The 57,671-nt window shown below is 61.4% G+C and carries 48 protein-coding genes (2 of these 48 running past the window's edge); 20 read left to right on the forward strand and 28 right to left on the reverse strand.

Translation table 11 applies throughout. The annotated features are described in order from the left end of the window. Positions 1-533 carry the 5' portion of a transporter substrate-binding domain-containing protein gene (locus KI235_RS09320; RefSeq protein ID WP_013692613.1) on the reverse strand. It extends 238 nt beyond the left edge of the window, so 533 of the gene's 771 nt are visible here — the first part of the coding sequence; the start codon lies at positions 531-533; the stop codon falls past the left edge of the window. A gap of 143 nt (positions 534-676) precedes the next feature. Here KI235_RS09320 and dnaX point away from each other — a divergent pair, with 143 nt between their 5' ends. The 4 genes from dnaX (at position 677) to recR (ending at position 5,142) form a co-directional block, all read left to right on the forward strand. Continuing rightward, positions 677-2,752: a DNA polymerase III subunit gamma/tau gene (gene dnaX, locus KI235_RS09325; RefSeq protein WP_028237690.1), complete on the forward strand. Its 2,076-nt coding sequence runs from the start codon at positions 677-679 to the stop codon at positions 2,750-2,752. Positions 2,753-2,816: 64 nt separating this feature from the next. Continuing rightward, complete coding sequence (locus KI235_RS09330) at positions 2,817-3,155, forward strand: YbaB/EbfC family nucleoid-associated protein (protein WP_003183512.1); 339 nt, start codon at positions 2,817-2,819, stop codon at positions 3,153-3,155. 283 nt (positions 3,156-3,438) lie between these two features. Continuing rightward, positions 3,439-4,473, forward strand: coding sequence for an NADP-dependent oxidoreductase (locus KI235_RS09335; protein WP_212795650.1), 1,035 nt, complete (start codon positions 3,439-3,441; stop codon positions 4,471-4,473). Between the two features lie 66 nt (positions 4,474-4,539). Continuing rightward, complete coding sequence (gene recR, locus KI235_RS09340) at positions 4,540-5,142, forward strand: recombination mediator RecR (RefSeq protein WP_003199585.1); 603 nt, start codon at positions 4,540-4,542, stop codon at positions 5,140-5,142. Positions 5,143-5,271: 129 nt separating this feature from the next. On the opposite strand, the gene KI235_RS09345 is transcribed toward recR, so the two are convergent. The 16 genes from KI235_RS09345 to ccoN (KI235_RS09420) form a co-directional block, all read right to left on the reverse strand. After that, positions 5,272-5,820 (reverse strand): adenine phosphoribosyltransferase, encoded by a 549-nt coding sequence (locus tag KI235_RS09345; RefSeq protein ID WP_003199587.1) that lies wholly within the window; start codon positions 5,818-5,820, stop codon positions 5,272-5,274. 76 nt (positions 5,821-5,896) lie between these two features. Next, entirely contained in the window at positions 5,897-6,631 is a 735-nt protein-coding gene (fnr, locus tag KI235_RS09350) for a fumarate/nitrate reduction transcriptional regulator Fnr (protein ID WP_003199588.1), read from the reverse strand. Positions 6,632-6,725: 94 nt separating this feature from the next. Further along, the gene (gene hemN, locus KI235_RS09355) at positions 6,726-8,108 is read right to left on the reverse strand and encodes an oxygen-independent coproporphyrinogen III oxidase (protein ID WP_027912674.1); all 1,383 of its coding nucleotides are present in this window, start codon (positions 8,106-8,108) and stop codon (positions 6,726-6,728) included. Between the two features lie 178 nt (positions 8,109-8,286). Next, positions 8,287-8,970, reverse strand: a complete 684-nt coding sequence (locus tag KI235_RS09360; RefSeq protein ID WP_013692616.1) for a sulfite exporter TauE/SafE family protein — start codon at positions 8,968-8,970, stop codon at positions 8,287-8,289. Next, a complete protein-coding gene (ccoS, locus tag KI235_RS09365) occupies positions 8,963-9,181 on the reverse strand; it encodes a cbb3-type cytochrome oxidase assembly protein CcoS (RefSeq protein WP_003183505.1) in 219 nt (72 codons plus the stop codon). The genes KI235_RS09360 and ccoS overlap by 8 nt, the downstream gene beginning before the upstream one ends. A gap of 24 nt (positions 9,182-9,205) precedes the next feature. Continuing rightward, the gene (locus KI235_RS09370) at positions 9,206-11,656 is read right to left on the reverse strand and encodes a heavy metal translocating P-type ATPase (protein ID WP_003199596.1); all 2,451 of its coding nucleotides are present in this window, start codon (positions 11,654-11,656) and stop codon (positions 9,206-9,208) included. Between the two features lie 150 nt (positions 11,657-11,806). Beyond that, entirely contained in the window at positions 11,807-12,346 is a 540-nt protein-coding gene (locus KI235_RS09375; protein WP_003199599.1) for a FixH family protein, read from the reverse strand. Positions 12,347-12,357: 11 nt separating this feature from the next. Next, complete coding sequence (gene ccoG / locus KI235_RS09380) at positions 12,358-13,773, reverse strand: cytochrome c oxidase accessory protein CcoG (RefSeq protein ID WP_003199601.1); 1,416 nt, start codon at positions 13,771-13,773, stop codon at positions 12,358-12,360. Positions 13,774-14,180: 407 nt separating this feature from the next. After that, entirely contained in the window at positions 14,181-15,164 is a 984-nt protein-coding gene (ccoP, locus tag KI235_RS09385; RefSeq protein ID WP_003199603.1) for a cytochrome-c oxidase, cbb3-type subunit III, read from the reverse strand. Beyond that, on the reverse strand, positions 15,161-15,346 hold the full coding sequence (locus KI235_RS09390; RefSeq protein WP_003183474.1) for a CcoQ/FixQ family Cbb3-type cytochrome c oxidase assembly chaperone: 186 nt from the start codon (positions 15,344-15,346) through the stop codon (positions 15,161-15,163). The genes ccoP (KI235_RS09385) and KI235_RS09390 overlap by 4 nt, the downstream gene beginning before the upstream one ends. 6 nt (positions 15,347-15,352) lie before the next feature. Next, positions 15,353-15,961, reverse strand: coding sequence for a cytochrome-c oxidase, cbb3-type subunit II (gene ccoO, locus KI235_RS09395; protein WP_003199605.1), 609 nt, complete (start codon positions 15,959-15,961; stop codon positions 15,353-15,355). Then, positions 15,961-17,403: a cytochrome-c oxidase, cbb3-type subunit I gene (gene ccoN / locus KI235_RS09400; protein ID WP_003199607.1), complete on the reverse strand. Its 1,443-nt coding sequence runs from the start codon at positions 17,401-17,403 to the stop codon at positions 15,961-15,963. Before ccoN (KI235_RS09400) ends, ccoO (KI235_RS09395) begins: the two co-directional genes overlap by 1 nt. A 481-nt stretch (positions 17,404-17,884) precedes the next feature. After that, the gene (gene ccoP / locus KI235_RS09405; protein ID WP_003199609.1) at positions 17,885-18,838 is read right to left on the reverse strand and encodes a cytochrome-c oxidase, cbb3-type subunit III; all 954 of its coding nucleotides are present in this window, start codon (positions 18,836-18,838) and stop codon (positions 17,885-17,887) included. Beyond that, entirely contained in the window at positions 18,835-19,038 is a 204-nt protein-coding gene (locus KI235_RS09410) for a cbb3-type cytochrome c oxidase subunit 3 (RefSeq protein WP_003199610.1), read from the reverse strand. Before KI235_RS09410 ends, ccoP (KI235_RS09405) begins: the two co-directional genes overlap by 4 nt. A 3-nt stretch (positions 19,039-19,041) precedes the next feature. Next, positions 19,042-19,650 carry a cytochrome-c oxidase, cbb3-type subunit II gene (gene ccoO, locus KI235_RS09415; RefSeq protein ID WP_003199612.1) on the reverse strand — a complete coding sequence of 203 codons (609 nt, stop codon included), beginning with the start codon at positions 19,648-19,650 and terminating at the stop codon, positions 19,042-19,044. Between the two features lie 10 nt (positions 19,651-19,660). Continuing rightward, a complete protein-coding gene (gene ccoN / locus KI235_RS09420; protein WP_003199614.1) occupies positions 19,661-21,085 on the reverse strand; it encodes a cytochrome-c oxidase, cbb3-type subunit I in 1,425 nt (474 codons plus the stop codon). A gap of 96 nt (positions 21,086-21,181) precedes the next feature. Between ccoN (KI235_RS09420) and KI235_RS09425 the strand changes: the two genes are divergently transcribed. Further along, complete coding sequence (locus KI235_RS09425) at positions 21,182-21,874, forward strand: alpha/beta family hydrolase (protein WP_003199616.1); 693 nt, start codon at positions 21,182-21,184, stop codon at positions 21,872-21,874. A 109-nt stretch (positions 21,875-21,983) separates the two neighbouring features. Here the strand turns inward: KI235_RS09425 and KI235_RS09430 are convergent, their stop codons facing one another. The 3 genes from KI235_RS09430 to acnA form a co-directional block, all read right to left on the reverse strand. After that, a complete protein-coding gene (locus KI235_RS09430; RefSeq protein ID WP_003199618.1) occupies positions 21,984-23,549 on the reverse strand; it encodes a PAS domain-containing methyl-accepting chemotaxis protein in 1,566 nt (521 codons plus the stop codon). Positions 23,550-23,635: 86 nt separating this feature from the next. Further along, a complete protein-coding gene (locus tag KI235_RS09435) occupies positions 23,636-24,424 on the reverse strand; it encodes a CPBP family intramembrane glutamic endopeptidase (RefSeq protein ID WP_013692618.1) in 789 nt (262 codons plus the stop codon). Between the two features lie 328 nt (positions 24,425-24,752). Then, positions 24,753-27,494: an aconitate hydratase AcnA gene (gene acnA / locus KI235_RS09440; RefSeq protein ID WP_003199621.1), complete on the reverse strand. Its 2,742-nt coding sequence runs from the start codon at positions 27,492-27,494 to the stop codon at positions 24,753-24,755. Positions 27,495-27,666: 172 nt separating this feature from the next. Here acnA and rlmM point away from each other — a divergent pair, with 172 nt between their 5' ends. Both rlmM and tusA read left to right on the forward strand, forming a co-directional pair. Further along, positions 27,667-28,755 (forward strand): 23S rRNA (cytidine(2498)-2'-O)-methyltransferase RlmM, encoded by a 1,089-nt coding sequence (rlmM, locus tag KI235_RS09445; RefSeq protein WP_003199623.1) that lies wholly within the window; start codon positions 27,667-27,669, stop codon positions 28,753-28,755. Positions 28,756-28,899: 144 nt separating this feature from the next. Then, positions 28,900-29,151, forward strand: a complete 252-nt coding sequence (gene tusA / locus KI235_RS09450; RefSeq protein WP_003183455.1) for a sulfurtransferase TusA — start codon at positions 28,900-28,902, stop codon at positions 29,149-29,151. Here tusA and KI235_RS09455 read toward each other — a convergent pair. Then, complete coding sequence (locus tag KI235_RS09455; protein WP_280527343.1) at positions 29,148-30,590, reverse strand: MATE family efflux transporter; 1,443 nt, start codon at positions 30,588-30,590, stop codon at positions 29,148-29,150. The two genes, tusA and KI235_RS09455, sit on opposite strands and share 4 nt — an antisense overlap. 254 nt (positions 30,591-30,844) lie before the next feature. Here KI235_RS09455 and pdxB point away from each other — a divergent pair, with 254 nt between their 5' ends. Further along, positions 30,845-31,999 (forward strand): 4-phosphoerythronate dehydrogenase PdxB, encoded by a 1,155-nt coding sequence (gene pdxB / locus KI235_RS09460; RefSeq protein WP_003199627.1) that lies wholly within the window; start codon positions 30,845-30,847, stop codon positions 31,997-31,999. A gap of 120 nt (positions 32,000-32,119) precedes the next feature. On the opposite strand, the gene KI235_RS09465 is transcribed toward pdxB, so the two are convergent. Then, the gene (locus KI235_RS09465; RefSeq protein WP_003199629.1) at positions 32,120-32,299 is read right to left on the reverse strand and encodes a PA1571 family protein; all 180 of its coding nucleotides are present in this window, start codon (positions 32,297-32,299) and stop codon (positions 32,120-32,122) included. Between the two features lie 249 nt (positions 32,300-32,548). Between KI235_RS09465 and KI235_RS09470 the strand changes: the two genes are divergently transcribed. Next, entirely contained in the window at positions 32,549-34,330 is a 1,782-nt protein-coding gene (locus KI235_RS09470; protein WP_013692620.1) for an ABC transporter transmembrane domain-containing protein, read from the forward strand. An 89-nt stretch (positions 34,331-34,419) separates the two neighbouring features. Here the strand turns inward: KI235_RS09470 and KI235_RS09475 are convergent, their stop codons facing one another. Then, positions 34,420-36,348 (reverse strand): transglycosylase SLT domain-containing protein, encoded by a 1,929-nt coding sequence (locus tag KI235_RS09475; protein WP_003199632.1) that lies wholly within the window; start codon positions 36,346-36,348, stop codon positions 34,420-34,422. Positions 36,349-36,562: 214 nt separating this feature from the next. On the opposite strand from KI235_RS09475, the gene KI235_RS09480 reads away from it, so the two are divergent. Next, entirely contained in the window at positions 36,563-38,482 is a 1,920-nt protein-coding gene (locus KI235_RS09480; RefSeq protein WP_003199634.1) for an ATP-binding cassette domain-containing protein, read from the forward strand. A 125-nt stretch (positions 38,483-38,607) separates the two neighbouring features. Here KI235_RS09480 and KI235_RS09485 read toward each other — a convergent pair whose 3' ends face one another. Further along, on the reverse strand, positions 38,608-39,048 hold the full coding sequence (locus KI235_RS09485) for a universal stress protein (protein WP_003199636.1): 441 nt from the start codon (positions 39,046-39,048) through the stop codon (positions 38,608-38,610). Between the two features lie 102 nt (positions 39,049-39,150). On the opposite strand from KI235_RS09485, the gene KI235_RS09490 reads away from it, so the two are divergent. The 7 genes from KI235_RS09490 to KI235_RS09520 all read left to right on the forward strand — a co-directional run bounded on the left by KI235_RS09490 (position 39,151) and on the right by KI235_RS09520 (position 47,602). Then, positions 39,151-39,588, forward strand: coding sequence for a hypothetical protein (locus KI235_RS09490; protein ID WP_003199638.1), 438 nt, complete (start codon positions 39,151-39,153; stop codon positions 39,586-39,588). 487 nt (positions 39,589-40,075) lie between these two features. Next, the gene (gene fadB, locus KI235_RS09495; RefSeq protein ID WP_003199641.1) at positions 40,076-42,223 is read left to right on the forward strand and encodes a fatty acid oxidation complex subunit alpha FadB; all 2,148 of its coding nucleotides are present in this window, start codon (positions 40,076-40,078) and stop codon (positions 42,221-42,223) included. Positions 42,224-42,253: 30 nt separating this feature from the next. Beyond that, a complete protein-coding gene (gene fadA / locus KI235_RS09500) occupies positions 42,254-43,429 on the forward strand; it encodes an acetyl-CoA C-acyltransferase FadA (RefSeq protein WP_003199643.1) in 1,176 nt (391 codons plus the stop codon). 109 nt (positions 43,430-43,538) lie between these two features. Further along, positions 43,539-43,775 (forward strand): DUF1653 domain-containing protein, encoded by a 237-nt coding sequence (locus KI235_RS09505; protein ID WP_003199644.1) that lies wholly within the window; start codon positions 43,539-43,541, stop codon positions 43,773-43,775. 115 nt (positions 43,776-43,890) lie between these two features. Beyond that, a complete protein-coding gene (gene topA / locus KI235_RS09510; protein ID WP_003199646.1) occupies positions 43,891-46,503 on the forward strand; it encodes a type I DNA topoisomerase in 2,613 nt (870 codons plus the stop codon). Between the two features lie 234 nt (positions 46,504-46,737). Further along, the gene (locus KI235_RS09515) at positions 46,738-47,262 is read left to right on the forward strand and encodes a DUF6586 family protein (protein ID WP_003199647.1); all 525 of its coding nucleotides are present in this window, start codon (positions 46,738-46,740) and stop codon (positions 47,260-47,262) included. Positions 47,263-47,368: 106 nt separating this feature from the next. Next, positions 47,369-47,602: a hypothetical protein gene (locus KI235_RS09520; RefSeq protein WP_003183419.1), complete on the forward strand. Its 234-nt coding sequence runs from the start codon at positions 47,369-47,371 to the stop codon at positions 47,600-47,602. Between the two features lie 71 nt (positions 47,603-47,673). Here KI235_RS09520 and sulA read toward each other — a convergent pair whose 3' ends face one another. Together sulA and lexA are read right to left on the reverse strand one after the other, a co-directional pair. Next, complete coding sequence (gene sulA, locus KI235_RS09525; protein WP_003199648.1) at positions 47,674-48,147, reverse strand: SOS-induced cell division inhibitor SulA; 474 nt, start codon at positions 48,145-48,147, stop codon at positions 47,674-47,676. 10 nt (positions 48,148-48,157) lie between these two features. Further along, positions 48,158-48,766 carry a transcriptional repressor LexA gene (gene lexA / locus KI235_RS09530; RefSeq protein WP_038858114.1) on the reverse strand — a complete coding sequence of 203 codons (609 nt, stop codon included), beginning with the start codon at positions 48,764-48,766 and terminating at the stop codon, positions 48,158-48,160. Positions 48,767-49,007: 241 nt separating this feature from the next. Between lexA and KI235_RS09535 the strand changes: the two genes are divergently transcribed. The 3 genes from KI235_RS09535 (at position 49,008) to KI235_RS09545 (ending at position 54,229) form a co-directional block, all read left to right on the forward strand. After that, positions 49,008-49,715: a TetR/AcrR family transcriptional regulator gene (locus KI235_RS09535; RefSeq protein ID WP_003199653.1), complete on the forward strand. Its 708-nt coding sequence runs from the start codon at positions 49,008-49,010 to the stop codon at positions 49,713-49,715. A gap of 183 nt (positions 49,716-49,898) precedes the next feature. Beyond that, entirely contained in the window at positions 49,899-50,897 is a 999-nt protein-coding gene (nagZ, locus tag KI235_RS09540) for a beta-N-acetylhexosaminidase (RefSeq protein WP_172831549.1), read from the forward strand. Positions 50,898-50,938: 41 nt separating this feature from the next. After that, positions 50,939-54,229 carry a DEAD/DEAH box helicase gene (locus KI235_RS09545; RefSeq protein ID WP_013692623.1) on the forward strand — a complete coding sequence of 1,097 codons (3,291 nt, stop codon included), beginning with the start codon at positions 50,939-50,941 and terminating at the stop codon, positions 54,227-54,229. Between the two features lie 216 nt (positions 54,230-54,445). On the opposite strand, the gene KI235_RS09550 is transcribed toward KI235_RS09545, so the two are convergent. Then, complete coding sequence (locus KI235_RS09550; RefSeq protein ID WP_003199659.1) at positions 54,446-57,139, reverse strand: DEAD/DEAH box helicase; 2,694 nt, start codon at positions 57,137-57,139, stop codon at positions 54,446-54,448. Positions 57,140-57,150: 11 nt separating this feature from the next. Beyond that, positions 57,151-57,671: the 3' portion of a CsiV family protein gene (locus tag KI235_RS09555; protein WP_003199661.1), read on the reverse strand. 46 nt of this gene lie beyond the right edge of the window; only the last 521 of its 567 coding nucleotides appear in the window; its start codon lies beyond the right edge, outside the window — the gene reads right to left on this strand; its stop codon occupies positions 57,151-57,153.

The raw sequence follows: 57,671 nt of genomic DNA on the forward strand, positions 1-57,671 counted from the left end.
TGGTTGCTGATCCCGTAGCGATAACGTCCGGCCAGCAGTTTCGCCAGCACTTGTTCCTGGCTGCGGGCGTCGTCGCGGTGCAGTTGGCTGCGGTCGAACAAGGGTTGCAAGGTCGGGTAGGTATAGCCGAGCACCGTGCCGATGGGCTGTTCCGGCAACGTGGCTAGTGTGACCGCCACAGGGGCGCTTGCCGTGGCGACGAGCAGGTCGCGCTGGAAAAACAACGGGACGCTCCAGAGGTAATCGCCACTGTCCTTTACCCAGTCGGGGCTGACGTAGCAACGCATGTCGATCTCGCCGTGTTTCATGGCGCCGTCCAGCCGGGCGCGGGACAGGACATGGAATTGCGCCGGCAGTCCCATCCGGGTCGCCAGGCTTGTCATTATGTCGGGAAGGATGCCCTGGGTCGGGCGACCCCGTTCGATCTGCACCATGGGCATCGCCCAGCCGTCGGTAACGGCAAAACGCAAAGGTACTTCATCAGCAAAACAACCTGTACCCAACAACAGCAAAGCCCCCATGGCTGAGCGCATAAACTCTCCTGACTGTGCAAAACCGCGTCGACAACCGAGTCCCTGATCCAATCTTAGTCAGATTAGACGAGCACACCGGATGCAATTTCGCCCCTGCTCCGCTAGCATTAGCCGCTTATGTTCCTTCGATGCGACGGTTTTCGATGAGTTATCAGGTTCTTGCACGTAAATGGCGTCCGCGCTCGTTCCGCGAAATGGTCGGCCAGACCCATGTGCTCAAGGCCCTGATCAATGCCTTGGACAGCCAGCGGCTGCACCATGCCTACCTGTTCACCGGCACCCGCGGCGTGGGCAAGACCACCATCGCGCGGATCATTGCCAAGTGCCTGAACTGTGAAACCGGCATTACCTCCACGCCCTGCGGCGAGTGTTCGGTCTGCCGGGAAATCGACGAGGGCCGTTTCGTCGACCTGATCGAGATCGACGCCGCCAGCCGTACCAAGGTCGAAGACACCCGCGAGCTGCTCGACAACGTGCAGTACGCGCCGAGCCGTGGGCGCTTCAAGGTCTACCTGATCGACGAAGTGCACATGCTCTCCAGCCACTCCTTCAATGCGCTGCTCAAGACCCTTGAGGAGCCGCCGCCCTACGTCAAGTTCATCCTGGCGACCACCGACCCGCAGAAACTTCCTGCAACGATTTTGTCGCGGTGCCTGCAGTTCTCCCTGAAGAACATGACGCCGGAACGGGTCGTCGAGCACCTGACGCATGTACTGGGCGTCGAGAACGTGCCCTTCGAGGACGATGCGCTGTGGCTGTTGGGCCGCGCCGCCGATGGTTCGATGCGCGACGCCATGAGCCTGACCGACCAGGCCATCGCTTTCGGTGAAGGCAAGGTCATGGCCGCGGATGTCCGGGCCATGCTCGGTACCCTCGATCACGGCCAGGTCTATGACGTTTTGCATGCGCTGATCGAAGGCGACGCGAAGGCGTTGCTCGAAGCGGTGCGTCACCTGGCCGAGCAGGGCCCGGACTGGAATGGCGTGCTCTCGGAAATTCTCAATGTGCTGCACCGGGTCGCCATCGCCCAGGCCTTGCCTGATGGCGTCGACAACGGCCACGGCGACCGTGATCGCGTACTGGCCCTGGCCCAGGCGTTGCCGGCCGAAGACGTGCAGTTCTATTACCAGATGGGCCTGATTGGTCGTCGCGACCTGCCCCTGGCACCGGATCCGCGCGGCGGCTTTGAAATGGTCCTGCTGCGAATGCTGGCGTTCCGGCCAGCCGATACGACGGACGTCCCGAGGCAAGCGCTAAAGCCAGTGGGGATCAGCCAGGCCACAGCTGATTCCGCCAAGCCAGTGGCTGCCGCGCCCGTCGTTGCGCCGGCAGTGGCTTCGGCTCCGGTAGCGCCGGCACCTGTGGCAGCACCGGCTCCGACACCCGTTGTCGCGGCCCCTGAGCCAGAACCTGAACCGATCGTCGAGGCGCTGCCCGAACCGGTCGCTGAAGCCGTTGTCGATCTGCCCTGGAACGATCCGATCGAGCCCGAGGTTGTCCAGCAACCTGCCGTGGAGCCGGTTCTGGAGACCATCGCCGAGCAACCCGAGTTGCCGCCGATGCCTTTGCCGACGCCCGACAGTGTGGTGCCCGATGCACCGGAGTGGGTCGCCGCGCCGGTGCCCGAACCAACAGTGGCCGACGTCGATGTCGCCACGCCAGGCCTCGATCAGGACGACGAACCGCCGCTGGACGAGGATTACATCGAGCCAGACATGGATTCGGCCTACAGCTACCTGGACGACCTGGCCAGTGAGCACGCCGCTGAGCCGGCCCCGGAGCCCGAGCCGGAACCCGCGGCGATGCCGGCCACCGGGCTGGCCCTGCAATGGCTGGAGCTGTTTCCTAAACTGCCGATCAGCGGCATGACCGGCAGCATTGCCGCCAACTGCACGCTGATGGCCGTGGAAGGCGACCACTGGCTGCTGCACCTGGACCCGGCCCACAGCGCACTGTTCAACGCGACCCAGCAACGTCGCCTCAACGATGCGCTGAACCAGTATCACCAGCGCACCCTGACGCTGACCATCGAGCTGATCAAGCCCGAGCAGGAGACCCCGGCCCAGGCCGCGTCCCGGCGCCGTGCCGACCGTCAGCGCGAAGCCGAGGAGTCGATCCACGGTGATCCATTCATCCAGCAGATGATGCAACAGTTCGGCGCCGTGGTCCGTCACGATACTATCGAACCTGTCGAGGCCCCGGTCACCCAGGGCTCATAACTGAAGGCGCCGGGCCGAACGGGCCGGGCGCGTTGTTTATCCAAGTACTTTCGAGGTGATTCCCATGATGAAAGGTGGCATGGCCGGCCTGATGAAGCAGGCGCAGCAGATGCAGGAAAAAATGGCCAAGATGCAGGAAGAACTGGCCAACGCCGAAGTCACCGGCAAGTCCGGCGGCGACATGGTGACCGTGGTCATGACCGGTCGCCACGACATCAAGCGCGTCAGCATCGACCCAAGCGTGGTCGAAGGCCTGAGCGAAGACGACAAGGAAATGCTCGAAGCCCTGTTCGCCGCCGCCGTCAATGACGCGGTGCGCAAGATCGAAGCCAACAGCCAGGACAAGATGTCTGGCATGACGGCCGGCATGCAACTGCCGCCGGGCATGAAACTGCCGTTCTGATTCGCCATCCCGGTCGGGATGGGCTACACACAATGCCAGGCATCGCGCCTGGCATTTTTGTTTCTGTCTAGGGGCGAGCGAAACCTTGCCTGTGAGAGCAAGGCTCTGTGGGAGCAAGGCTTGCCCGCGATGCAGACGCCTCGATTTGTCGGAACTGCGCGCCATCGTTCATCGCAGGCAAGCCTTGCTCCCACAAGTACCCGCTGAACAAACATCGAACGCCGCCCCCTCGGCAATGGTCTGCTCCCTATACGTGCCACTCAACGATCAAGGAGACGCTTCCATGTCACAAGCATCGACCTCCAACCAGCGCATCGTCCTTGCCTCCCGTCCTCACGGCGCCCCAACCGCGGACAATTTCCGCCTGGAGCACGTGACGCTGCCGGACCTGGCGCAGGGGCAGATCCTGCTCAAGACGCAGTTTTTGTCCTTGGACCCTTACATGCGCGGGCGAATGAGTGACGCGCCTTCCTACGCTGCTCCGGTAAAAATCGACGAGGTGATGACCGGCGGCGCCGTGAGCCGCGTGGAGCGCTCGATGCACCCGAAATTCCAGGAGGGTGATCTGGTGGTGGGGGCCACCGGTTGGCAGAGCCACAGCATCAGCGACGGGCGCAACGTGATGCCCGTCCCTTCGGGGCTGCCGAGCCCGTCGATGGCCCTGGGTGTGCTGGGCATGCCGGGCATGACCGCTTACATGGGGCTGATGGACATTGGCCAGCCCAGGGCCGGGGAAACCCTGGTGGTCGCGGCGGCCTCGGGTGCGGTGGGCTCGGTGGTTGGCCAGGTGGCGAAGATCAAGGGCCTGCGTGTCGTCGGCGTCGCGGGTGGCAGCGAGAAATGCAAGTACGTGGTCGACGAGCTGGGGTTTGACGCCTGTGTCGATCACAAGAGCGCACGTTTTGCCGAGGAGCTGGCGCAGGCTTGCGACAAGGGCATCGACATCTATTACGAAAACGTCGGTGGCAAGGTCTTCGATGCCGTCGTGCCGCTGCTCAACGCCAAGGCGCGGATCCCGCTCTGTGGCCTGATCGCTTCCTACAACGATCATCAAGCACCGAGCGGCCCGGATCGCTTGCCGCAGTTGCAGCGCACTTTGCTCAACAAGCGTGTGCGGATCCAGGGGTTTATCGTGTTTGATGACTACGGTGACCGTCAGCCGGAGTTCATCAGCGCCATGGCCCCTTGGGTGCGTGATGGCAAGGTCAAGTTCCGTGAGGATGTGGTCGATGGCCTTGAGAATGCGCCACGGGCGTTTATCGGGCTGTTGGAGGGGCGCAACTTCGGCAAGTTGGTGGTGCGGGTCGCGCAGGATTGAGTATTTGACGCTAATCGGAGGCACGGGTATAAACCGCGTCTCGTTGTTATGTCGGACATTTCCTCCATGAGCTTCAGCCCTTTGATTCGCCAACTGATCGATGCCCTGCGAACGTTGCCGGGTGTAGGTCAGAAAACTGCCCAGCGCATGGCGTTGCAATTGCTCGAGCGTGATCGCAGCGGCGGTTCGCGCCTGGCCCAGGCCCTGAGCCAGGCCATGGAAGGCGTAGGGCATTGCCGTTTGTGCCGCACCCTCACCGAAGACGACCTCTGCCCGCAATGTGCCGACCCGCGTCGGGACGACAGCCTGCTCTGCGTGGTGGAAGGGCCGATGGATGTGTATGCGGTAGAGCAGACCGGTTTTCGTGGCCGTTATTTCGTGCTCAAGGGCCATTTGTCACCGCTCGACGGCTTGGGGCCTGAAGCCATCGGCATTCCGCAGTTGATCGCGCGGATCGAAGAAGCGGGTACGTTCACGGAAGTCATCCTCGCTACGAACCCGACGGTCGAAGGCGAAGCCACCGCCCATTACATCGCCCAACTGCTCAACAACAAAGGCCTGATCGCCTCGCGCATCGCCCACGGCGTGCCGCTGGGTGGGGAGCTTGAGTTGGTGGATGGCGGGACACTGGCGCATTCGTTTGCGGGGCGCAAGCCGATCGCGTTGTAACAGCAACCAATCCCTTGTGGGAGCGAGCTTGCTCGCGATAGCGGTAGATCAGCCAATATCTATGCTGGCTGACACATCGCTATCGCGAGCAGGCTCGCTCCCACAGGGGTTGTGTTTCGTTGCCGAGGATTATTTTTCGCTGAGCGAGAACTGCGTCAGGCAGAACGTGGGAATCCCCATGTCTTCCAGGCGCTGGGAGCCGAGCAGCTCCGGCAGGTCGATGATCGCCGCGGCTTCGTGGACCTTGGCGCCCATGCGGCGGATCAGGTTGGCGGCGGCGATCAGCGTGCCGCCAGTGGCAATCAGGTCATCGAACATCACCACCGAATCACCCTCGCACAAGCTGTCGGCATGCACTTCAAGGAAGGCTTCGCCGTATTCGGTCTGGTAACCCTCGGCCAGCACATCGGCCGGCAGCTTGCCTTGCTTGCGGAACAAGATCAGCGGCTTGTTCAGCTGGTAGGCCAGGATCGAGCCAATCAGGAAACCCCGCGCATCCATCGCGCCGATGTGAGTGAACTCGGCCTCGACATACCGGTGGGCGAAACTGTCCATGACCAGTCGCAGGGCGGTCGGGGATTGGAACAGGGGGGTAATGTCGCGAAAGATCACGCCGGGCTTGGGGAAATCGATCACGGGGCGGATCAGGGATTTGATATCGAAGGAGTCAAAGACCATCGTGGAGGTGTCCTGGCTGAGCTGCAAACGCGGCAGTATAGCGCGGCTGGGAACATCCCTCAGCCGCGCGCGGCCATCAGCCTTCGATCGAGCCGCCGGCCAGGGCGCAGAGCTGGATCGGGTCGAGAATGTGAATTTCCTTGCCTTCGGCGGCAATCAACTCGTTCTGCTGGAAGCGGGTGAAGACCCTGGACACGGTTTCCACCGCCAGGCCCAGGTAATTGCCGATTTCGTTGCGCGACATGCTCAAGCGGAACTGGTTGGCCGAGAACCCACGGGCGCGGAAGCGTGCCGAGAGGTTGACCAGGAACGTGGCGATACGCTCGTCGGCGGTTTTTTTCGAAAGCAGCAGCATCATTTGCTGATCGTCACGGATTTCCCGGCTCATGACCCGCATCAACTGGCGGCGCAGTTGCGGCAGCTGTATGGCCAGCTCGTCCAGGCGATCGAAGGGGATTTCGCACACCGAGGTGGTTTCCAGCGCCTGGGCCGAGACCGGATGGGACTCGGTGTCCATGCCGGACAGGCCCACCAGTTCGCTGGGCAGGTGGAAGCCGGTGAGCTGTTCTTCGCCGCCATCGCTCAGGTTGAAGGTCTTCAAGGCGCCCGAGCGCACCGCATAGACCGAATCGAAGGTATCGCCCTGGCGAAACAGGAATTCACCTTTTTTCAACGGGCGGCCCCGTTTAACGATGTCATCCAGCGCGTCCATGTCCTCCAGGTTCAGCGAAAGCGGCAGGCAGAGGGGGGCCAGGCTGCAATCCTTGCAATGGGCCTGGTTGTGGGCGCGCAGTTTGACTGGCTCGGACATTTCTTAAATCCTTGTGGGAAATCACGCATAAGGCGTAAGGGTACCCCAGAGATGGCACTCCGGCCAGTGCGATGTCGTCGTCAAATTGTCGCGCTCAAATGACTCGGGAGAAGCGTTGGCGATTGTGCTGGTCCAAGTAGGCATCGAATACCATGCACACGGATCGCACCAGCAGGCGCCCGGCGGGCAATACCCGGATATGGGTGTCATCCAGCTCGATCAGCCCATCCGCGGCCATGGCCTGCAATTGCGGCCATTGCGGCGCGAAGTAACCACGAAAGTCGATGTTGAAGGTTTGCTCGATCTCGGCGAAGGGCAGGTGGAAATGACAGATCAACTGCTGGATCACCGCGCGCCGCAACCGGTCGTCGGCATTGCAGATCAGCCCGCGACTGGTCGCCAGTTGCCCGTCGGCGAGGGTGTTCTGGTAATGGTTCAGGTCACTGCTGTTCTGGCAATACAAATCGCCGATCTGGCTGATGGCTGACACGCCAAGGCCGATCAGGTCGCAATGGCCATGGGTGGTGTAGCCCTGGAAGTTGCGCTGCAACGTGGCCTCCTCCTGAGCGATTGCCAGTTCGTCGTCGGGCAGGGCGAAGTGGTCCATGCCGACGTAGCGGTAGCCGGCGGCGGTCAGTTGTTCGATGGTGCCTTGCAGCATCGCCAGTTTCTGCTCCGGGGTCGGCAAGTCCTGGCTGTTGATGCGCCGCTGGGGCATGAAGCGTTCCGGCAGGTGGGCGTAGTTGAACACCGAGAGCCGGTCCGGTTGCAGGTGGATGACTTCCTGGACGGTGCGGGCGAAGTTTTCCGGGGTCTGCTTGGGCAGGCCGTAGATCAGGTCAATGTTGATCGAGCGGAATTGCAAGGTCCGGGCGGCTTCGACCACTGCGCGGGTTTCCTCGAGGCTTTGCAGGCGATTGACGGCCCGCTGCACCGCTGGATCAAGGTCTTGCAGGCCGATACTGACCCGGTTGAAACCCAGTTCGCGCAACAGGCCCATGGTCGACCAGTCGGCTTCCCTGGGGTCGATTTCGATGCCGTAGTCGCCAGAATCGTCGTCCAGCAGGTTCAGGTGCTGGCGCAGCTTGGCCATCAGTTGGCGCAGCTCATCGTGGCTGAGGAACGTCGGGGTACCGCCGCCAAAGTGCAACTGTTCTACGCGCTGGGTGGGGTCCAGGTGGCAGCCGATCAGTTGGATTTCCTGTTCCAGGCGTTGCAGGTAGGCGTGGGCGCGGCCGCGGTCCTTGGTGATGACCTTGTTGCAGGCGCAGTAGTAGCAAATGTTCGCGCAGAACGGTATGTGCACGTACAGCGACAGCGGCCGCAGGGCCTTGCGGCTGTCGCGCAGGGCGTGGAGCAGGTCGAAGGTACCCACCTGGCTGCCGAACTGCGCCGCCGTGGGGTACGAGGTGTAGCGTGGTCCCGCCAGGTCGTAACGGCGGATAAGATTTGAGTCCCAACAAATGGTGTCGAGCATGCGGGCATTCCCCGGATAGACTGGCATGGGGCGAGTCTAGGGGCGCGTGGGCGTGGCCGTTTTGATTTGCGTCAACAGGGCATCGGAGTTGTCGATGCAGGCCTCATCGCGAGCAAGCTCGCTCCCACAGGAGACTTTCCATGTGGGAGCGAGCTTGCTCGCGATTGGGGCAACTCGGTCAGTGCCCCATGAGCCAATGTTGATGCGGCCCCGGCAGTGTCCATACCCCGAAAATAATCACCAACAAACCACCGGCCATGCGCACGCTGCGTTTGCGCAGCAGGGCGGTGACGCGTTCGGCGGCCAGGCCCGTGGCGAGCAGCACCGGCCAGGTGCCCAGGCCGAAGGCGAGCATCAGCAGCGCGCTGTCCAGTGCATTGCCTTGGCTGGCGGACCAGAGCAGGGTGCTGTAGACCAGGCCGCACGGTAGCCAGCCCCACAGCGCGCCGAGCAGCAAGGCCCGAGGCAGGCTCGACACCGGCAGCAAACGGTTGGCGACGGGCTGGATGTGTCGCCACAAGCCACGCCCCACACCTTCGATGCGAGTCAGGCCGCTCCACCAGCCCGCCAGGTACAGGCCCATGGCAATCAACAGCAAGCCGGCCAGCACCCGCATGATCATCGCTGCCGGGCTGTTGGACACGGCCCAACCGGCCAGGCCGATCAGCAACCCGGCGGTGGCGTAGCTCAGGATCCGTCCCAGGTTGTACGCCAGCAGCAACCGGAAGCGGCGGCTGCGCTGTTCCTTGGGAATCGCCAGGGTCAGGGCGCCCATCAGGCCGCCGCACATGCCCAGGCAGTGTCCACCGCCGAGCAGGCCAAGGATGACCGCAGAAACCAACAGGGGTGCCAGGTCAAGCATGGGGCGGGGCCTTGTCGTCCGGCTTGCGGGCTTCGCCGCTGGCTTCGTCCACCGCTGCCTTGTGGTTCGGGTCCTGATCGTCGAACAGAATGCTGTGGGCCGGACCGTCGAGGTCGTCGTACTGGCCGCTGTCCACGGCCCAGAAGAAAATGTACACGGCGATGGCCACGATCAGCAGCGCGGCCGGGATCATCACGTAGAGAGCTGGCATGTCGGAACTCCATGCCCGCGCGGCTCAGGCCGGCAGCGGGCGGGTATCGGGCGTGGCGTCGAAAACCTGCGTCTTGGGCTGACGTGTCAGCCTCAGCGCATTCAACACCACGGTCAACGAACTGATGGACATGCCGACCGCCGCCCACACCGGGGTAATCCAGCCAAGGGCGGCGAACGGCAACATGAGGCCATTGTACAACCCTGCCCACACCAGGTTCTCAATGATCACCCGGCGGGTGCGTCGAGCCAGACTGAAGGCGTGGATCAGGGCGTCGAGGCGGTTGGACAGCAGCACCGCGTCGGCGCTGGTCTTGGCCAGGTCGGTGGCCGAGCCCATGGCGACACTGATGTCCGCTGCCGCCAGCACGGGCACGTCGTTCACCCCATCGCCGAGCATCAGCACCTTGCGGCCCTGTTGATGCAACTGCTGCAACACGGCCAGTTTGTCGTCCGGGCGCAGGCCGCCGCGAGCCTCATCGATGCCCAGTTCGGCGGCGACGCTGGCAACCATGGGCGAACTGTCACCCGACAACAGCAGCGTCCGCCAGCCCCGTGCCTTGCAGGCCGCCAGCAGCGCCGGGGCATCGACGCGCAAGCGGTCATCGAGGACGAACCAGGCCAAGGGCCCGATCTCATCGCCCAGCAACAGCCATTGCCCGGGTTCGTCCGGCATTTGCGGTACCGCGGCGCCACTCAGTTCGCAGACAAAACCCGGCTGACCGATGCGCAGGTGCTGTTCCGCCACGAGGCCTTCCAGCCCCAGCCCGGGGGTGCTTTGCACCTGTTCGGCGGCCAATGGCGCGCGGCCGAAGGCGCGGGCGATGGGGTGTTCCGAGCGGTTCTCCAGGGCAGCGGCCAAGCCCAGGCATTGATCACTGTCGAGGGCCGCCAATGGCCGAATGGCGCGCAACGCCAGGCGGCCTTCGGTGAGGGTACCGGTCTTGTCGAAAATCACCGTATCGATCTGGTTCAGGCCTTCCAGCACATGCCCGCGCGTCAGCAGCAGGCCGAGCTTGTGCAAGGTGCCGGTAGCGGCGGTGAGGGCGGTCGGCGTGGCGAGTGACAACGCGCAAGGGCAGGTGGCGACGAGCATCGCCAGGACGATCCAGAACGCGCGCGAAGCGTCCAGTTGCCACCACACCAGCCCGATGACGGCAGCGGCGACCAAGGAGAACAGCAAGAACCATTGGGCGGCGCGGTCGGCGATTTCCGCCAGTCGCGGCTTCTCGGCCTGGGCCCGCTCCAGCAGCCGCACGATGGCGGACAACCGGGTGTCTTGCCCGAGGGCCAGCACCTCGACCGTCAAGGCCCCTTCGACGTTCAGCGTGCCGGCGGTGACCGCGTCGCCCACCTGGCGAGGTTGTGGCAGGTATTCACCGGTCAGCAGCGATTCGTCGATGCTGGACTGGCCATCCAGGATCTTGCCATCGGCCGGCAGGACTGCCCCGGGATGCACCAGCACCCGGTCACCGGTGCGCAATTCGCTGAGCAGGATGCGTTCACTCTGGCCGTTATCCTCCAGGCGCAGGCACGAGGCCGGCAACAGATTGACCAGTTGGGCGGTGGCGGCAGCCGTGCGTTCCCGAGCCCGGCGTTCCAGGTAACGGCCGGCCAGCAGGAACAGGGCGAACATGCCAACGGCATCGAAGTACAACTCGCCGACCCCGGTGATCGACGTCCAGATCCCGGCAACGTAGGCACTGCCGATGGCCAGGGACACGGAAACGTCCATGGTCAGGTGGCGGGTGCGCAGGTCGCGCATGGCGCCTTTGAAGAACGGCGCGCAGCTATAGAAGACGATGGGCGTGGTGAGGAACAGGGCAACCCAGCGCAGGATGGTGTGCATCTCCGGGCTCAGGTCGATGTTGAATTCTGGCCAGGTGGCCATGGTCGCCATCATCGCCTGGAACCACAACAGACCGGCCACGCCCAATTGGCGCAGGGCCAGGCGGTTTTGTGCGGCGAGTTGTTCACAGGCCTGGTCGGCCTGGTACGGGTGCGCTACGTAGCCGATCTGGCGCAATTCGGCGAGCAGCGTGCTCAGCGGTAGTTGAGCGTCGGCCCAACGTACATGCAGGCGATGATTGGACAGGTTCAATCGCGCTTCGGCCACGGCCGGCAGGCTGCGTAATTGTTTTTCAATCAGCCAGCCGCAGGCGGCGCAACTGATGCCTTCCATCAACAGGGTGGTTTCGGCCAGTTCGCCTTCATGGCGCACGAATGATTGCTGTACGTCAGGGCGATCGTAGAGCGCCAGTTCATCGGTCAACTGGACGGGCAGGGATTCGGGATTGGCCGACGCTTCGCTGCGATGCTGGTAATAACTTTCCAGGCCTCCGGCGACAATGGCCTCGGCCACCGCCTGGCAGCCCGGGCAGCACAGCTCGCGGGTTTCACCGAGGACAACGGCGGTGAAGCGACTGCCCGGGGGGACGGGCAGGGCGCAGTGGTAGCAGGGCTGTGGAGTGGTCATTGCGTGTTCACAGAACGTTGTCCAATGATCGTTCCCACGCTCTGCGTGGGAATGCATCCTGTGACGCTCCGCGTCACGCTTAGAAGGGACGCAGAGCGTCCCGGGCCGCGTTTCCACGCGGAGCGTGGGAACGATCAGAAGCGCCGTCGTTTATTTCTTCAGGTCTTCAGCGCCTTGCAGCGGTTCATCGCCAAGCAAGAGGTCCTGGCCGTGATTGATCTGTTCTTCTTCGAACAGGCGCCAGGTCTTGTCGTTCTCCACACCCAGCAATTCGACAAAGCGCCGGCCTTCGACCTTGTCGGTCAACTGGCCGACGTAGCGCCCCGGTTCACTGTCGTTGCGGGTCAGGACGATCTTGCGGTCCTTCTCCGGCTGGGTCGGCGAGATCAGGCTCAGTTCCAGGGTCTGGGGACGGCTGTTGCCGTTCAGGCGCAGGTTCACTTCACCGGTGAGCTCGTCCAGTTGCACGTTGGCACGCAGTTGCAGGGTCTGGGCCAGCAATTCGCGCTCCAGCGAGCGGTTGATACCCTTGCCGGCTTCGTAATAGTTGTCGTTGACCAGGTTGTCCGGGTTCTTCACCGCAATGGTCACCATCGTCAGGCTCAGTGTCACCGAACAGGTCAGGATCGCGATGATGATCCACGGCCAGAGGTGCTTGTACCAAGGGCTGGAGGCGGTTGCTGCAGGCATGTTCAGTTCTCTCAACGAGTTTGTGGGCCGATGAACCGGCTCTTGGCTTCGACATGTACGCTTTCGTCATCGGCATCCTTGAGGATGAAGGTCACCTCGTTGGTGCTCGATGGCAGTTGTTCCGGTGCGCTGGACAGCTCGACCGGCTGGCTGTAGATCTCGCCGGCCGCGACCTTGATTTCCCGCCGGCCTTGCAGCTTGAGGTCGGGTAGGCCGGCGGCTTCCAGGACATACGTGTGGTCGCGTTGGTCTTTGTTCATGATCTTCAGGCTGTAGACGTTCTCGATCCGGCCTTCGGCGTTTTCACGGTAGAGCACGCGGTCCTTGCTGACGTCGAAACCCACCAGCGAGCGCATGAAGAACGCCGCCGCCAACAGGCTCATCATGGTCAGCAGCACCAAGGCATAGCCGATCAGGCGCGGGCGCAGTTTATGGGTTTTCTGCCCCGAAAGGTTGTGTTCGGTGGTGTAGCTGATCAGGCCGCGTGGATAATCCATTTTGTCCATGATGTTGTCGCAGGCATCGATACAGGCCGCGCAGCCGATGCACTCGATCTGCAGGCCGTCGCGGATGTCGATACCGGTAGGGCAGACCTGGACGCACATGGTGCAGTCGATGCAATCCCCCAGGCCCAGGGCTTTGTAGTCAACGCCCTTCTTGCGCGGGCCACGGCTTTCGCCACGACGCGGGTCGTAGGAAACGATCAAGGTGTCCTTGTCGAACATCACGCTCTGGAAGCGTGCGTAAGGGCACATGTAGATACACACTTGCTCACGCAGCCAGCCAGCGTTGCCGTAGGTGGCGAGGGTGAAGAAACCCACCCAGAAATACGACCAGCCATCGGCCTGGCCGGTAAAGAACTCGAACACCAGTTCGCGGATTGGCGTGAAGTAACCGACAAAGGTCATGCCGGTGACGAAACCTATCAGCAGCCACAGGCTGTGCTTGGCGAGCTTGCGCAGGAATTTGTTGGCGCCCATGGGGGCCTTGTCGAGCTTGATGCGCTGGTTGCGGTCGCCTTCGGTGACTTTTTCGCACCACATGAAGATCCAGGTCCACACGCTCTGTGGGCAGGTATAGCCACACCACACTCGTCCGGCATAGACCGTGATGAAAAACAGGCCAAAGGCGGCAATGATCAACATCCCCGAGAGCAGGATGAAATCCTGGGGCCAGAAGGTGGCGCCGAAAATAAAGAATTTGCGCTCTGGCAAGTTCCACCAGACGGCCTGATGACCACCCCAGTTCAGCCAGACCGTACCGAAATACAGCAGGAACAATAGCGCGCCGCCAGCCATTCGCAGGTTGCGGAACAGGCCAGTGAAGGCGCGGGTGTAGATTTTTTCCCGAGAGGCATACAGGTCGACGCTTTTGTTCGCGTCCTTGGCAGGCGGGGTGACGTCATGTACCGGAATCTGGTTACTCATCGAATGCATCCCACGGCAGTGGAAAAGTGCCGGGGCCAGTACGTGCCGACCACGGTCAGAAAGGGTGTTGCGGTGGCGCAATGATACGCCTGTCGCTCTAGCCCAAGGGTGCGACCTTTGGTCGCGTTGGGGGTCTGCATAGAATGGTGTAGCGGATGTAACAAGTCATGACTCAGATCAATTGACTATAGACTTTCTGTGGCGTTGGCGAGCCGAAGGGCATCTTGTGATGACTGCCGAATATGCATCAGCCAACCCACGGGTCGAGCACTGCCACGCCGATGTAGGCATGTTGCTACCGGGGCGGGTGGCCGACAGGCGAAACAGATTTACCCAGGTTTTCGGCCGGTAACAAAAAGGCCCCGCCAATCAGATTGGCGGGGCCTTTGGTGTATCAGCTACTCGTCTTACTGGGCGTCAGCGGCCGGAGCCTTTTCGCCATGAGACAGGCTATAGACATAGGCGGCCAGCAAGTGGACCTTGTCGTTGCCTTGCAGGTCAGCCTGGGCAGGCATCTGGCCCTGGCGGCCGTAGCGGATGGTCTGCTGCAGTTGAGCGAAGCTCGAACCGTAGATGAACGCCGCAGGGTGCGTCAGGTCAGGTGCGCCCATGGCGGGCGTGCCTTTGCCGGCTGGGCCATGGCAGGCCACGCAGTTGGCCGCGAACAGTTTCTGGCCGTTGGCCGGATCGGCCTTGGCGCCTTCCGGCAGTTTGCGGCCGTGCAGGCTGGTCACCAGGTAGGAAGCCACGTCAGCGACGCCTTGCTCGCCAACCACGGCAGCCCAGCCCGGCATCACGGCGTGACGACCGCCCATGATGGTGGTCTTGATGGTTTCCGGCTCACCGCCCCAGCGCCAGTCGGCGTCGGTCAGGTTGGGGAAGCCATAGGCACCCTTGGCGTCGGAACCATGGCAAACCGAGCAGTTGGAGGCGAACAGGCGGCCACCCATCTTCAGGGCTTGCGGGTCCTTGGCGACTTCTTCGATCGGCATGGAGGCGAACTTGGCGAAGATCGGACCGAACTTGGCGTCCGAGCGAGCCATTTCCTTTTCCCACTCGTGAACACCTGTCCAGCCGGTCTGGCCGTTGGCGAAGGCGGTCTGCTTTTCGGTGTCCAGGTAGTTATAGCCTGGCAGCAGGCCTTTCCAGTTGCCCAGGCCAGGGTAGAGCACCAGGTAACCGAGGGCGAACACGATGGTGCCCACGAACAGCATGAACCACCATTTCGGCAGTGGGTTGTCGTACTCCTCGATCCCGTCGAACGAGTGGCCGACGGTCTCGTCCGTCTGCTCGGCGCGCTGGCCCTTGCGGGTCGACAGCAGCAGCCAGGTCAGGGAGAAGATCGTTCCCAGGCTGAGGACTGTGACGTACAGACTCCAGAATGTAGTCATTCTTTGTTACTCCTAGAAGCTTGCTCGACGTGCTTGATGGCTTCGGGATCATCCGCGAACGGCAGCAAGGTCGCGTCGTCAAACTCCGACTTGCGCTTGGGGCTGAACACCCACAGGGCCAGACCGATGAAGGCCACCATCACGACGACGGTGCCCAGGCCGCGAATCATCCCGATATCCATAAAGAATCACCGTTTGCTTTTGATGATGGTGCCCAGGCCTTGCAGATAGGCCACCAGCGCGTCCATTTCAGTCTTGCCCTTGACGGCATCCTTGGCACCGGCGATGTCTTCGTCGGTGTAAGGCACGCCCAGGGTGCGCAGGACTTCCATTTTCTTGGCGGTGTCTTTGCCGTCGAGCTTGTTTTCTACGAGGAACGGGTAGGCCGGCATTTTCGACTCAGGCACTACGTTGCGCGGGTTGTACAAGTGCGCACGGTGCCAGTCGTCGGAGTAGCGGCCGCCAACGCGGGCCAGGTCCGGACCGGTACGCTTGGAACCCCACAGGAATGGGTGGTCCCAGACGCTTTCACCGGCGACCGAATAGTGGCCATAGCGTTCGGTTTCGGCGCGGAACGGACGGATCATCTGCGAGTGGCAGCCGACACAACCGTTGGCGATATAGATGTCACGGCCTTCCAGTTCAAGGGCGGTACGTGGCTTCATGCCTTCGACCGGCTTGTTGGTCACGTCCTGGAAGAACAGCGGAACGATCTGGGTCAGGCCGCCGATGCTCACGGCGATGACCATGAAGAAGGCCAGCAGGCCGATATTCTTCTCTACTGCTTCGTGCTTCATCAGTGAGCTCCAACTACGGCGATCTTGGCGGCGGCTTCAGCTTCAGCCGGGTCAGAGGCACGAACGGTGCGGTACACGTTGTAGGCCATGAACAGCATGCCGCTGGCGAAGAACGCGCCGCCCAGGGCTCGGACGATATAGCCCGGGTGGCTGGCTTGCAGGGCTTCGACGAACGAGTAGGTCAGGGTGCCGTCGTCGTTGATCGCACGCCACATCAGGCCTTGGGTGATGCCGTTGACCCACATCGAGGCGATGTAGAGCACGGTGCCGATGGTCGCGAGCCAGAAGTGCGCGTTGATCAGGCCGGTGCTGTGCATCTGCGCACGACCGAACAGTTTCGGGATCATGTGGTAGATGGCGCCGATGGAAATCATCGCAACCCAGCCGAGCGCACCAGCGTGTACGTGGCCGATGGTCCAGTCGGTGTAGTGGCTCAGGGAGTTGACGGTCTTGATCGCCATCATCGGGCCTTCGAAGGTCGACATGCCGTAGAACGCCAGCGACACAACCAGGAACCGCAGGATCGGGTCGGTGCGCAGCTTATGCCAGGCGCCCGACAGGGTCATCATGCCGTTGATCATGCCGCCCCAGCTTGGCGCCAGCAGGATGATCGACATCGCCATGCCCAGGGACTGCGCCCAGTCTGGCAGTGCGGTGTAGTGCAGGTGGTGGGGACCGGCCCAGATGTACAGGGTGATCAGCGCCCAGAAGTGGACGATGGACAGGCGATAGGAATAGATCGGACGCTCGGCCTGTTTCGGCACGAAGTAGTACATCATCCCCAGGAAGCCCGTGGTCAGGAAGAAGCCTACGGCGTTGTGGCCGTACCACCACTGGATCATCGCATCCGTCGCGCCCGAATAGGCCGAGTACGACTTGAAGAAGCTGACCGGCAGGGAAGCGTGGTTGACGATGTGCAGCATGGCTGTCACGACGATGAACGCACCGTAGAACCAGTTACCGACGTAGATGTGCTTGGTCTTGCGCTTGACGATGGTGCCGAAGAACACCAGACCGTAGGTCACCCAGACGATGGCCAGCAGGATAGCCAGGGGCCATTCCAGCTCAGCGTATTCCTTGGTGGTGGTGTAACCCAGTGGCAAGGTCACGATCGCACCGACGATGACCGCTTGCCAGCCCCAGAAGGTGAAGGCGGCGAGGCTGTCGGAGATCAGTCGCGTTTGGCAGGTTCGCTGCACGACGTAGTAAGAAGTGGCAAACAATGCACAACCACCGAAGGCGAAGATCACCAGGTTGGTGTGCAGCGGGCGCAGGCGTCCAAATGTCGTCCATGGCAGATCGAAGTTCAACTCCGGCCAGACCAGTTGCGAGGCGATGAAGACACCGAGCCCCATGCCAAGGATCCCCCAGACCACCGTCATGATGGCGAACTGGCGGACTACCTTATAGTTATAAGCAGTCGGACTGATTGCTGTGCTCATTCTAAGGTTCCACGGTTTGGGTGTTTTATTAGGATAAAAATCGGTCGCAAGTATGGAGAAAGCGGGGGGTCATTGCAACGCGCCATGACCTGGGTCAATGCTTTCCAAAGCTGATTCTGCGGCCTTTCCATGTTCCTTGTAGGGACAAAAATGGCCCACGGCAAAATGTCGCAACGAAGGAATGAGGCGAGGGGGTCAGGTCGGTTGTAACGGGGTGTGTTCAAACACAGCGTTCGGGTGATGCCAGGCAACTGTCGCAACAGCCGGTATTCACCTGCCTTTGCGGCCTTTTTGACGAACGATTGTCGAACGCATCGGGTCGGGTCGACCTGAAACCGGCAGTCGCCAGCGCACGCAAAGGCAAGCTTAGACCCGATTCCGGGGAACCGAAAGAAAGACTATGGGAGGGTGCGACAATGCGTCGCGCAGGGACACGGAGCAGCCGCATCCAGACGGATGCGGCTGTTCACGCGGTCAAGATTTATTCGCTTTTGTGTTCGGCTTGCAGGCGCTCGGCACCGGCGGTGTGGGACAGACTGTAGACGTAGGCGGCCAGCAGCTGCACCTTGTCATTGCCCAGCAACTCATTCTGCGCTGGCATGTGGCCCTGGCGACCATGGCGAATGGTCTGCTGCAACTGTGCCAGGCTGGTGCCGTAGATGAAGCCGGCCGGTTTCGTCAGGTTCGGCGCGCCCATGGCTTCGGTTCCCTGGCCGTTGGCGCCGTGGCAGGCGACACAGGTGGTGCTGAAGGCCTGTTGGCCGGCTTGCAGGTCGGCACCACTGTCCGCCGGCAGAGGCAGACCGGCCAAATCGTGGCGTACGTACGCGGCCACGTTCTTGACCCCGGCCTCTCCCAGCACTTCACCCCAGGCCGGCATCGCCGCCATGCGGCCGCCCATGATGGTGGTCTTGATGGTGTCGGCAGCGCCGCCCCAGCGCCAGTTGCTGTCGACCAGGTTCGGGAAGCCGAAGGCACCCTTGGCGTCCGAACCGTGGCAGACCGAGCAGTTGGAGGCGAACAGGCGGCCACCCATCTTCAAGGCTTGTGGGTCCTTGGCCACTTCCTCCACGGGCATGGCGGCGAATTTGGCGAAGATCGGCCCGAACTTGGCGTCGGCCTTGGCCATTTCCTTTTCCCATTCATGGGCGCCGGTCCAGCCGTTCTCGTAGCCTGGCAGGATGCCTTTCCAGTTGCCCAGGCCCGGATAGAGGACCAGGTAGCCGACGGAAAACACCAGGGTGCCGGCGAACAACAGGAACCACCACTGCGGCAGCGGGTTGTCGTACTCCTCGATGCCGTCGAAGCTGTGGCCCATGGTCTGGTCGACGCTGCCCTTGGTCTCGCCCTTGCGAGTGCCGATCAGCAACCAAGTCAGGCCGATGAGGCTGCCGATGGTCAGTACGCAGATCCACGTACTCCAGAAGGTGGTCATGGCCGGGTACTCCTTGTTGCAGGGTCTTGGGGGGTGGCGATGTCGGCAGGTGGCTCGTCGGCGAACGGCAGCAGGCGCGCTTCGGCGAACTCTGGACGACGTTTGCTGCTGAATACCCACAGGGTCAGGCCGATGAAGGCGATGAACACCACGACCGTGCCCAGGCCGCGGATCATTCCAGTACTCATTTCAAGAACCATGGCTCACCTCTTGCTCTTGATGGCAGTGCCGAGCACTTGCAGGTAGGCCACCAGCGCGTCCATTTCGGTCTTGCCCTTGAGCGAGGCCGTCGCGCCTGCGATGTCGTCATCGGTATACGGCACGCCCAGGGTGCGCATGGCGCGCAGCTTGCCTTCGGTGTGGCTGCTGTCTACCGCGTGGGTCACGAGCCACGGGTAGGCCGGCATTTTCGACTCGGGCACGACGTTGCGCGGGTTGTACAAGTGGGCGCGGTGCCAATCATCGGAGTAGCGCGCGCCGACCCGTGCCAGGTCCGGCCCGGTGCGCTTGGAGCCCCACAGGAATGGATGGTCCCAGACGCTTTCGCCGGCGACGGAGTAGTGGCCGTAGCGCTCGGTCTCGGCGCGGAACGGACGGATCATCTGCGAGTGGCAGCCGACGCAGCCTTCACGGATGTAGATGTCGCGGCCTTCCAGTTGCAGGGCGGTGTAGGGCTTCATGCCGTCTACCGGTTTATTGGTCACGTCCTGGAAGAACAGCGGCACGATCTGGGTCAGGCCGCCAATGCTCACGGCCAGGACCATCAGCAGCATCAGCAGGCCGACGTTTTTTTCGATTGTTTCGTGTTTCATGGTGGACTCCTCAGGCCATCTGCGCGGCAGCGGCGGCTTCGGCAGGCTGGTAGGCCCGCACGGTGCGCCAGGTGTTGTAGGCCATCAGCAGCATGCCGAGGAGGAAGATCGACCCGCCCGCCAGCCGCACGACGAAGCCTGGGTGGCTGGCCACCAGGGTTTCGACGAAGGAGTAGGTGAGCGTGCCGTCCTCGTTCACCGCACGCCACATCAGGCCCTGGGCGATGCCGTTGACCCACATCGAGGCGATGTAGAGCACGGTGCCGATGGTTGCGAGCCAGAAGTGCGCGTTGATCAGGCCGATGCTGTGCATCTGTGGCCGGCCGAAGACTTTCGGGATCATGTGGTACAGCGCGCCGATGGAAATCATTGCCACCCAGCCGAGCGCGCCGGCATGTACGTGGCCGATGGTCCAGTCGGTGTAGTGGGAGAGGGCGTTGACGGTCTTGATCGCCATCATCGGACCTTCGAAGGTCGACATGCCGTAGAACGCCAGGGACACCACCAGGAACCGCAGGATCGGGTCGCTGCGCAGCTTATGCCAGGCCCCCGACAGGGTCATCATGCCGTTGATCATGCCGCCCCAGCTTGGCGCCAGCAGGATCAGCGACATCACCATGCCCAGCGACTGTGCCCAGTCCGGCAGCGCGGTGTAGTGCAGGTGGTGGGGACCTGCCCAGATGTACAGGGTGATCAGCGCCCAGAAGTGCACGATGGACAAGCGATAGGAATACACCGGGCGCTCGGCCTGCTTCGGCACGAAGTAGTACATCATCCCCAGGAAGCCTGCGGTGAGGAAGAAGCCCACGGCGTTGTGGCCGTACCACCATTGCACCATCGCGTCCGTGGCCCCGGCGTACACCGAGTAGGACTTGGTGAAGCTCACTGGCAGTTCCAGGTTGTTGACGATGTGCAGGATCGCCACGGTCAGGATGAACCCGCCGAAGAACCAGTTACCGACGTAGATGTGCTTGGTGTTGCGCTTGGCCACGGTGCCGAAGAACACGATGGCGTAGGCCACCCAGACGATGGTGATCAGGATGTCGATCGGCCATTCCAGCTCGGCGTATTCCTTGGAACTGGTGTAGCCCAGTGGCAGGCTGATGGCCGCCAGCAGGATCACCAGTTGCCATCCCCAGAAGCAGAACGCGGCGATTTTCGGCGCGAACAGCTGCGTCTGGCAGGTGCGTTGCACCGAATAGAACGAACTGGCGAACAGGGCGCAACCGCCGAAAGCGAAGATCACTGCGTTGGTGTGCAGTGGGCGCAGGCGGCCGAAGCTGGTCCATGGCAAATCGAAGTTGAGTTGTGGCCAGACCAATTGGGCGGCGAGAAAAACCCCGAGCCCCATGCCGACGATGCCCCACACCACCGTCATAATGGCGAATTGGCGGACCACCTTGTAGTTGTAGGCGGTACTGATAGAAGTGTTCATGGTTCCCCATCCACGGTTCAGCCGAAGTGAGCGCCTGCGCAAGGCAGTGCGGCGTTCTTCGCCTGGAGTTATAGGCAGACTAAAAGCGAGGTCAGCATGGACAAACAGCACAAGGCCAGTATTGACGGGGATCAATGGGCGCGATGTGTAGCCGAACATGGCTGGTTATGGACAGCCGGACAATCGGTCGCTGGCGCCAAGGCGCCAACCCTGATCCTGGCCCATGGTGCCGGTGCGCCAATGGACAGTGGCTTTATGGAGGAAATGGCCGCGCGCCTTGCCGCGCATGGTGTCAACGTGTTGCGTTTCGAGTTTCCCTACATGGCCCAACGGCGCCAGGACGGGGGCAAGCGTCCGCCCAACCCGGCACCTAAGCTGCTGGAATGCTGGCGGGAGGTGTACACCACGGTGCGGCCTTATGTCGCTGGGCGGCTGGCGGTGGGGGGCAAGTCCATGGGCGGGCGCATGGCGAGCCTGCTGGCCGATGAGTTGGGCGCCGATGCGCTGGTGTGCCTGGGGTATCCCTTCTATGCGGTGGGCAAGCCGGAGAAACCACGGGTCGAGCACCTGGCGGCGTTGAAAACCCGGACCATGATCGTCCAGGGCGAGCGCGATGCGCTGGGCAATCGGGAGGCGGTGCAGGGCTACACCTTGTCACCGAGCATCGAGGTGTTGTGGTTGGTGGCGGGGGATCATGACCTCAAGCCGCTGAAGGCTTCGGGGTTCAGTCATGAGCAGCATCTGGAGGCGGCGGCGCAGAGAGTGGCCGGGTTTCTTCTTCAGAAATGATGATGCTGTTGCCGGCCTTATCGCGAGCTTGCTCGCGATAGCGATCTATCAGGCAACAAAAAACCCGGAAGCTTTCGCTGTCCGGGTTTTTTGATCAAGCCAACATCTATCAGCGATTAAACCGCTCCACCAACGAATACTGCGTGTTGGCCGTGCGGGTCAGCTCTTCGCTCAGCAGCGCCGAGCTGTGAGCCTGGCCAGAGGTCTGGTCGGCGAGAGCCGAGATGTTGCTGATGTTGCGGCTGATCTCCTCGGCCACTGAGCTTTGCTCCTCGGTGGCGGCGGCGATCTGGGTGGTCATGTCGGTGATGTGGGCCACCGCTTCGCTGATCCCCACCAGCGCCTCGTCCGCTTCCATGACCCGGGCCACGCCTTCTTCGGCCTGGCGATGGCCAGCGTCCATGGTCTGCACGGCGTTGGTGGCGGTCTGCTGGAGCTTGGCGATCAGGGCGTGGATCTGCCCGGTGGATTCGCTGGTGCGTTGTGCCAGTTGCCGCACTTCGTCAGCCACCACGGCAAAACCACGGCCCATCTCCCCGGCACGGGCCGCTTCGATGGCGGCGTTGAGGGCCAGCAGGTTGGTCTGGTCGGCGATGCCTTTGATCACGTCTACCACGCCACCGATCTCGTCGCTGTCCTTGGCCAACTGGGTCACGGTCTGCCCGGTTTCGCCGACCACCACCGACAGGCGCTCGATGGCTTCGCGGGTTTCGCCGGCGATGTCGCGGCCGCGGCTGGTCAGGCGGTTGGCTTCCTGGGTGGCATCGGCGGTGCGCTGCACGTGGCTGGCGACTTCCTGGGTCGTTGCGGCCATCTGGTTGACGGCCGTGGCGACCTGTTCGGTTTCCACCCGCTGGCGCTCCAGACCGCTGGAACTGTCATGGGCCAGGGTGTTGGACTGGCGAGCCTGGTCGTTAAGGTGCTCGGCGGTGTCCTGCAGGCGGGTCAGGCAGGTTTTCAGGCGCGCCTCCTGGCTGAGGATCGACATCTCCAGGCGTGCCTGGACGCCGCGGCTGTCGGTGTACATCCGGGCGATCAGCGGGTCGGACGTGGTCTGTTCGGCCAGGCGCAGCAGGCGCTTGATCCCGCGTTGCTGCCATTGCAGGCCCATCAGCCCCAAGGGCACCGCCAGCACGGCCGCCAGGGCAAAGCCCCAGGAGGAATCCAGGAACGCGCCGACGACGAAACTCAACTGGCTGACCAGGATAAACGGTAGCCAGTCCTGCAGCATGGGCACCCATTTGTCGCTGCCCGGAACCGCGGACTTGCCTTGGTTGATGCGTTGATAAAGCGCTTCGGCCCGGGCGATCTGTTCGGCGGAGGGCTTGACCCGCACCGATTCGTAGCCGACCACCTGATTGCCCTCGAACACAGGCGTGACATAGGCGTTGACCCAGTAATGGTCGCCGTTCTTGCTGCGATTCTTGACGATGCCCATCCATGGCAAGCCTTGTTTCAGCGTACCCCACATGTGTGCGAACACCGCGGATGGGACGTCGGGATGGCGCACGAGATTGTGCGGCGAACGAATCAGTTCTTCCTTCGAATACCCGCTGATGTCAACGAATGCGTCGTTGCAGTAGGTGATCACGCCCTTGGCGTCGGTGGTCGAAATCAATCGTTGCTGGGCCGGGAAGGTCCTTTCGCGTTGTGTGACGGGTTGGTTGTTACGCATGTGTGTAGATCCGCAAGGCTTTGAAAGGCTATGAAAGGTTGTCGGCGGTGTCAGGTTTAAATTGAAGTTATTTTTGCCTGTCGCTATCACGCCAGCATCGGGTAGGTAAATAGGGCGAAATGAAGCAGATTGAGGAGAAAATGCGTGGCAATCGCCGCACCCAGGCCGCCAAAACGATATGCCAGGCCGTAGCCGACCCCCGCCAGGCCCGACAGCAGCACCCATTGCCAACCTGCGCCAGCGTGTACCAGGCCGAACAGCAGCGAGGTCAGGAGCAGCGCCAGGTTGTCGCCGTAACTCAGGTGTTTGAAGCGCTGGCTCAAGCCTCCCTGAATGTAGCCGCGAAACAGCGCTTCCTCCACGAGCGTCACCAATAAAAGATTATTGAGCACCCACAGCCAGGCGTGCTCCGGCCACTTTGGTGCCCAGTGGATCATGCCCAGCAGCATCGCCCCGCCGAGGGCCAGCACCGCGCTCAGCGCCAGACCCAGGGCCGTGGCATAGACCGACAGGCGCAACGAGCGCCGACCGACGATCCAGGGGCAGGCCAGCAGCAGCCAGAATCCGATCAGGGGCTTGTCCTGGTTGAGGTACATGGCAAATGGCGCGGCGTCGTCGGTCAAGCGTTGAGCGGGGATCACCCGCCCGTTGAAGAAGCCGGGCATCCAATGCAAGGCCAACGCCAGGGCCATTACCACAAATAGAATGTGACCGAGAAACCGGCCGATTGGCATGGGTTGCTGGCGAACGGCATACCCGGCGAACAGCAATAGCGCGACTGAGATGAGGGCGGTCCAGGCCAACTGACCGTAAGCCAGGGCCAGGCCATAGCCGATGGCGAGCATGGCCAGGTAGGGCCAAGGTAAAGCGGGCATATAACATCCTTTTAGACGGTAGAGCTTTGGGCGAAAGTGGCCGCCGCGTCTATGACGCCGCCAGGTCGCGCAAAGAACACGTTTTGTATCCATGCAGGTTCATGCGTAGGAGGGTGCAAGCCGTTGGCTGACTCTGTTCCGTGAGTGCCGACGGGATTATAGGCAGGCTCGTGCAAAAACGCCGCCTGTTAAAACGCTAATGACGGTCAGGCAGCCGCAGAACCTGTGGGAGCGAGCTTGCTCGCGATAGAGGCTTGTCAGTCAACATCGATGTTGGCTGTTCTACCGCTATCGCGAGCAAGCTCGCTCCCACAGGGGGTGCTTATCTTTAACTGGCAATCAATTGCCGCAACACATAGTGAAGGATCCCGCCGGCCTTGAAATATTCCACTTCATTCAAGGTATCGATCCGGCACAACACTTCGATTCGCTCCTGGCTGCCGTCCTCGCGGGTAATGACCAGGGGCAGGTTCATGCGCGGCGTCAGTTCGACGTTGTTGAGCCCGAGGATGTCCAGGGTTTCCTTGCCCGTGAGGTTCAGGCTCTTGCGGTTCTGGTCGAGCTTGAACTGCAACGGCAGCACGCCCATGCCCACCAGGTTGGAGCGATGGATACGCTCGAAGCTTTCGGCGATCACCGCCTTGACCCCCAGCAGGTTCGTGCCCTTGGCTGCCCAGTCCCGGCTCGACCCGGTGCCATATTCCTGGCCGGCGATCACCACCAATGGTGTGCCCGCGGCCTGGTACAGCATGGCGGCGTCGTAGATCGGCATTCGTTCGCCACTGGGAATGTAGATCGTGTTGCCGCCTTCTTCGCCGTCGAGCATTTCGTTGCGAATGCGGATATTGGCGAAGGTGCCGCGCATCATCACCTGGTGGTTGCCGCGCCTGGACCCGTAGGAGTTGAAGTCTCGCGGCTCCACGCCTTGTTCGCGCAGGTAGCGACCGGCCGGGCTGTCCGCCTTGATATTGCCAGCCGGGGAGATGTGGTCGGTGGTCACCGAGTCTCCCAGCAGGGCCAGGACCCGGGCGCCTTCGACGTTCCTGACAGCCGGTGGCGGCCCGTCGATGTCGTCGAAGAACGGCGGGTGCTGGATGTAGGTCGAGTCGTCCTGCCAGACGTAAGTCGCCGCTTGCGGCACTTCGATGGCCTGCCATTGCTCGTCACCGGCAAACACGGCGGCGTATTCCTTGTGGAACATGCTGGTGTTGACCTGGGCCACGGCGGCGGCCACTTCCTGGCTGCTGGGCCAGATGTCCCGCAGGTACACCGGCTTGCCGTCCCGGTCGTTGCCCAGCGGCTCGCTACTGATATCGATACGCACCGTGCCGGCCAGGGCATAGGCGACCACCAGTGGCGGCGAGGCCAGCCAGTTGGTCTTCACCAGTGGATGCACCCGGCCTTCGAAGTTGCGGTTGCCTGACAATACCGAGGCCACCGTCAGGTCGGCTTTCTGGATGGCTTTTTCGATGGGCTCCGGCAATGGTCCGGAGTTGCCGATGCAGGTGGTGCAACCATAGCCCACCAAGTCGAAACCAAGTTTATCCAGGTACTCGGTCAGGCCGGCCGCCTTGTAGTAGTCGGTGACCACCTTGGAGCCCGGCGCCAGGGAACTCTTGACCCAAGGCTTGCGGGTCAGGCCTTTCTCCACGGCTTTTTTCGCCAGCAGCCCGGCGGCCATCATCACGCTGGGGTTGGAGGTGTTGGTGCACGAAGTAATGGCGGCAATCACCACCGCGCCGTTTTTCAGGCGATGGGTGTGGCCTTCGAATTCATATTCGGCTTCGCCCACCTGATCGGCATTGCCCACCGCGACGCCACCGCCACCTTCACTTTCCAGGCGACCTTCTTCTTTGCTGGTGGGTTTGACCTGCAACCCCAGGAAGTCGCTGAAAGCCTGGCCGACATTCGGCAACGAGACCCGGTCCTGCGGGCGTTTCGGTCCGGCGAGGCTGGCTTCGACGCTGCTCATGTCCAGCTCCAGGGTGTCGGTGAACACCGGTTCCTGGCCGGGCAAGCGCCACAGGCCCTGGGCCTTGCAATAGGCCTCGACCAATTTCACCGTTTCCGCTGGGCGTCCCGACAGGCGCAAGTAATCCAGGGTCACATCGTCCACCGGGAAGAAACCGCAGGTGGCGCCATATTCCGGGGCCATGTTGGCGATGGTGGCGCGGTCGGCCAGGGGCAGGTCGGCAAGGCCGTCGCCATAGAACTCGACGAATTTGCCCACCACGCCTTTCTTGCGCAGCATCTGCGTGACGGTCAGCACCAGGTCGGTGGCAGTGATGCCTTCGCGCAGCTTGCCGATGAGTTTGAAGCCGATGACCTCGGGAATCAGCATCGACACCGGTTGGCCGAGCATGGCGGCTTCCGCCTCGATCCCGCCGACGCCCCAGCCCAGCACGCCGAGGCCATTGATCATGGTGGTGTGGGAGTCGGTGCCCACCAGGGTGTCGGGGAACGCGTAGGTGCGACCGTCTTCCTCTTTGGTCCACACGGTGCGGCCCAGGTATTCGAGGTTGACCTGATGGCAGATGCCAGTGCCCGGCGGCACCACGCTGAAGTTGTCGAAAGCGCTCTGGCCCCAACGCAGGAAGGCGTAGCGTTCGCCGTTGCGTTGCATTTCGATGTCGACGTTCTGCTCGAACGCCTGGCTGCTGGCGAATTTGTCCACCATCACCGAGTGGTCGATCACCAGGTCCACCGGCGACAGCGGGTTGATCCGCTGGGGATCGCCGCCGGCCTTTTCCACGGCGGCGCGCATGGCGGCCAGGTCGACCACGGCGGGGACGCCGGTGAAGTCTTGCATCAACACCCGGGCGGGGCGGTATTGAATCTCGCGGTCGGAACGGCGCTCCTTGAGCCACCCGGCCAGGGCCTTGAGGTCGGTGCCGGTGACGGTTTTTTCATCTTCCCAGCGCAGCAGGTTTTCCAGCAGTACCTTCAACGACATGGGCAGTTTGTCCAGGTCGCCCAGGCTTCGGGCGGCATCCGGCAGGCTGAAGTAGTGGTAGGTCCTGGCGTCGACTTGCAGTGTTTTAAGGGTTTTCAGGCTATCGAGGGACGGCATTGAAATCACTCCTTTGAGTCCGCACGGCTACGGACTGACGGAACGGACAGAGCCTTTAACCTAGCCCTGTTTTGAGCGTATGACTAATCACTGGACTCTATGGGCAGGTTCGCGGTTCCGAACTCCGCTATCATGCGGCGGTTTTCGTGACAGGCTTTGCTACGGAGTTTCAATGAACACGCTTTTCATGCACTGCCGGCCAGGCTTCGAAGGCGAGGTCTGTTCCGAGATCGCCGAACACGCGGCCCGGCTCAACGTGGCCGGCTACGCCAAGGCCAAACCGGCCAGTGCCTGCGCTGAATTTGTCTGCACCGAAGACGACGGCGCCGAGCGGCTGATGGGCGGCCAGCGTTTCGCCGAACTGATTTTTCCGCGCCAGTGGGCGCGCGGTACGTTCATCGATTTGCCGGAAACCGATCGCATCAGCGTCATCCTGGCCCACATGGCCGCTTTCCCGACCTGTGGCAGCCTGTGGCTGGAAGTGGTGGATACCAACGACGGCAAGGAACTGTCGAACTTCTGCAAAAAATTCGAAGGCCCGTTGCGCAAGGCGCTGATTGGCGCCGGCAAGCTGGTGGACGACTCGCGCAAGCCGCGCCTGCTGCTGACTTTCAAGAGTGGCCGCGAAGTGTTCCTGGGCCTGGCCGAATCCGATAACTCGGCGATGTGGCCCATGGGCATTCCCCGCCTGAAGTTTCCCCGGGAAGCGCCGAGTCGTTCCACCCTCAAGCTTGAAGAGGCCTGGCACCATTTCATTCCCCGGGATCAGTGGGACGAGCGCCTGCACAGCGACATGACCGGCGTGGACCTCGGCGCCGCGCCGGGTGGCTGGACCTGGCAACTGGTCAACCGGGGCATGCTGGTGACCGCCATCGACAATGGCCCGATGGCCGAAAGCCTGATGGACACCGGCCTGGTGCAGCATCTGATGGCAGACGGCTTCACGTTCAAGCCCAAGCAGCCGGTGGACTGGATGGTCTGCGATATCGTCGAGAAACCGGCACGCAACGCGGCGATGCTGGAAGAGTGGATTGGCGAAGGGCATTGCCGCGAGGCCGTGGTCAACCTCAAGCTGCCGATGAAACAGCGTTATGCCGAGGTCAAACGCCTGCTCGAACGCATCGCCGAGGGGTTCAAGGCTCGGGGGATCAAGGTCGAGATCGGTTGCAAGCAGCTGTACCACGACCGCGAGGAAGTGACGTGCCATCTGCGGCGGTTGGACACGAAAAAGCCCCGTGGGAGCAAAGCTTGCTCGCGATGAACGATGACGCGGTCCGGAGATCGAGGTGCCTGCATCGCGGGCAAGCCTTGCTCCCACAGTCTTGCTCTCACATGTTTGCCGCCCCACAGGCTTTGCTCAGAACCGACATTGCGCGACAATGCCGGCCAGTTTCAGGAGTAGAACATGAGTGAAATGAACGACACGCCGGTCGACGGCACGCTGGATGCCACGGGGCTCAATTGCCCGGAACCGGTGATGATGCTGCACCAGCACATCCGCGACCTGGCCCCCGGTGGCCTGCTGAAAGTCATCGCCACCGACCCCTCGACTCGCCGCGACATCCCCAAGTTTTGCGTGTTCCTGGACCACGAACTGGTGGCCCAGCAGGAGGAAGCGGGCACTTACCTCTACTGGATCCGCAAGAAACTCGCTTAATCCGTCGAGCGGCTGATGCGGATCTGCTTGCGCGCGCTGCGTGCCAGGCGGATCGACAGCATCAGCGCCGCGCAGCTCAAGCCCACGATCAGGCCTTGCCACAATCCGCTCGGGCCGCTGGCGGCACCGAGCCAGTCGGTCAGGCCCAGGGCGTAACCCACCGGCAGGCCGATGCCCCAATAGGCGAACAGGGTCAGGATCATCGTTACCCGGGTGTCCTGGAAGCCGCGCAACGCGCCTGCCGCCGTGACCTGGATCGCATCGGAAAACTGAAACAGCGCCGCGTAGACGATCAGCATCGAAGCCACGTCGATCACCACCGGATCGGCGGTATAGATCGCCGCGATAGGCCCGCGCAGCGCGAACATCAGGCTCGCCGACAGGCAGGCGTACGCCAGGGCCGTGCCCATGCCCACACCAGCGGCGAAGCGCGCTTCGCGAGGCTGACGACGACCCAGGGCCTGGCCGACCCGCACCGTGACGGCCATGCCCAGGGAGTAGGGGATCATGAACACCAGGGAGCTGAAGTTCAGCGCGATCTGGTGCCCGGCCACCACCGTGGCACCGAGGCTGCCGATCAGCAGCGCGATCACCGCGAAAATGCTCGATTCGGCGAACACCGCAATGCCAATCGGCAAGCCGATGCCCAGCAGGCGCTTGATGACCGCCCATTGCGGCCAGTCGAAACGGCTGAACAGCCGGCTCGACTGATAGGCCGGTGCCCAGCGGGCCCACCCGGCCATGCCCAGGGCCATGACCCACATCACGATGGCCGTGGCCCAGCCGCAACCGACGCCGCCCATGGCGGGCACGCCGAGGTGCCCATAGATGAAGATGTAATTGAGCGGAATGTTCAGCGCCAGCCCGCACAGCCCCAGCACCATCGCTGGCCGCGTGCGTCCCAGGCCGTCGCTGAAGCAGCGCAGTACGTGATACAGCGCCACGGCCGGCAGGCCCGTGCCGATGCCCCGCAGGTATTCCATGCATGGGCCAATCAGTTCGGGGTCGACATTCATGATGTGCAGGATCGGTTCGGCGCTGAACAGCGCCAGTGTGGCGATCAACCCCACCACCAATGCCAGCCACAGCGCCTGGCGCACCAGCGGCCCGATCTCGTCGAACGTACCGGCGCCGAAGCGCTGGGCAACTTTCGGGGTGGTCGCCAGCAATGTGCCGGTCATCAACAAGAACACCGGCACCCAGATCGAGTTGCCCAGGGCCACGGCGGCCAGGTCCCGCGGGCCAACCCGACCGGCCATCACCGCATCGACAAACCCCATGGCGGTGGTTGCCAGTTGCGCCACCATGATCGGCAAGGCCAGGGCCAGCAAGGTCCTGAGTTCAAGACGAACCCGGGCCGGGCGGGAGAGGGTGGTGGGGTATCGATTGCAGGGTTCACAGGGAAAGCGTCCGAAAAGATTAAGCGCAAGGCGGCGAATTCTACGCTTTGACACAGTGGTCAGGAAAAATCCTGTGTTGTGGATTTGTAATCGTTTTTTCAGTTTTCGAGCACCTGTGGGAGCAAGGCTTGCCCGCGATGAAGATGATGCGGTCTGCCGAGGAACCGAGGCGCCGGCATCGCGAGCAAGCTTTGCTCCCACATACATTCCCTCGCCACAACATCATTCGCTCCGGGTAATGCACAGGCCCAACGGAACGCCTACACTGCCCCTCCCGCCAAAGGAGCTTTGCCATGCTGATCGTCGCCGACGAAAACATCCCCCTGCTTGATGCATTTTTCCAAGGATTCGGCGAAATCCGCCGGGTGCCGGGCCGGGGGATCGACCGGACGATGGTCGAGCAAGCCGATGTGCTACTGGTGCGTTCGGTCAGCCAGGTCAATCGGGCGCTGCTGGAAGGCAGCAAGGTGCGCTTCGTCGGCACCTGCACCATCGGCACCGATCACCTGGACCTGGACTATCTTGCCGAGGCTGGTATCCGCTGGGCCAGCGCGCCGGGCTGCAATGCCCGTGGCGTGGTGGACTATGTGCTGGGCAGCCTGATGACCCTGGCAGAAATCGAAGGCGCGCAACTTGAGCAACGAACCTTCGGTGTGATCGGCGCAGGCCAGGTGGGCGGGCGGTTGATCGAGGTGCTCAAGGGGCTGGGCTGGACCGTGAAGGTCTGCGATCCGCCGCGTCAGGCCGCCGAAGGGGGCGACTATGTGAGCCTGGAGCAGATCATCGAGCAGTGCGATGTGATCAGCCTGCACACACCGTTGACCCGCGACGGCGAGCAACCGACCTGGCACCTGTTCGACGAAGCGCGTCTGAACCAGCTCAAGCCCGGGACCTGGCTGATCAACGCGGCCCGCGGCCCGGTGATCGACAATGCCGCGCTACGTGAAGTGTTGCTGGAACGCGAAGACCTGCAAGCGGTGCTGGATGTCTGGGAGCAGGAGCCCACCGTGGATGTGGACCTGGCCGATTTGTGCGTGATCGCCACCCCGCACATTGCCGGTTACAGTCTCGATGGCCGCCAGCGTGGCACCGCCCAGATCTACCAGGCCTTGTGCGCTTTCATGGAGCGGCCGGTTGAAGTCAGCCTCAGCGACCTGTTGCCTCGGCCTTGGCTGGGTGGCATCACCCTGGATGCCGCAACCGACCCGGCCTGGGCCTTGGCGGCGCTGTGCCGGAGCGTGTACGACCCCCGTGGTGACGACGCGAACTTTCGCCGCAGCCTGGTGGGCACAGTCGGCGAACAACGCAGCGCGTTCGACGCCTTGCGCAAGCACTACCCGCCACGGCGGGAAATCGACAGCCTGAAGGTTGGTATCGAGGGGCAGTCGGCGGCCTTGCAACAGATCGTGACAGCGCTGGGTTGTGGGAGCAAAGCTTGCTCGCGATGAACGATGACGCGGTCAGGGGACCGAGGTGCCTGCATCGCGGGCAAGCCTTGCTCCCACAACGTTTCTCGCAGGCATAAAAAACCCGACATCAAGGTCGGGTCCAATTGAAGACGGGCTGTATCACTTTTGTTCGGCAGGCTTGACCAGTCGTTTTTCCAGCTCGCTGCAGGCTTTCTGGATCATGTCTTCGGTGATCGGTACTTCGCGCCCTTGGGCATCGATGAACGAGCAGCCCAGAGACTGGTCCGGTTGCGTGCGGATTACTTGAATCTTGTCGTCGCTGCTGTGTTGCAAGGACATGGCCTGTCTCCTCATCAGGTTGTGTGCCTACTTTAATGTCGCCAGGTGACCGAGCCATGACACTCCTTGTAGGTTCATGGCGACACCTCCACTCAATCAGAAACATAGTTGCGTTTCCAGCCAGACTTTAGACCGATAACATCTAGCCTCTAGTCGTTGTGGTCATATTTAACCTGACTCATTCTGATTCAATTTGGTTCCGCTACGCTTTGGCGTCGCTGGCCGGCCTTTTTCCTGCTGCATTATCGGATGCCCTTGATGCTTTCTTCCCGACATCGCCGTGCCATACGCCTGGCCAGCGGCTTCATCGCCCCTTACCGCAAACAGGTCGTCGGCGCCTTGCTGGCCCTGATTGTCACCGCCGGTATTACCTTGTCCATGGGCCAAGGCATCCGGTTGCTGGTGGATCAGGGCTTCATGACCCGCTCACCGCACCTGCTCAATCAATCCATCGGCCTGTTCATGGTACTGGTGGTGGGGTTGGCGATCGGTACGTTTTCACGTTTTTACCTGGTGTCCTGGATCGGCGAGCGGGTGGTGGCCGATATCCGGCGGCAGGTCTTCAACCATCTGGTGTACTTGCACCCCGGTTTCTACGAAAACAACCGCAGTTCGGAAATCCAGTCGCGGCTGACCGCCGATACGACCTTGCTGCAATCGGTGATCGGTTCGTCGCTGTCGTTGTTTTTGCGCAACGCCTTGATGGTGGTAGGCGGCATCGTGCTGCTGTTCATCACCAATCCCAAGTTGACCAGCATCGTGGTGATTGCCCTGCCGCTGGTATTGGCACCGATCCTGGTCTTTGGTCGTCGGGTGCGCAGCTTGTCGCGCCAGAGCCAGGACCGGATTGCCGACGTCGGCAGCTACGTCTCCGAAACCCTTGGGCAGATCAAGACCGTGCAGGCCTACAACCACCAGGTCCAGGACGAACAACGATTCTCCGTGACGGTGGAACAGGCTTTCGACACTGCCCGCAAGCGCATCGCCCAGCGGGCCTGGCTGATCACCCTGGTGATCGTGCTGGTGCTGGGCGCGGTGGGGGTGATGCTCTGGGTCGGCGGCATGGATGTGATCGCCGGGCGGATTTCCGGCGGTGAGCTGGCGGCATTCGTGTTCTACAGCCTGATCGTCGGCAGTGCCTTCGGCACCCTGAGCGAGGTGATCGGCGAGCTGCAACGGGCGGCGGGTGCGGCAGAGCGCATTGCCGAGTTGCTGCGTTCGGAGAACATTATCCAGCCGCCGGCTTCAGGTCTTGTCACGTTGCCGGAGCGGGTCCGGGGCGACCTGCGCCTCGAAGGCGTGCGTTTTTCCTATCCCTCCCGGCCTGACAGCTATGCGGTCGACGGCCTCGACCTGACTATCAAGGCCGGTGAGACCCTGGCCCTGGTCGGGCCTTCCGGTGCGGGCAAGTCAACGGTGTATGACCTGCTGCTGCGTTTCTACGATCCGGTGCAAGGGCAGATACTGATCGACGACGTGCCGTTGACTCAACTTGATCCGTTGGACCTGCGCCGTCACTTCGCCCTGGTTTCACAAAATCCGGCACTGTTTTTCGGCACGGTCGAAGAGAACATCCGCTACGGCAACCCTGGCGCAACGTCCGAGCAGGTGCGTGAGGCCGCGCAGATTGCCCACGCCCACGATTTCATCGAAAAAATGCCCGACGGCTACCAGACCCACCTGGGTGACGGTGGTCTCGGGTTATCCGGCGGTCAACGCCAACGCCTGGCCATCGCCCGGGCGTTGCTGGTGGACGCGCCGATCCTGCTGCTGGACGAAGCCACCAGCGCCCTCGATGCGCAAAGCGAACACCTGATCCAGCAAGCCCTGCCCAACCTGATGAAAAACCGCACGACCCTGGTCATCGCCCACCGCCTGGCCACGGTGAAAAACGCTGACCGGATCGCGGTGATGGATCAAGGCAAGGTGGTTGCGGTGGGCACTCACCAGGAGCTGGTTGCCAGCAATGCGCTGTATGCGCGGCTGGCGGCGTTGCAGTTCAATGTGGGGTTGGAGGCGGCAACCGACTAAGTATGGTCCCTTGTGGGAGCGAGCAAAAAAAAGCCCGCATCTTTCGATGCGGGCATTTTTTTCTCCTCAGGAACCGCTTTTGCTAATAATCACTGATCATCGAAATACCGCTCATGCCAATCCACCAGCGGTTGCGGCGAGTTGAGTTTCTGGCCGTAGATCACCGAGTACGACAATACGTTCTGCACGTATTGGCGGGTTTCGTCGAACGGGATGCTTTCGACCCAGACGTCGAAGCTCAAGTGGTCGGCGCCGCGCAGCCACTGGCGCACGCGACCGGGGCCGGCGTTGTAGGCCGCCGAGGCCAGGACGCGGTTGCCGTTGAACTGGCTGTGAACCTGGCTCAGGTACGCCGCGCCCAACTGGATGTTCTTGTCCGGGTTCAACACTTGCTGTGGTGAGGCCAGGGGAATGCTGAACTTGCGCGCGGTTTCCTTGGCGGTGCCAGGCATCAGTTGCATCAGGCCGGCGGCACCGACGCCGGAACGGGCGTCGTCCATGAAGGCGCTTTCCTGGCGGGTAATGGCGAACGCCCAGCTTGGATGCAGGCCGCGGATCTTGGCTTCGCGCACCAGGGTGTCGCGGTGGGCCATCGGGAAGCGGATGTCCAGGTCGTCCCAGTACTTGGCCTGGCTGATGGTGCGAATGGCCGGGAAATACCACTTCAGGTCATACGCCAGTTTGGCCTGGGCGACCATTTCGTCGCGGTTGAAATGACGGCTGACGTGATACCACTCGCGGCGCCCGTCGACGATGTCCCCACGGGCATGAAATTCCAGCGCCCGACGCACGCCAGGGGTGTTGCGCACTTTGTTGATCAGCGCCTGGCTCATCACCAGCGGCTTGTTGACTAGCGAGTACGGTGACTGGGAACGATCGGCAGCCAGGAAACCATAGAAATCCCGTTCACGGGCCAGGTGCTTGTAGAGCGCCAGCGCTTCGGGGTTCTGCGGCTGCGCCAGTTCCAGCGTGCGGGCTTGCCAGTACCTCCAGCGATTGGTGCTCGACAGCGACTCGGGCAGGCGACGGGTCAGTTGGTAGGCGTCGTCCCAGCGGGCCAGGCGCAGCAGCAGGCGCAAGCGCCATTCCGAAACGGTGTCATCGCGCAGTTCCGGGTCGTATTTCGTCATCACGTCCAAGGCCCGGCTGTCGAAGCGCTTGGCCAGGGTCAGGCCGATTTCCCGGGCAATCGCAACTTTTTCATCACGGGAAAAATGCATGGTACTGGCGTAGCCGTCCAGCAGTGCCATGGCCTTTTCCGGATCCTGGCGGGCCAGGCGACGCAGGCCGAGGCTGACGATATCGGACATCGGCTCATCGGCCGGGATGAAGCGCGAGGGCTGGTTGAGCAACTCGGGCTTTTGCGCCACGTCCACCAGCAGCTTGCCGCGGGGGGCGAGGGTGGTCAGGCCGCTGACCAGGCTGTTGGCCAGCGGGTAGTTGCGGGCCTGGGCCGCCAGTTTTGTGCGTTCCCAGCGTTTCTGTTCGGTCAACTGGCCCTGGGAGGCCCATAGACCGAACAAGGCATCGCACGCCTGGGGCTGGGATTTACCGGAGAGCCACAGCTTTTCGGTATTGGCATAGCCTTCGGCCTTCAAGCCATGGCTGAGCTGGTACTGGGCGTTAAGGCAGTCCAGTTCGGTGAAATTGAGCTTGGGATCGTAATACTTGACGAAGGTCTCCCAGTCGCCGCGTTCGGTCAGCCAACGCAGCCAGCGCAATTTCATCCAGTTGGCCTGGGGCAGGTCACCATGTTCGGCGAGGAACTTCTCGATTTCGGCGTTGCTGGCGCTCTTGAGGCGAGCGGTCAATTCGTCGTAGGCCAGATAGGGTTCCAGCGGATAATCACGCAGGGCCTGGCTGTAGCGAAAGTAAGGGCCGGAATCACCCTTGGCCAAGGCGCGCTTGGCCTCGTCGTAATATTGGCGTTGAGTGGAGATATCCACCGCCTGCGCGGATTGAACGGCAGTGGCACATACAAAAAGACACGATAAAACACTTAAAAGGCGACTGCGCATGAGACGTCCGGGCATAAAAAAACATGACAAGCCCAAGGGGTAACCCAGGGTAACTGTCTGTAGCTTAGCCTTTTGCCAGCAGCCGGCGAAAGCTTTGCAGGGCCGTCGGTGCAAGTTCGCAACATTTGTTATGCAGAGTGCTTCGGTGGCGAAATTGGCGGAACCTTGAGGCCTCATCTCAGGTAGAATGCGCGCCCGGTTTTTGGAGAAGCTCATGACCCTGCTCAAATTCAGCGATGTGTCCCTTGCTTTCGGCGCTATGCCGTTGTTGGACAAGGTGTCCTGGCAGATCGCCCGTGGTGAGCGGGTGTGCATCATCGGCCGCAACGGCACTGGCAAGTCCAGCATGATGAAGCTGGTCAAGGGCGATCAAAAGCCCGATGACGGCTCGGTCTGGCGCGCGCCAGGCCTGAAAATCGGCGAATTGCCCCAGGAACTGCCGGTGGCCGACGAGCGGACCGTATTCGATGTGGTCGCCGAAGGCCTGGACGGTGTCGGCGCGCTGTTGGCCGAGTACCACCACCTGAGCCAGAACATCGTCACCGATGCCGACCTGGACAAGTTGATGCACGTGCAGCACGACCTTGAAGCCCGAGACGGCTGGCGTCTGCAGCAACTGGTCGACAGCACCCTGAGCCGCCTGCAATTGCCGGCCGACAAGACCCTGGCCGAGTTGTCCGGCGGCTGGCGTCGTCGCGTCCTGCTGGCCCAGGCCCTCGTGTCCGAGCCGGACCTGCTGCTGCTCGACGAACCGACCAACCACCTGGACATCGGCGCCATCGCCTGGCTTGAAGAAGCCTTGAAGGACTTCCAGGGTGCGGTGCTGTTCATCACCCACGACCGTTCCTTCCTGCAAAACCTGGCGACCCGCATCCTTGAACTGGACCGTGGCGGCCTGATCGACTGGAACGGCGACTACGCCAGCTTCCTGGTGCACAAGGAAGCGGCGCTGGCGGCGGAAGAAACCGCTAACGCGTTGTTCGATAAGAAACTGGCCCAGGAAGAAGTCTGGATTCGCCAGGGTATCAAGGCGCGTCGCACCCGCAACGAAGGCCGTGTGCGGGCGCTCAAGGCCTTGCGCATGGAGCGCAGTGAACGTCGCGAGCGCACCGGCAAGGCCAACATCCAGCTGGATACCGCTGACAAGTCCGGCAAGCAGGTGATGGTCCTTGAGAACGTGAGTTTCGCGCACCCGGGCGGCCCGTTCCTGATCAAGGACTTCTCCATGGTGCTGCAGCGTGGCGATCGCATCGGCCTGCTGGGTGCCAACGGTACCGGCAAGACCACCTTGCTCAAGCTGATGCTCGGTGGCCTGGTGCCGACCAATGGCAAGGTGGAAGAGGGCACGAAGATCGACGTCGCCTACTTTGACCAGTTGCGCCATCAGTTGGACCTGGAAAAGACCGTGATCGACAACGTCGCCGAAGGCCGCGATTTCATCGACATCGATGGCCAGAGCCGCCATGTGCTGAGCTACCTTGGCGATTTCCTGTTCAGCCCCCAGCGTGCCCGTACGCCGGTCAAGGCGCTGTCGGGTGGCGAGCGCGCCCGTCTGTTGCTGGCCAAGTTGTTCAGCAAGCCGGCGAACCTGCTGGTGCTCGACGAACCGACCAACGACCTGGACGTGGAAACCCTGGAGTTGCTGGAAGAGGTGTTGCTGACCTTCAACGGCACCGTGCTGATGGTCAGCCACGACCGGGCATTCCTCGACAACGTGGTCACCAGCACCCTGGTGTTCGAAGGCGAAGGCCTGGTGCGTGAATACGTCGGTGGCTATCAGGACTGGCTGCGCCAGGGCGGCTCGCCGCGTCTGCTGGGAGTAACCGAAAGCAAGTCTGGCAAGGCCGACCTGAATTCGGCCGTGGTCAAGGCCGAGCCAGCCCCGGTAGCTGCCGCGGCGACCCCGGCACCGGCCAAGAAAAAACTCAGCTACAAGCTGCAGCGTGAGCTGGAGGCGCTGCCGGGTGACATCGACGCGAAGGAACAGCAGATCGCCGCGGTGGAAGCCGAGATGGCTGACGCCGGCTTCTACCAGCGACCTGCTGCCGAAACCGCCAAGGTCATCGCGCATCTGGAGCAGTTGCAGGTCGAGCTGGACGCACTGGTCGAGCGCTGGGCTGAACTGGACGCTTGATCTGCTGTTGAAAAAAAATCCCGGAATTCAGCAATGAACGCCGGGATTTCTATTTGAGACGCTATTCCCCTGTAGGGGTGAGCCTGTGGGAGCAAAGCTTGCTCCCACAAGGTCAGGGTCTGGGGTTATGTGCGCTTGACCAGATGTACCGCCAGCACATCGCAAGGCGCGCCATGCAGCACGTCGTTGGCGGTCGAGCCCAGCAACAGCGCCAGGCCGTGGCGACCATGGCTGCCGACCACAATCAGGTCGCAGCCCTGTTCCTTGGCCAGGTGATGGATCTCCTGGCGCGGCTGGCCGTAGGTCAGGTGGCTGAATTCCTTCTTCAGGGCAGGGTATTTCACGATCAGTCGGTCAAGGCGTTCCTTGGCCTGGTCGAATTGCTGCTGCTGCAATTGGGAAAGGTCCATGGGCACGTCGCCGCCGAAGGCCATGGCCATCGGTTCGACGATATGCACCAGCGACAGCTTGGTGTCCCGGCTTTCGCAAAGGGCGAGGGCGCGCTTGACGACCGGATCGCATTCTTCAGTGAGGTCGACGGCGACCAGAACGTGTTCGTAGTACATGGAAAGCACTCCAGAGAATTGCGATACGGTAAGTATGGCTGGTTTCAAGCGCATTGACGGCGACGTGGCTCAATGGGCTCATCAGAATTCGGGAGTACGAATATGACGGTCTGGATAGTGGTGTCAATCCTGTTGGTGGTGTTAAGTCCACTGGCATGGTTGCGTCCGTCCCGTGTTCAGAGCGGTCGCATGGCCCTGCGCATGGAAGCACGACGCCTGGGCCTGGCCATGCAGCTGGCGCCGCAGGAGTGGCCGCACTGGCTCGGCCAGCAGCCGCCAAACCCCTGCGCCCAGTACCACCGGCCCCGGCGTGGCAAGGAACCGGCGGTCTGGAGCTATTGGCAGACTGCGCCAGGCGTCTGGGTCAACCAGTGGCGAGAAGTCTGCCAGGATGAGTCCCTGCTCAATCATTTCGAAAAATTGCCGGCCAACGTCTACAAGGTCGAAGCCGATCGGCAAATGATCGCCTTGTACTGGGGCGAGAAGGGCGAAGCGACTGTTTTGCAAGATATTTGCGCGGTGCTCAAGGCGCTGGCCTGAGGCATAAAAAAGCCCGACAGTCTCATCGGGCGGGTTGGCCAGGCAGGCCGGTAATCAATCTCGTGTCAGGACGTGCGTTCGTAACGTCCTTTGTTCCCAATTTTCAATCGCGTCCCGACAGCGTAGACGGCTGGATCCGATATGTCTGGAATTAGGGCGATTTTTCTAATTATTGATCCTATGAATAGCTGCTCATGCGGCGCCGTGTTGCGGATCCGTACGGTACGGAAATGACCGAGAAGTCGCGTTCACGCCTATGTTTAGGGCGATTGACAATTGTCGGAAATTCCGTGAAGGTGACGTACCCAAATCAAACGGGCGTATGAATTGAGCGTTTGTATTTTCAGAATGCTCCTACAGACCCCGACTATCGCGTTGACGGGTGTGCCTGGCGGATTGGCGTAGCATCGACGGTAAACGTCAATGCCGAACCAGTGGTCAGCGTTCAACGTGTACTGTTCAGCTTCCATATCGTGGAGATCAGTTGATGATTTACGAAGGTAAAGCCATCACGGTTAAGGCTCTTGAAAGTGGCATCGTCGAATTGAAATTCGACCTCAAGGGTGAGTCCGTCAACAAGTTCAACCGTCTAACCCTGAATGAATTGCGTCAGGCCGTGGACACTATCAAGGCAGATGCTTCGATCAAGGGTGTGATCGTCAGCAGCGGCAAGGACGTGTTCATCGTCGGTGCCGACATCACCGAATTCGTCGACAACTTCAAGCTGCCCGATGCCGAACTGATCGCTGGCAACCTCGAAGCCAACCGTATTTTCAGCGACTTCGAAGACCTCAACGTACCGACCGTCGTGGCCATCAACGGCATCGCCCTGGGTGGCGGCCTGGAAATGTGCCTGGCGGCGGATTACCGCGTCATGTCCACCACGGCCAAGATCGGCCTGCCGGAAGTCAAGCTGGGCATCTACCCAGGCTTCGGCGGCACCGTGCGCCTGCCGCGCCTGATCGGTGCCGACAACGCCATCGAGTGGATTGCCGCCGGCAAGGAAAACCGTGCTGAAGACGCGCTGAAGGTCGGTGCCGTGGATGCCGTGGTCGAACCTGGCAAGCTCCAGGAAGCGGCCCTTGAAACCATCAAGCGCGCCATCAGCGGCGAGTTCGACTACAAGGCCAAGCGTCAGCCGAAGCTGGAAAAGCTCAAGCTCAACGCCATCGAACAAATGATGGCCTTCGAAACCGCCAAGGGTTTCGTGGCCGGTCAGGCAGGCCCGAACTACCCAGCGCCGGTCGAAGCGATCAAGACTATCCAGAAAGCCGCGAACTTCGGTCGTGACAAGGCTCTGGAAGTCGAAGCCGCCGGCTTCGTCAAGCTGGCCAAGACCTCGGCTGCGCAAAGCCTGATCGGTCTGTTCCTCAATGACCAGGAACTGAAGAAAAAGGCCAAGGCCTACGACGAAATCGCCAGTGACGTGAAGCAGGCCGCCGTGCTCGGCGCCGGCATCATGGGTGGCGGTATCGCCTACCAGTCGGCGTCCAAAGGTACGCCGATCCTGATGAAGGACATCAACGAACACGGGATCGAGCAAGGCCTGGCCGAAGCCGCCAAGCTGCTGGTCGGCCGTGTCGACAAAGGTCGCATGACCGCTGCGAAGATGGCCGAAGTGCTCAACGGCATTCGTCCGACCCTGTCCTACGGCGATTTCGGCCATGTCGACCTGGTGGTTGAAGCCGTTGTCGAGAACCCGAAGGTCAAGCAGGCGGTACTGGCTGAAGTCGAAGACAAGGTCAAAGAGGACACCATCCTGGCCTCGAACACCTCGACCATCTCCATTTCGCTGCTGGCCAAGGCCCTCAAGCGTCCGGAGAACTTCGTCGGCATGCACTTCTTCAACCCGGTGCACATGATGCCGCTGGTGGAAGTGATCCGTGGCGAGAAGTCCAGCGAACACGCCGTTGCTACCACCGTGGCCTACGCCAAGAAAATGGGCAAGAACCCGATCGTCGTCAACGACTGCCCGGGCTTTTTGGTCAATCGCGTGCTGTTCCCGTACTTTGGCGGTTTCGCCAAGCTGGTCAGCGCCGGTGTGGACTTCGTGCGCATCGACAAGATCATGGAAAAATTCGGCTGGCCGATGGGCCCGGCGTACCTGATGGACGTGGTCGGCATCGACACCGGCCACCACGGTCGCGACGTCATGGCCGAAGGCTTCCCGGACCGCATGAAGGACGACCGTCGTTCGGCCGTCGACGTGCTCTACGAAGCCAAGCGCCTGGGCCAGAAGAACGGCAAGGGCTTCTACGCCTATGAGACCGACAAGCGCGGCAAGCAGAAGAAAGTTGCCGACTCGTCGGTTCTGGAAGTGCTCAAGCCGATCGTCTACGAGCAGCGCGAAGTCACCGACGAGGACATCATCAACTGGATGATGATCCCGCTGTGCCTCGAAACCGTGCGTTGCCTGGAAGACGGCATTGTCGAAACCGCCGCCGAAGCCGACATGGGTCTGGTCTACGGTATCGGTTTCCCTCCATTCCGTGGCGGTGCGCTGCGCTACATCGATTCGATCGGTGTCGCCGAGTTCGTTGCCCTGGCTGACCAGTACGCTGATTTGGGCGCGCTGTACCACCCGACCGCGAAGCTGCGTGAAATGGCCAAGAACGGCCAGAGCTTCTTCGGTTAAGCGCCCAACGACTAGAGCGAGAGAACATTTATGAGCTTGAATCCTAGAGACGTCGTGATTGTCGACTTCGGTCGTACGCCGATGGGCCGCTCCAAGGGCGGCATGCACCGCAACACCCGCGCCGAAGACATGTCGGCGCACCTGATCAGCAAACTGCTGGAGCGCAACGTCAAGGTCGACCCCAACGAAGTCGAAGACGTGATCTGGGGCTGTGTGAACCAGACCCTGGAGCAGGGCTGGAACATCGCCCGCATGGCCTCGCTGATGACCCAGATTCCTCACACGGCGGCGGGCCAGACCGTCAGCCGCCTGTGCGGTTCGTCCATGAGCGCACTGCACACCGCCGCCCAGGCGATCATGACCGGCAACGGTGACGTGTTCGTCGTCGGTGGTGTCGAGCACATGGGCCACGTGAGCATGATGCACGGCGTCGATCCGAACCCGCACATGTCGCTGTACGCGGCGAAAGCCTCGGGCATGATGGGCCTGACAGCGGAAATGCTTGGCAAAATGCACGGCATCACCCGCGAACAGCAGGACGCCTTTGGCGTGCGCTCCCACCAGCTCGCCCACAAGGCGACCGTGGAAGGCAAGTTCAAGGATGAGATCATCCCGATGCAGGGCTACGACGAGAACGGTTTCCTGAAGCTGTTCGACTTCGACGAAACCATTCGTCCGGAAACCACCCTGGAAAGCCTGGCGGCCCTCAAGCCGGCATTCAATCCGAAGGGCGGCACCGTGACAGCCGGTACCTCGTCGCAGATCACCGATGGTGCCTCGTGCATGATCGTGATGTCGGCCCAACGTGCCCAGGACCTGGGTATCCAGCCGATGGCGGTGATTCGTTCGATGGCCGTGGCGGGTGTGGATCCGGCGATCATGGGCTATGGTCCAGTACCGGCCACGCAGAAAGCCTTGAAGCGCGCAGGCCTGGGTATTGCCGATATCGACTTCTTCGAACTCAACGAAGCTTTCGCCGCACAGGCCCTGCCAGTGCTGAAAGATTTGAAAGTGCTCGACAAGATGAACGAGAAGGTTAACCTGCACGGCGGCGCGATCGCCCTGGGTCACCCGTTCGGTTGCTCCGGTGCGCGTATCTCCGGCACGCTGCTCAACGTCATGAAGCAGAATGGCGGCACCTTTGGTGTGTCCACCATGTGCATTGGCCTCGGCCAGGGCATTGCCACTGTCTTCGAACGCGTCTAAGCGTTGCGTTGATGGAAGCCGGGGCCAAGTGCCCCGGTTTTTGTTTTTTCGGGTTTAGTAAAAAAAGATTTTGTTTTTATTTTGAAAAAATTTGAGTGAGGGCCAAAGCATGCCGATACAACCTGGGCTCTACCAGCATTACAAAGGTCCGCAGTACCGCGTATTCAGCATCGCGCGGCATTCCGAGACCGAGGAAGAAGTGGTCTTCTATCAAGCCCTGTATGGCGATTACGGCTTTTGGGTGCGTCCCTTGAGCATGTTCGAGGAGTCCGTCGAGGTTGACGGCGAACAGGTGCCACGCTTTGCTTTGGTGCAGGCCGAGGAGAGCATTTTTTCCAAGCCTTGAGGCCGGTAAGCGGGCAACCCTGCGCTTGACCTCACCTTGCAGCCACTATATATAGCGGTGCCGCGTCAGGCGCCAACCGCCTTTCACTTTTTAGAATTCAGGAATTTTCTGATCCATGGGCAAATCGCTGGTCATTGTGGAATCCCCGGCTAAGGCCAAGACCATCAACAAGTATCTGGGCGACCAATACGTGGTGAAGTCGAGTATCGGCCATATCCGAGACCTGCCCACCAGCGGTTCGGCTAGCGCCAGCAAGGAGCCAGCCGCCAAGCGCGGCAAGGCTGCTGCCGGTGAAGCGCCGGCGCTGTCGCCGAAAGACAAGGCGCGCAAGCAGCTGGTCTCACGCATGGGGGTCGATCCGGAACACGGCTGGAAAGCCAAGTACGAGATCCTCCCGGGCAAGGAAAAGGTCATCGAAGAGCTGCGCCGGCTCGCCAAGGATGCCGACACCATCTATCTCGCGACGGACTTGGACCGCGAAGGGGAAGCCATTGCCTGGCACCTGCGCGAAGCCATTGGTGGGGATGACAGCCGCTACAAGCGCGTGGTGTTCAACGAAATTACCAAGAAGGCCATCCAGGAAGCCTTCTCCCAGCCGGGCGAGCTGGATATCGATCGGGTCAACGCTCAACAGGCGCGTCGCTTCCTCGATCGCGTGGTGGGCTACATGGTCTCGCCCCTGCTGTGGGCCAAGATCGCCCGCGGCCTGTCGGCCGGTCGCGTGCAGTCGGTCGCCGTGAAGCTGGTGGTGGAGCGCGAGCGGGAGATCCGTGCGTTCATCCCTGAAGAGTACTGGGAAGTCCACGCCGACCTCGGCACCGCCAAGGGCGCTACCGTGCGCTTCGACGTGGCCCGGGAGAAGGGCGAGGCCTTCAAGCCGCTCAACGAAGCCCAGGCCATGGCCGCGCTGGAGAAGCTCAAGGCTTCCAGCTACAGCATCGTCAAGCGCGAAGACAAGCCGACCAGCAGCAAGCCGTCGGCGCCGTTCATCACCTCCACGTTGCAACAGGCCGCGAGCAATCGCCTGGGCTTTGGCGTGAAGAAAACCATGATGATGGCCCAGCGTCTGTACGAAGCCGGCTACATCACTTACATGCGTACCGACTCGACCAATCTTTCGGTCGATGCCGTGGCGATGGCACGCACTTATATAGAAAGCGAGTTCGGCAAGAAGTACCTGCCGGACACGCCGAACGTCTACAGCAGCAAGGAAGGCGCACAGGAGGCTCACGAAGCGATTCGTCCGTCCGATGCCAACACCGAGCCAAGCAAGCTGTCGGGCATGGAGCGCGATGCCGAGCGTCTCTACGAGCTGATCTGGCGCCAGTTCCTGGCCTGCCAGATGCTGCCGGCGCAATACCTGTCGACCACGGTCAGCGTCGGTGCCGGCGACTTCGAGCTGCGCGCCAAGGGCCGCATCCTGAAGTTCGACGGCTATACCCGCGTCATGCCGCAGATCACCAAGCCTGGGGATGACGACGTCCTGCCGGACATGGCCCAGGGCGACGTGATGAAGCTGATCAAGCTTGATCCGACCCAGCATTTCACCAAGCCACCGGCTCGTTACTCCGAAGCCAGCCTGGTCAAGGAAATGGAAAAGCGCGGCATCGGTCGTCCTTCGACCTACGCAGCGATCATCTCCACCATCCAGGACCGCGGCTATGTGGCGCTGCACAACCGTCGTTTCTATTCGGAAAAGATGGGTGACATCGTTACCGAGCGTTTGTCCGAGAGCTTCTCGAACCTGATGGACTACGGCTTCACCGCCGGTATGGAAGAGAACCTCGACGATGTGGCCCAGGGCGAGCGCGACTGGAAAAACGTTCTCGACGAGTTCTACGGCGACTTCAAGAAAAAGCTCGAAGTGGCCGAAAGCCCTGACAGCGGCATGCGCGCCAACCAGCCGGTCATGACCGATATCCCGTGCCTGACCTGCGGGCGCCCGATGCAAATCCGTACCGCCTCGACCGGCGTGTTCCTCGGTTGCTCGGGCTACAGCCTGCCACCCAAGGAGCGCTGCAAGGCGACGGTCAATCTGGTGCCGGGTGACGAAATCGCCGCGGACGACGAGGGTGAATCGGAATCCCTGGTGCTGCGTGGCAAGCATCGCTGCCCGATCTGCAGCACGGCGATGGACGCCTACCTGCTGGATGAAAAGCGCAAGCTGCACATCTGCGGTAACAATCCGGACTGTGCTGGCTACGAGATCGAAGAGGGCACTTATCGCATCAAGGGCTACGAAGGTCCGAGCCTGGAGTGCGACAAGTGTGGCAGCGAGATGCAGCTCAAGACCGGCCGTTTCGGCAAGTTCTTCGGTTGCACCAACCCGACCTGCAAGAACACCCGCAAACTGCTCAAGAGCGGTGACGCGGCGCCGCCGAAGATGGACCCGGTGAAGATGCCTGAGCTCAAGTGCGAGAAGGTCAACGACACCTACATCCTGCGCGACGGTGCTTCCGGCCTGTTCCTGGCGGCCAGCCAGTTCCCGAAAAACCGTGAGACCCGTGCACCGTTGGTGATGGAAATCGTGCCGCACAAGGACGAGATCGATCCCAAGTACCATTTCCTCTGCGAAGCGCCGCAGAAGGATCCGGAAGGGCGCCCAGCGGTCATTCGCTACAGCCGCAAGACCAAGGAGCAATACGTGCAGACCGAAGTCGACGGCAAGCCGACCGGCTGGAAAGCCTTTTACGACGGCGGTAAGTGGACGGTGCAAGACAAGAGTTGATGGCAGCACTCGCGTGTGACAAAGGGACTTGCTGTGGCGAGGGCGCTTGCTCCCGCTGGACCGGTCCGACGTTTCGGGCGCAGCCGTCCCAATAAGTCCCATGTGAACAAAAGGCCGCATGACAACCCATAGGTTTTCATGCGGCCTTTTTGTTTTTGGCTTGCAGTGGCCTCGGTTGATCCATGACACTGTCGCACTTGCGTGAAGCTTTCATTTCGTTGGGGAGATGCCGCCATGGCCCACGAACTCTATACCCGCACCAATCAGAAAATCTATTTCGCCGGTCTGTCGCTCGAGGCGCTTACCAGGGCCGAGGACGGACGTGCGATGAATTCCCCGGCGCTGCTCCAGGCAGGGCGCGAATCCGTGCTGTTTCACCTGTACGGTGCATTGTTGGGGTTGTGCCATGAAATCGCCGGTTTCTATCGCCTGCCTCAAGCGAATGCACCGCGGGCCGAGCTGTTGTTGACCCGCGAAGTGCTGGAAACCATTGCTATCCCGGAATTGGCCGAAATGGTCGAGCTGGCGCACAACCCGGAAACCTGGCTGGCGAAGCTATTGGCGGCCCATGCGGCGCTGTTCGAACCGCCACGTGCCCCGCGCAAGCCCAAGGGGGACGTGACCCAGCCGTTGATCGTGGCGGTCAATCTGGACGAACAAGAACCCGAGCAGGAGTTGAGCCGGGAGGAGCTGGAGAGTTGGCGTCAGAACCTCAAGAGCCTGGCGATACGCTTTCGTGAAGGTTTGAACGAGTGCTGAGTTTCCTCTCGGCCCGTTACGTTCGTTGATAACGCTTGGTCAAGATCCCGAGCGGAGCCTGGCCGATGACTATATAATCCTCGCCTTTCGTGGAGAACAGACTTTTATGCCTACGTCCTTTCTAGAAATTGTCGAACTTCCTGATGGCCGCATCGAGCTGCGCAGGGCTGAGGACGAGGGTTCTCTGGTTACCCTGAACTTCTCCGAAGATGCCAAGGTATTCCTCCAGGGCCAACACGTCGAAGTCGCCAAGGCGATGCTGAGCGTGGGCGTTCAGATGGCAGGTCGCCTGGTTGAAGGCGAATTCAACAAGGAAGAGGGGCCGCGGGTTCTTCATTGATCCCGTCTGTCGGCTTTTTTGGATAGTGTGGCTGGTCGGCTTCTCTGCCTTGGAGAAGCCCCGCGTTTGTCTTAGCCCAATCGAATGTTCAGACTTTGTGCGTCCCCGGTACGGGCGGCGCTGATCAACTGTTGCCGTGCGGTGGCGGTCAACGGGTTGAGCCAGCTGACCACGGTGTGGCTGCGGCCCAGGCGCAAGGCTTCGCAGGTCAACTGTTGGGCGCTTTGGGTGCCCCGCGGCTGCAACAACAGGATGCGTTCGCGGTTCAGGCCGGCATCCCGCAGCCAGGCCTGGGTGACGCTGGCCGGTGGTGCGATCAGCGTCAGCCAGCGAGCATCCTGGTCCTGGCTGAGTTCTCGCAGAATCGGCGCCAGCAGGTTCAGGCAGTTTCCAGCCGCACCACGTAACGACAGTTCGCTGAAAGCCTCGGGCTCGACGCCCCAGGGCGACTCGATGACCTCTTTCAGGACTGGAACCAGCGGTTGGGCCATAAATGCCTCGAACAGCGGAAGTTGTGTGTGTTGTGGTGTGTGAGGGAACTGCATAAAGCCTCCTTTAGCGGCGAATGACGCCGACGCTCAAGCCTTCGATGACCAGGTCCTGATCTTTCAGATTCACTTCGATGGGCGCGAACTCCGGGTTCTCGGCGATGAGCCAGACCTTGCTGCCGTCGCGCTTGAAGCGCTTGACGGTCACATCGTCGCCGATTCGCGCCACCACGATCTGGCCATTGCGGGCTTCGCGGGTGGTGTGCACGGCCAGGAGGTCACCGTCGAAGATGCCGATGTCCTTCATGCTCATGCCGTGTACACGAAGCAGGTAGTCGGCCCGAGGATGGAAGAACGAAGGATTGATGTTGCAGGACTCCTCGACATGCTGCTGGGCCAGGATCGGTGCGCCTGCCGCTACCCGGCCGATGATCGGCAGGGTGGTTTCGTCGGCCTTGGCTTCGAAGCCGGGGATGCGAATGCCACGGGATGCGCCCGGGGTCATTTCGATAGCACCCTTGCGCGCCAGCGCCTTGAGGTGTTCTTCAGCCGCGTTGGGCGACTTGAAACCCAGTTCCTGGGCGATTTCCGCGCGGGTTGGCGGGTAGCCGTTGTCTTCGAGGCAGCGTTTGATGAAGGCCAGAATCTCTGCTTGGCGTGGCGTCAGCTTTAGCATATTGATCGCTCTGTCTTTTTATACAGTGACTGGGATTATATACAGTGGGCGGCGCTTGGCAATCCTCCTTTTTTCACCGGCCGCTGGACGGTCGGTCAGGCTGTTGGATGCGACATGGCTACCACCCGTGAAAAGGTGTGGTTAAATACGTGACCGGGCGTTCGCAAAACGCCCCGGCAGGCTTGACAACCCCTAGGCTGAAACGTATGTTTCAAACAAGTGTTTGTCAGGCGGAGTAACCATGGCCCAGTCGGAAACCGTTGAACGCATTCTCGATGCTGCCGAGCAGTTGTTCGCGGAAAAAGGTTTCGCTGAAACCTCGTTGCGTCTGATCACCAGCAAGGCCGGGGTGAACCTGGCGGCGGTGAACTATCATTTCGGCTCGAAAAAGGCCCTGATCCAGGCGGTATTCTCGCGATTCCTCGGGCCTTTCTGCCTCAGCCTCGATCGCGAACTGGAGCGCCGGCAGGCCAAGCCTGACGTCAAGCCGACCCTGGAAGAGCTACTGGAAATCCTGGTCGAGCAAGCCCTTGTCGTGCAACCGCGCAGCGGTAACGACCTTTCCATTTTCATGCGCCTGTTGGGCCTTGCTTTCAGTCAGAGCCAGGGCCACCTGCGACGTTACCTGGAAGACATGTACGGCAAGGTTTTCCGGCGCTACATGCTGCTGGTCAACGAAGCCGCACCGCGTATTCCGCCCATCGAGTTGTTCTGGCGAGTGCATTTCATGCTCGGCGCCGCGGCGTTCAGCATGTCCGGTATCAAGGCGTTGCGCGCCATTGCTGAAACCGACTTTGGCGTGAACACCTCGATCGAACAGGTGATGCGCCTGATGGTGCCGTTCCTGGCAGCCGGCATGCGCGCCGAAAGTGGCGTCACCGATGAAGCCATGGCTGTCGCGCAATTGCGTCCGCGCAGTAAATCGACGCCGGCGCTGGCCAAGGCGTAAGTGCATGGGTGGGCGCGGCTGCCTACATCCGCTAAGCTAGCCGCCCATGCCGACTCTCGTTTCGAACCCGTTCCATTTTTTGTTGCATGACCGCGACCTGCCGGGCCTTGGGCCCAGCGGTGAGGTCGTGCCTGTGTTGTCGCGCGGGTTCATCGTTATTAAGGAAATGCTATGACTGCTGGCCTGCAAGGCTCGTTGATGGTGGACGTCGCCGGTACCTGGCTGACGGCCGAAGATCGCCACCTGTTGCGCCAGCCTGAGGTAGGCGGGCTGATCATCTTTGCCCGCAATATCGAGCATCCACGTCAGGTGCGTGAGTTGAGCGCGTCGATCCGCGCCATCCGCCCTGACCTTTTATTGGCGGTGGATCAGGAAGGTGGTCGTGTCCAGCGGCTGCGCCAGGGTTTTGTGCGGTTGCCGGCGATGCGGGCGATAGCCGATAACCCGAACGCCGAGTACCTCGCCGAGCAGTGCGGCTGGATCATGGCCACAGAAGTGCTGGCGGTCGGTCTCGACTTGAGCTTTGCCCCGGTGCTGGACCTCGATTACCAGCGCAGCGCCGTCGTCGGCAGTCGTTCCTTCGAGGGTGACCCCGAACGCGCTGCGTTATTGGCCGGTGCCTTCATCCGCGGCATGAACGCCGCCGGGATGGCCGCCACTGGCAAGCATTTTCCGGGGCATGGCTGGGCCGAGGCCGATTCCCACGTGGCGATTCCGAACGATGAGCGCAGCCTGGAGCAGATTCGCGCCAACGACCTGGTGCCGTTTGCCAGGCTGAGCAAACAACTGGCCGCCGTCATGCCGGCCCATGTCATCTACCCGCAGGTTGACCCCAATCCAGCCGGGTTTTCCCGCCGCTGGCTGCAGGACATCCTGCGCGGCGAGTTGCAATTCGATGGCGTGATCTTCAGTGATGACCTGTCGATGGCCGGGGCTCATGTGGTCGGTGATGCTGCCAGTCGTATCGAGGCTGCTTTGACGGCGGGTTGCGACATGGGCTTGGTGTGCAATGACCGTGCTGCCGCGGAGTTGGCCTTGAGCGCTGCCCAGCGCCTGAAGGTCAAGCCTTCGGCACGGATCGCCCGCATGCGCGGCCAGGCCTGTGCCTCCACTGAATACCGTCAGGACCCTCGCTGGCTGGCGGCGCTCGGCGCGCTGAGGGCTGCCCAGCTGGTTGATTGAGGAAGTGTCGTGACTGATATGCGTAATGCTCGGCGGTGCCCATGACCCAGCCAATTGAGGTGCTTCTTGAGACGGATTGGGGAGAAGACTTCCATCAGAGTTACCTTCAGCGCGGGTTCGACTACGCCGAGAGAGACCGAGTACGGATACTGCGGATAGACGAGCAATCGATTCACGCCGAATGCGAGGGTGGCGGCGATAATGTCTATCAGCAGGTGATCGAGCTCACTCGTTATCGGGGCTACGACGGCGTTCGTTACGAATGTTCGTGCCCGGTCGGTAACAGCTGCAAGCACTGCGCTGCCGTCATGTTCCATTTGATGTGGAATCCGCAAGCGCTGGAGGCCGGCTCCGCCAGCGAGCGCCTGAGTTCTGAACTTGAAACCTGGATCAAGGGTATTCCCGAGTGGGACGCCGATTCGCTACCGAGCAAAAAAGACGCCGATGTCCGGATCTTCTACAAACTCAAGAAGACGCACATAGGGCAGTGGATTTTGGAACTCTTCAAGGGGCGCCAGCTCGATGATGGTTCCCTGAAGGATCTGAAAGCGTTTGGCCAACTGACGGACATGCTGAATCGTTCTCCGAATTATATGTCCGACGTCGACAAGCAAATTGGCCAGTCGCTTATCAGCAGTCAGCATTATCACAGCCAGAACAGCTTTCCGTTGCAAGGTCGCAGCGGCGCCGAAGTGCTGGCGCTGGCATTAAAGTCCTCGCGCTTGTTCCTGGATTTCGACCCGCCGCAGCCATTGGGCGCAGGTCCGCTAAAAAATGCGCAGTTTTTCTGGGCTGAGCAGGCCAATGGCAACTATCGGTCTCGGTGGCGCAGTGGCGATCAGGTACTGGATAACCTCCTGGTGCTTGAGCCGCTTCATTATCTGGATTTATCGCGCAGGGAACTTGGCCGGCTGTCCTATGAAGTGGACGACAAATTGGCGTGCCATTTATGCCGTGCGCCGGAGGTACCCGCTCGGGATGTTGTGCTTTTCAGCCATAGGATCAACGCTGTCGACCGACCTATCCCGCCGCCGAAAGAACTGACTGAGCGCATCATCGAAGGTGTTGAACCGCGAGCGTTGTTGACGTTGGGAAGTGCAATCACCTTCCGGCACTGGAAATCTGTTCCAGAACATCGCGCGGCACTGACCTTTATTTATGATGGTCATGTGGCGGACGACAAAGCATCCACCGAACTGTCGATCCTGTCCGGAACCGAAATTTTGCGCATTCAGCGTAAACCGGATGTCGAGCAAGCCTTTCGCACCGTTCTGCGTAAGGTAGGTTTCAAGAAAACCAGTCGCAAGAGCCTTGCGCTGGCGGACATCGGGGGTGAGCTATTTCAAATGGCGGATGACCACGCCTGGTTGGCCTTCATGGACAAAGGCCTGCCGCGATTGCGTGCCGCCAATTGGCAGATCGATATCGAAGCGGGTTTTCATTTCGATCTGCAACCGGTGGAGCAGTTGTACGCCGACATCGAGGAGTCTCCCGGTCGAGAGTGGTTCGATTTACAACTGGGCATTGTCGTGGATGGAAAACGGCACAGCCTGCTGCCGATCTTGCTTCATCTGCTCCGCTCAAGCCCCGAGATGATGGATCCGGACAACCTTGATCGGCGTGGTGATGAAGAGTTGATGTTGCTCGATCTCAACGGCGGAAAGTTCGGGGCGGGTCCTGGTGTGAAGGTCGCGTTGCCATATGGGCGGGTCAAGCCGCTGATGGCAACGCTTGGTGAGTTGTACATGAAGGAGCACCGGGGTGACTCGATACGGTTGAATGCCTTTGATGCGGCCAGGTTGAATGTGCTTGAAAGCGTGCCATTGACCTGGCAAGGCGGGGAGCGGTTGCGTACGTTCGCCAAGCGATTACACGAGTCGACTCATGCTCATGTCCCGGCGCCGATGGGGCTCAAAGCCACCCTGCGACCTTATCAACTGGAAGGGTTCAATTGGATGCAGACCCTGCGCGAGCTGGAAGTCGGCGGCATCCTGGGCGATGACATGGGCTTGGGTAAAACCTTGCAGACCCTGGCTCACCTGCTTTGTGAGAAGCAGGCCGGGCGCCTGGATGTCCCGGCGCTTGCAGTCATGCCCACCAGTCTGATTCCCAACTGGCTCGACGAAGCGGCACGCTTCACGCCGCAGCTCAACGTCGTGGCGCTTCATGGTGCAGCCCGGCAAAAAGATTTCGCCAGCCTTGCACAGTACGACCTGATTCTGACGACTTATGCCTTGTTGCCGCGGGATCTGGAGGCGCTGAAACCCCAGGCCTGGAGTGTGCTGATTCTCGATGAAGCGCAGAACATCAAGAATCCCACCAGCAAGGCCGCCCAGGCTGCTCGCGAACTCAATGCCCGGCAGCGCTTGTGCCTGTCCGGTACGCCCCTGGAAAATCACTTGGGCGAACTCTGGTCGCTGTTTCATTTCCTCCTGCCCGGCTGGTTGGGGGATAACAAAAGCTTCAACCGAGACTACCGGACGCCGATCGAAAAACATGGCAACAGCGAGCGAATGCACCATCTGACGGCGCGAATAAAACCATTTCTACTGCGGCGTAAAAAAGAACAAGTCGCTACTGAGCTGCCACCCAAGACTGAAATCGTCCATTGGGTCGACCTCAGTGACGGACAGCGGGATGTCTATGAAGCCGTGCGTGTGGCCATGGACAGGAAAGTGCGCGACGAAATCGCTCGCAGCGGCGTGGCCCGTAGCCAGATTATCATTCTCGACGCGTTGCTCAAGTTACGCCAGGTCTGCTGCGACCTGCGGCTGCTCAATACCGTACAGACCGCCAAAGCGCTACGTTCCGGCAGCGGCAAGTTGATCAGTTTAATGGAGATGCTTGAAGAGTTGCTCAGCGAAGGGCGCAAGATTCTGCTGTTTTCCCAGTTCACCTCGATGCTGTCCCTGATCGAGGAGGAACTGCAAAAGCGCAGCCTGACCTATTCCTTACTGACCGGATCCACCACGGATCGCCGCACCCCGGTGAGGGAATTTCAGAGTGGCAAGGTGTCGCTGTTTCTAATCAGCCTCAAGGCCGGCGGTACGGGGCTCAATCTGACGGCTGCCGACACGGTGATTCACTTCGATCCGTGGTGGAACCCAGCGGTGGAAAATCAGGCGACCGACCGGGCTTATCGGATCGGTCAAAACAAGCCAGTGTTCGTCTACAAGCTGATTGCCCGAGGCACGGTGGAAGAGAAGATACAGGCGCTTCAGGAGGATAAGGCCGCGTTGGCGGGCAGTCTGCTGGATGGCGGCGCGACGGGTGGGTGGAAGCTTGAGCAGAGCGATATCGAAGCGTTGTTTGCACCGTTGCCCAAGACCTGATTCACCGGCACATTCACTGGCTATGTCGCCTGATAGTCAGCCATCGCGAGCAGGCTCGCTCCCACATTGGAGTGGGGCAGGCTCCGGCTTTGTGGACGCTGCAAATCCCCTGTGGGAGCCGAGCGTGCTCGCGATGGCGGCAGTGCAGTCAACATCTGTGTAAGCTGAACCACCGCCATCGCGAGCACGCTCAGCTCCCACAGGAAACGGTGTGAATCAGCGCTTTTCCAGTTTGTCCGGCAGCGGCGCGAACAATGCTTCGATATCGTCGCTCTGCAGTTTCCAATCCCCGGCCACACGCCCGTCCAGCACACCGGCCGCGAGGTCGGATTTTTCCTTTTGCAGTAGCTGGATCTTCTCTTCCACCGTGCCTCGGGCAATCAGCTTGTAGACGAATACCGGTTTTTCCTGGCCGATGCGGTAGGCGCGGTCGGTCGCCTGGTTTTCGGTCGCCGGGTTCCACCATGGATCGTAGTGAATCACTGTGTCGGCCTCGGTCAGGTTCAGGCCTACACCGCCAGCCTTCAGGCTGATCAGAAAGATCTGACGCTTGCCGCTCTGGAATTCCTTGACGGGCGTGCGTCGGTCGCGGGTCTGGCCGGTCAGAATGGCGTACTCGACGCCGCGTTTCTTCAGCTCCTCTTCAATCAGCGCCAACATGGACGTGAATTGGGAAAACAACAGCACCCGGCGACCTTCTTCAAACAGTTCTTCGAGCATTTCCATCAAGCTGTCGAGCTTGCCCGAGGTGCTGCCTCGGGCGGGCAGGGTGGCGTCGTTGATCAGGCGCAGGTCGCAACACACCTGGCGCAGCTTGAGCAGCGCTTCGAGAATGATGATCTGGCTGCGGGCCACGCCTTTGCGGGTGATCTCGTCGCGGACCTTCTTGTCCATCGCCAGGCGCATGGTTTCGTAGACGTCCCGCTGGGCATCGCTGAGTTCGACCCAATGGATGATCTCGGTCTTGGGCGGCAACTCTGTCGCCACTTGCTCCTTGGTCCTGCGCAGCAGGAAAGGTTTTATCCGACCATTGAGGTGCTGCAGTCGTACATCGCTGCCGCGCTTTTCTATCGGTACACGGTAATCGCGGTTGAAACTCTTGACGTCCCCAAGCCACCCCGGCAGCAGGAAGTGAAACAGCGACCACAATTCGCCCAGGTGATTTTCCAGCGGCGTGCCGGACAGGCACAGCCGCTGGCGGGCATTGAGCTCGCGGGCGGCCTGGGCGGCTTTGCTGGTGGGGTTCTTGATGTACTGGGCTTCATCGAGGATCAGCACGTGCAACGGCTGCGCGGCCAGGCGCTCGACATCCTTGGGCAGCAGGGCATAGGTGGTGAGGACCAGGTCGTAATCGGCCAATCGGTCGAAATGCTTTTTGCGCCCGGCGCCATACAGGGCCAGCACCTTGAGCTGCGGCGTGAAGTGAGCCGCCTCGTCGAGCCAGTTGGGGATCAGGCTGGTGGGCATGACGACCATGCACGGTCGGTCGAGGCGTCCGGCGTTTTTTTCGCTGAGAATGTGCGCCAGGGTCTGTAGGGTTTTACCCAGGCCCATGTCGTCCGCGAGAATACCGCCGACTTCCAGCTGTCGCAGCGATTGCATCCAGCTCAAGCCTTCGAGTTGATACGGCCGTAGCGTCGCGTTCAGGCCCTCTGGCGCGGTGGCAGTGTAATCCTTGATGTCCCGCAGGCGTTGGGCCAGGCCGCGAATGTGTTCGCCACCTTCCCAGGTCAACGGCATGTCCTGCAGCGGGTTCAAGCGCAAGGCGTCCGCGCTGTTGAGGCGCAGTTTGGTGGTGCCGGGTTCTTGCAGGTAAAACTCGCCCAGGGTCGCCAGCACCGGTTTCAGCCGGCCATAGGGCAGGGCCACCTGCTGCGGGCCGAACTCCGAGTTCGGACGGTTGGGCAGGTTGACCAGAATGAGTTCGTCGTCCCGACGCCGGGCCAGGCGTTCCGGGTTGAACAATTCGATGTGCGAGCGCATCAGGTTCAACAGGATCGGTAGCAGGCTCAGGCGCTCACCGTTGACGATGATCCCCAGTTCGAGGTCGAACCAGTCCCGCTCCGGCGTTTCCTCGACGGTGGCGTACCACTCGTCCACTGCCGTCAGGTCGAAGCCGAAGTCCTCGTCGATCTGCAGTTCCCAGCCCTGGCTGCGCAGTTTCGGCAGGTCGTTGAGGGTGAAGGTCAGCCAGGCACTGTCGTTGACCATCTCGTACAGTTCGCCGGCGCTTTCCGGCAGGGCCTTGCTTTGTCGGGTCGCGACCTTGAAGCCGAGGATTCGCAGCTGTTCGCGGTAGGACTGTTCCACGTCGGTGTGGCGTTTTATCCGCAGTGTCTGGGTTTCCTGGCGAATCAGCACGTCGGTGTTGCGCTGGCCGCTGACGTATTCGTCCAGGTAGCTGAACGACAGCGCGGCGCGGTGTTGAATGTAGCGCTGCATTTTGCCGTTGCGCGGCTCGAAGGCGCTGAACTCGATACTGGCCAGCCACAGGCGCGGCACCGGTTGCACGTTGTCCACCAGCACTTGTGGCGGGGCCTTGGGGCTGCGGTTGTCCAGCACGGCCTGGAGTTTCTCCAGTAATTGCGCGTCTTTTTCGGCGGCTGGGTAGGCCAGGGTTTCCTGGACTTGCAGCAACACGGCTGCGCAGTGCTTGCAGTTGATGCGCACCGGGCAGGAGCACGCGGCTTCGAGCAGAATCAGCGTGCCCTTGGCTGACTCTTTAAGGCGAATGGTCTGACGGTAGACGTTACCGCCAGAGCCTTCGCAGCTGGCGGTGATGGTGCTGTCGCCGGCCTCGACAATCCTGACGCGGTTTTCCAGCGCATAACGGCGCCCGCGCTCCAGGCTCTGTTCCTTGAATCGATTGACCCAGGAAGGTGCCAGGGGTTTGCTCAGGGGCGAGGGCATAGGCGCGCCAATCAGTCCGGAATGACTTCAGGTGCCTGCCGTGGCGCGGGCGCGGTCAACGAGGTGATCTTGATCAGCAGGCCAAGATGACCGTTGTCGAGGAAGTTCAGTTGGCCATTCTTGGTATGGCTCTGCTGCTTGAGACGCTCGCTGGCGGTGACCAGGCCATTGGCGTTGATCTGGTTGATCCAGAAATCGGCATCCACGTCGGTGAAACGGCCCAGCTTCAGTTCCAGGGTGCCTTCGATGGGGAATTGCCCGAACTGTTCGGCACCGTCGCTGATGGCGACTTTGCGTCCCTGCTCACCGAGGGTCTGCTGCCAGGCCTTATGCATCAATACCGTGTATTGGCCGCTGGCGGTGAGTTTCTCGACGATGTTGCCCATGGCCGGTGTGCGCTGGCTATCCGCGTCCAGGCGTTGCGCGCCGGCGTCCCAGTCTTCCGGTGCGGCACGGCTGACAATCGCCGGCTCGGCGTTCTGGCGCACCAGGATCATTTCAACCTGATACAGGTCATCGGCAAACGCCAGGG

The organism is Pseudomonas sp. St386 (assembly GCF_018325865.1).
Classification (GTDB): domain Bacteria; phylum Pseudomonadota; class Gammaproteobacteria; order Pseudomonadales; family Pseudomonadaceae; genus Aquipseudomonas; species Aquipseudomonas brassicacearum.

What these genes read in the sequence shown, in the direction of transcription:
- dnaX (WP_028237690.1), top strand. Translation starts at nt 677, where the DNA reads ATGAGTTATCAGGTTCTTGCACGTAAATGGCGTCCGCGCTCGTTCCGC.
- KI235_RS09330 (WP_003183512.1), top strand. Translation starts at nt 2,817, where the DNA reads ATGATGAAAGGTGGCATGGCCGGCCTGATGAAGCAGGCGCAGCAGATG.
- KI235_RS09335 (WP_212795650.1), top strand. Translation starts at nt 3,439, where the DNA reads ATGTCACAAGCATCGACCTCCAACCAGCGCATCGTCCTTGCCTCCCGT.
- recR (WP_003199585.1), top strand. Translation starts at nt 4,540, where the DNA reads ATGAGCTTCAGCCCTTTGATTCGCCAACTGATCGATGCCCTGCGAACG.
- KI235_RS09345 (WP_003199587.1), bottom strand. Translation starts at nt 5,820, where the DNA reads ATGGTCTTTGACTCCTTCGATATCAAATCCCTGATCCGCCCCGTGATC.
- fnr (WP_003199588.1), bottom strand. Translation starts at nt 6,631, where the DNA reads ATGTCCGAGCCAGTCAAACTGCGCGCCCACAACCAGGCCCATTGCAAG.
- hemN (WP_027912674.1), bottom strand. Translation starts at nt 8,108, where the DNA reads ATGCTCGACACCATTTGTTGGGACTCAAATCTTATCCGCCGTTACGAC.
- KI235_RS09360 (WP_013692616.1), bottom strand. Translation starts at nt 8,970, where the DNA reads ATGCTTGACCTGGCACCCCTGTTGGTTTCTGCGGTCATCCTTGGCCTG.
- ccoS (WP_003183505.1), bottom strand. Translation starts at nt 9,181, where the DNA reads ATGCCAGCTCTCTACGTGATGATCCCGGCCGCGCTGCTGATCGTGGCC.
- KI235_RS09370 (WP_003199596.1), bottom strand. Translation starts at nt 11,656, where the DNA reads ATGACCACTCCACAGCCCTGCTACCACTGCGCCCTGCCCGTCCCCCCG.
- KI235_RS09375 (WP_003199599.1), bottom strand. Translation starts at nt 12,346, where the DNA reads ATGCCTGCAGCAACCGCCTCCAGCCCTTGGTACAAGCACCTCTGGCCG.
- ccoG (WP_003199601.1), bottom strand. Translation starts at nt 13,773, where the DNA reads ATGAGTAACCAGATTCCGGTACATGACGTCACCCCGCCTGCCAAGGAC.
- ccoP (WP_003199603.1), bottom strand. Translation starts at nt 15,164, where the DNA reads ATGACTACATTCTGGAGTCTGTACGTCACAGTCCTCAGCCTGGGAACG.
- KI235_RS09390 (WP_003183474.1), bottom strand. Translation starts at nt 15,346, where the DNA reads ATGGATATCGGGATGATTCGCGGCCTGGGCACCGTCGTCGTGATGGTG.
- ccoO (WP_003199605.1), bottom strand. Translation starts at nt 15,961, where the DNA reads ATGAAGCACGAAGCAGTAGAGAAGAATATCGGCCTGCTGGCCTTCTTC.
- ccoN (WP_003199607.1), bottom strand. Translation starts at nt 17,403, where the DNA reads ATGAGCACAGCAATCAGTCCGACTGCTTATAACTATAAGGTAGTCCGC.
- ccoP (WP_003199609.1), bottom strand. Translation starts at nt 18,838, where the DNA reads ATGACCACCTTCTGGAGTACGTGGATCTGCGTACTGACCATCGGCAGC.
- KI235_RS09410 (WP_003199610.1), bottom strand. Translation starts at nt 19,038, where the DNA reads ATGGTTCTTGAAATGAGTACTGGAATGATCCGCGGCCTGGGCACGGTC.
- ccoO (WP_003199612.1), bottom strand. Translation starts at nt 19,650, where the DNA reads ATGAAACACGAAACAATCGAAAAAAACGTCGGCCTGCTGATGCTGCTG.
- ccoN (WP_003199614.1), bottom strand. Translation starts at nt 21,085, where the DNA reads ATGAACACTTCTATCAGTACCGCCTACAACTACAAGGTGGTCCGCCAA.
- KI235_RS09425 (WP_003199616.1), top strand. Translation starts at nt 21,182, where the DNA reads ATGGACAAACAGCACAAGGCCAGTATTGACGGGGATCAATGGGCGCGA.
- KI235_RS09430 (WP_003199618.1), bottom strand. Translation starts at nt 23,549, where the DNA reads ATGCGTAACAACCAACCCGTCACACAACGCGAAAGGACCTTCCCGGCC.
- KI235_RS09435 (WP_013692618.1), bottom strand. Translation starts at nt 24,424, where the DNA reads ATGCCCGCTTTACCTTGGCCCTACCTGGCCATGCTCGCCATCGGCTAT.
- acnA (WP_003199621.1), bottom strand. Translation starts at nt 27,494, where the DNA reads ATGCCGTCCCTCGATAGCCTGAAAACCCTTAAAACACTGCAAGTCGAC.
- rlmM (WP_003199623.1), top strand. Translation starts at nt 27,667, where the DNA reads ATGAACACGCTTTTCATGCACTGCCGGCCAGGCTTCGAAGGCGAGGTC.
- tusA (WP_003183455.1), top strand. Translation starts at nt 28,900, where the DNA reads ATGAGTGAAATGAACGACACGCCGGTCGACGGCACGCTGGATGCCACG.
- pdxB (WP_003199627.1), top strand. Translation starts at nt 30,845, where the DNA reads ATGCTGATCGTCGCCGACGAAAACATCCCCCTGCTTGATGCATTTTTC.
- KI235_RS09465 (WP_003199629.1), bottom strand. Translation starts at nt 32,299, where the DNA reads ATGTCCTTGCAACACAGCAGCGACGACAAGATTCAAGTAATCCGCACG.
- KI235_RS09470 (WP_013692620.1), top strand. Translation starts at nt 32,549, where the DNA reads ATGCCCTTGATGCTTTCTTCCCGACATCGCCGTGCCATACGCCTGGCC.
- KI235_RS09475 (WP_003199632.1), bottom strand. Translation starts at nt 36,348, where the DNA reads ATGCGCAGTCGCCTTTTAAGTGTTTTATCGTGTCTTTTTGTATGTGCC.
- KI235_RS09480 (WP_003199634.1), top strand. Translation starts at nt 36,563, where the DNA reads ATGACCCTGCTCAAATTCAGCGATGTGTCCCTTGCTTTCGGCGCTATG.
- KI235_RS09485 (WP_003199636.1), bottom strand. Translation starts at nt 39,048, where the DNA reads ATGTACTACGAACACGTTCTGGTCGCCGTCGACCTCACTGAAGAATGC.
- KI235_RS09490 (WP_003199638.1), top strand. Translation starts at nt 39,151, where the DNA reads ATGACGGTCTGGATAGTGGTGTCAATCCTGTTGGTGGTGTTAAGTCCA.
- fadB (WP_003199641.1), top strand. Translation starts at nt 40,076, where the DNA reads ATGATTTACGAAGGTAAAGCCATCACGGTTAAGGCTCTTGAAAGTGGC.
- fadA (WP_003199643.1), top strand. Translation starts at nt 42,254, where the DNA reads ATGAGCTTGAATCCTAGAGACGTCGTGATTGTCGACTTCGGTCGTACG.
- KI235_RS09505 (WP_003199644.1), top strand. Translation starts at nt 43,539, where the DNA reads ATGCCGATACAACCTGGGCTCTACCAGCATTACAAAGGTCCGCAGTAC.
- topA (WP_003199646.1), top strand. Translation starts at nt 43,891, where the DNA reads ATGGGCAAATCGCTGGTCATTGTGGAATCCCCGGCTAAGGCCAAGACC.
- KI235_RS09515 (WP_003199647.1), top strand. Translation starts at nt 46,738, where the DNA reads ATGGCCCACGAACTCTATACCCGCACCAATCAGAAAATCTATTTCGCC.
- KI235_RS09520 (WP_003183419.1), top strand. Translation starts at nt 47,369, where the DNA reads ATGCCTACGTCCTTTCTAGAAATTGTCGAACTTCCTGATGGCCGCATC.
- sulA (WP_003199648.1), bottom strand. Translation starts at nt 48,147, where the DNA reads ATGCAGTTCCCTCACACACCACAACACACACAACTTCCGCTGTTCGAG.
- lexA (WP_038858114.1), bottom strand. Translation starts at nt 48,766, where the DNA reads ATGCTAAAGCTGACGCCACGCCAAGCAGAGATTCTGGCCTTCATCAAA.
- KI235_RS09535 (WP_003199653.1), top strand. Translation starts at nt 49,008, where the DNA reads ATGGCCCAGTCGGAAACCGTTGAACGCATTCTCGATGCTGCCGAGCAG.
- KI235_RS09545 (WP_013692623.1), top strand. Translation starts at nt 50,939, where the DNA reads ATGACCCAGCCAATTGAGGTGCTTCTTGAGACGGATTGGGGAGAAGAC.
- KI235_RS09550 (WP_003199659.1), bottom strand. Translation starts at nt 57,139, where the DNA reads ATGCCCTCGCCCCTGAGCAAACCCCTGGCACCTTCCTGGGTCAATCGA.